At 64.7% G+C, this 57124-nt stretch carries 53 protein-coding genes, 1 tRNA gene and 1 riboswitch (2 of these 55 only partly in view); of the genes, 20 read left to right on the top strand and 34 right to left on the bottom strand.

All coding sequences use genetic code 11. The features are described 5' to 3' along the window. A protein-coding gene (locus tag EN786_RS10275; protein WP_127284948.1) for an FAD-dependent oxidoreductase crosses the window boundary here: on the top strand, window positions 1–2310 show its 3' portion. Its footprint begins 138 nt before the window's first position; the window shows 2310 of its 2448 coding nt (coding positions 139–2448); its start codon lies off the left edge, out of view; the stop codon is at window positions 2308–2310. Between the two features lie 137 nt (window positions 2311–2447). Here EN786_RS10275 and EN786_RS10270 read toward each other — a convergent pair whose 3' ends face one another. From EN786_RS10270 to EN786_RS10240, 7 genes are all read right to left on the bottom strand, one after another. Then, window positions 2448–3035 (bottom strand): NAD(P)H-dependent oxidoreductase, encoded by a 588-nt coding sequence (locus EN786_RS10270; RefSeq protein ID WP_127311991.1) that lies wholly within the window; start codon window positions 3033–3035, stop codon window positions 2448–2450. After that, window positions 3035–3616: an NAD(P)H-dependent oxidoreductase gene (locus EN786_RS10265; protein ID WP_127311992.1), complete on the bottom strand. Its 582-nt coding sequence runs from the start codon at window positions 3614–3616 to the stop codon at window positions 3035–3037. The genes EN786_RS10270 and EN786_RS10265 overlap by 1 nt, the downstream gene beginning before the upstream one ends. Window positions 3617–3778: 162 nt before the next feature. Then, window positions 3779–5176, bottom strand: coding sequence for an FAD-binding oxidoreductase (locus EN786_RS10260; protein ID WP_127284951.1), 1398 nt, complete (start codon window positions 5174–5176; stop codon window positions 3779–3781). A gap of 2 nt (window positions 5177–5178) precedes the next feature. Beyond that, window positions 5179–6477 (bottom strand): cytosine deaminase, encoded by a 1299-nt coding sequence (locus EN786_RS10255; protein ID WP_127284952.1) that lies wholly within the window; start codon window positions 6475–6477, stop codon window positions 5179–5181. 36 nt (window positions 6478–6513) lie between these two features. Further along, on the bottom strand, window positions 6514–7365 hold the full coding sequence (locus tag EN786_RS10250; RefSeq protein ID WP_127284953.1) for an ABC transporter permease: 852 nt from the start codon (window positions 7363–7365) through the stop codon (window positions 6514–6516). Next, window positions 7352–8176: an ABC transporter ATP-binding protein gene (locus EN786_RS10245; RefSeq protein WP_127284954.1), complete on the bottom strand. Its 825-nt coding sequence runs from the start codon at window positions 8174–8176 to the stop codon at window positions 7352–7354. The genes EN786_RS10250 and EN786_RS10245 overlap by 14 nt, the downstream gene beginning before the upstream one ends. 2 nt (window positions 8177–8178) lie before the next feature. Beyond that, a complete protein-coding gene (locus tag EN786_RS10240; protein ID WP_127284955.1) occupies window positions 8179–9183 on the bottom strand; it encodes an ABC transporter substrate-binding protein in 1005 nt (334 codons plus the stop codon). Between the two features lie 356 nt (window positions 9184–9539). Here EN786_RS10240 and EN786_RS10235 point away from each other — a divergent pair, with 356 nt between their 5' ends. After that, window positions 9540–9923 carry a RidA family protein gene (locus tag EN786_RS10235; protein ID WP_127284956.1) on the top strand — a complete coding sequence of 128 codons (384 nt, stop codon included), beginning with the start codon at window positions 9540–9542 and terminating at the stop codon, window positions 9921–9923. 56 nt (window positions 9924–9979) lie between these two features. Continuing rightward, the gene (locus EN786_RS10230; protein ID WP_127309396.1) at window positions 9980–10783 is read left to right on the top strand and encodes a creatininase family protein; all 804 of its coding nucleotides are present in this window, start codon (window positions 9980–9982) and stop codon (window positions 10781–10783) included. Window positions 10784–10794: 11 nt separating this feature from the next. On the opposite strand, the gene EN786_RS10225 is transcribed toward EN786_RS10230, so the two are convergent. Continuing rightward, the gene (locus EN786_RS10225; RefSeq protein ID WP_127309397.1) at window positions 10795–11304 is read right to left on the bottom strand and encodes a tyrosine phosphatase family protein; all 510 of its coding nucleotides are present in this window, start codon (window positions 11302–11304) and stop codon (window positions 10795–10797) included. Then, window positions 11301–12389, bottom strand: a complete 1089-nt coding sequence (gene cobD, locus EN786_RS10220) for a threonine-phosphate decarboxylase CobD (RefSeq protein WP_127309398.1) — start codon at window positions 12387–12389, stop codon at window positions 11301–11303. The genes EN786_RS10225 and cobD overlap by 4 nt, the downstream gene beginning before the upstream one ends. On the opposite strand from cobD, the gene cbiB reads away from it, so the two are divergent. Next, complete coding sequence (cbiB, locus tag EN786_RS10215) at window positions 12388–13365, top strand: adenosylcobinamide-phosphate synthase CbiB (protein ID WP_127285116.1); 978 nt, start codon at window positions 12388–12390, stop codon at window positions 13363–13365. The genes cobD and cbiB overlap by 2 nt on opposite strands. Here cbiB and cobO read toward each other — a convergent pair whose 3' ends face one another. From cobO to EN786_RS10190, 5 genes are all read right to left on the bottom strand, one after another. Next, complete coding sequence (gene cobO / locus EN786_RS10210) at window positions 13366–13980, bottom strand: cob(I)yrinic acid a,c-diamide adenosyltransferase (RefSeq protein ID WP_127285117.1); 615 nt, start codon at window positions 13978–13980, stop codon at window positions 13366–13368. Between the two features lies 1 nt (window position 13981). Continuing rightward, window positions 13982–14497, bottom strand: a complete 516-nt coding sequence (gene cobU, locus EN786_RS10205; RefSeq protein ID WP_127285118.1) for a bifunctional adenosylcobinamide kinase/adenosylcobinamide-phosphate guanylyltransferase — start codon at window positions 14495–14497, stop codon at window positions 13982–13984. Then, on the bottom strand, window positions 14490–15287 hold the full coding sequence (locus tag EN786_RS10200; RefSeq protein WP_127285119.1) for a CbtA family protein: 798 nt from the start codon (window positions 15285–15287) through the stop codon (window positions 14490–14492). The genes cobU and EN786_RS10200 overlap by 8 nt, the downstream gene beginning before the upstream one ends. A 15-nt stretch (window positions 15288–15302) precedes the next feature. Then, window positions 15303–15482, bottom strand: a complete 180-nt coding sequence (locus tag EN786_RS10195) for a CbtB domain-containing protein (protein WP_126054052.1) — start codon at window positions 15480–15482, stop codon at window positions 15303–15305. A 36-nt stretch (window positions 15483–15518) separates the two neighbouring features. Further along, window positions 15519–15713, bottom strand: a riboswitch (cobalamin riboswitch). A 64-nt stretch (window positions 15714–15777) separates the two neighbouring features. Beyond that, window positions 15778–16470 (bottom strand): gamma-glutamylcyclotransferase, encoded by a 693-nt coding sequence (locus tag EN786_RS10190; RefSeq protein ID WP_127309399.1) that lies wholly within the window; start codon window positions 16468–16470, stop codon window positions 15778–15780. 132 nt (window positions 16471–16602) lie between these two features. Here EN786_RS10190 and EN786_RS10185 point away from each other — a divergent pair, with 132 nt between their 5' ends. The 3 genes from EN786_RS10185 (at window position 16603) to EN786_RS10175 (ending at window position 19467) form a co-directional block, all read left to right on the top strand. After that, window positions 16603–17781: an aromatic ring-hydroxylating dioxygenase subunit alpha gene (locus tag EN786_RS10185; RefSeq protein ID WP_127285121.1), complete on the top strand. Its 1179-nt coding sequence runs from the start codon at window positions 16603–16605 to the stop codon at window positions 17779–17781. 211 nt (window positions 17782–17992) lie between these two features. Then, on the top strand, window positions 17993–18994 hold the full coding sequence (locus tag EN786_RS10180) for a DUF1624 domain-containing protein (protein ID WP_127285122.1): 1002 nt from the start codon (window positions 17993–17995) through the stop codon (window positions 18992–18994). Next, on the top strand, window positions 18991–19467 hold the full coding sequence (locus EN786_RS10175; protein ID WP_127285123.1) for an isoprenylcysteine carboxylmethyltransferase family protein: 477 nt from the start codon (window positions 18991–18993) through the stop codon (window positions 19465–19467). Before EN786_RS10180 ends, EN786_RS10175 begins: the two co-directional genes overlap by 4 nt. A 41-nt stretch (window positions 19468–19508) precedes the next feature. Here the strand turns inward: EN786_RS10175 and EN786_RS10170 are convergent, their stop codons facing one another. Then, entirely contained in the window at window positions 19509–20687 is a 1179-nt protein-coding gene (locus EN786_RS10170) for an ROK family transcriptional regulator (RefSeq protein ID WP_127285124.1), read from the bottom strand. Window positions 20688–20802: 115 nt separating this feature from the next. On the opposite strand from EN786_RS10170, the gene EN786_RS10165 reads away from it, so the two are divergent. From EN786_RS10165 to EN786_RS10145, 5 genes are all read left to right on the top strand, one after another. Continuing rightward, the gene (locus EN786_RS10165) at window positions 20803–22074 is read left to right on the top strand and encodes an ABC transporter substrate-binding protein (protein WP_127285125.1); all 1272 of its coding nucleotides are present in this window, start codon (window positions 20803–20805) and stop codon (window positions 22072–22074) included. A gap of 65 nt (window positions 22075–22139) precedes the next feature. Further along, entirely contained in the window at window positions 22140–23024 is an 885-nt protein-coding gene (locus EN786_RS10160; protein ID WP_127309400.1) for a sugar ABC transporter permease, read from the top strand. Continuing rightward, a complete protein-coding gene (locus EN786_RS10155; protein WP_127285127.1) occupies window positions 23024–23875 on the top strand; it encodes a carbohydrate ABC transporter permease in 852 nt (283 codons plus the stop codon). The genes EN786_RS10160 and EN786_RS10155 overlap by 1 nt, the downstream gene beginning before the upstream one ends. Before the next feature lie 67 nt (window positions 23876–23942). Continuing rightward, entirely contained in the window at window positions 23943–25088 is a 1146-nt protein-coding gene (locus EN786_RS10150) for an ABC transporter ATP-binding protein (RefSeq protein ID WP_127309401.1), read from the top strand. Between the two features lie 26 nt (window positions 25089–25114). After that, window positions 25115–27256 (top strand): beta-galactosidase, encoded by a 2142-nt coding sequence (locus tag EN786_RS10145; RefSeq protein WP_127309402.1) that lies wholly within the window; start codon window positions 25115–25117, stop codon window positions 27254–27256. 31 nt (window positions 27257–27287) lie between these two features. Here EN786_RS10145 and EN786_RS10140 read toward each other — a convergent pair whose 3' ends face one another. Together EN786_RS10140 and mgtE are read right to left on the bottom strand one after the other, a co-directional pair. Continuing rightward, window positions 27288–27674, bottom strand: a complete 387-nt coding sequence (locus tag EN786_RS10140) for a MerR family DNA-binding transcriptional regulator (protein ID WP_112618641.1) — start codon at window positions 27672–27674, stop codon at window positions 27288–27290. Between the two features lie 304 nt (window positions 27675–27978). Further along, window positions 27979–29397 carry a magnesium transporter gene (mgtE, locus tag EN786_RS10135; protein WP_127285813.1) on the bottom strand — a complete coding sequence of 473 codons (1419 nt, stop codon included), beginning with the start codon at window positions 29395–29397 and terminating at the stop codon, window positions 27979–27981. Window positions 29398–29850: 453 nt separating this feature from the next. Between mgtE and EN786_RS10130 the strand changes: the two genes are divergently transcribed. From EN786_RS10130 to EN786_RS10100, 7 genes are all read left to right on the top strand, one after another. Next, window positions 29851–30522, top strand: coding sequence for a response regulator transcription factor (locus EN786_RS10130; RefSeq protein ID WP_127285814.1), 672 nt, complete (start codon window positions 29851–29853; stop codon window positions 30520–30522). A 121-nt stretch (window positions 30523–30643) separates the two neighbouring features. Further along, window positions 30644–31834 carry an aminotransferase class V-fold PLP-dependent enzyme gene (locus EN786_RS10125; protein WP_127312039.1) on the top strand — a complete coding sequence of 397 codons (1191 nt, stop codon included), beginning with the start codon at window positions 30644–30646 and terminating at the stop codon, window positions 31832–31834. Between the two features lie 12 nt (window positions 31835–31846). Next, window positions 31847–32803: a CoA ester lyase gene (locus EN786_RS10120; protein ID WP_127312040.1), complete on the top strand. Its 957-nt coding sequence runs from the start codon at window positions 31847–31849 to the stop codon at window positions 32801–32803. 18 nt (window positions 32804–32821) lie between these two features. Further along, a complete protein-coding gene (locus EN786_RS10115; RefSeq protein ID WP_127285817.1) occupies window positions 32822–34009 on the top strand; it encodes a malate--CoA ligase subunit beta in 1188 nt (395 codons plus the stop codon). Window positions 34010–34025: 16 nt separating this feature from the next. Then, window positions 34026–34925 (top strand): succinate--CoA ligase subunit alpha, encoded by a 900-nt coding sequence (sucD, locus tag EN786_RS10110; protein WP_127311843.1) that lies wholly within the window; start codon window positions 34026–34028, stop codon window positions 34923–34925. 81 nt (window positions 34926–35006) lie between these two features. Next, window positions 35007–35975 (top strand): D-glycerate dehydrogenase, encoded by a 969-nt coding sequence (locus EN786_RS10105; protein ID WP_127311842.1) that lies wholly within the window; start codon window positions 35007–35009, stop codon window positions 35973–35975. A 70-nt stretch (window positions 35976–36045) separates the two neighbouring features. After that, window positions 36046–38733: a phosphoenolpyruvate carboxylase gene (locus EN786_RS10100; protein ID WP_135908279.1), complete on the top strand. Its 2688-nt coding sequence runs from the start codon at window positions 36046–36048 to the stop codon at window positions 38731–38733. A gap of 37 nt (window positions 38734–38770) precedes the next feature. On the opposite strand, the gene EN786_RS10095 is transcribed toward EN786_RS10100, so the two are convergent. Together EN786_RS10095 and EN786_RS10090 are read right to left on the bottom strand one after the other, a co-directional pair. Next, entirely contained in the window at window positions 38771–39754 is a 984-nt protein-coding gene (locus tag EN786_RS10095; RefSeq protein ID WP_189340224.1) for an acyltransferase, read from the bottom strand. Window positions 39755–40004: 250 nt separating this feature from the next. Beyond that, a tRNA-Leu gene (locus tag EN786_RS10090) sits at window positions 40005–40089 on the bottom strand. A 237-nt stretch (window positions 40090–40326) separates the two neighbouring features. On the opposite strand from EN786_RS10090, the gene lipB reads away from it, so the two are divergent. After that, window positions 40327–41121: a lipoyl(octanoyl) transferase LipB gene (gene lipB / locus EN786_RS10085; protein ID WP_245478122.1), complete on the top strand. Its 795-nt coding sequence runs from the start codon at window positions 40327–40329 to the stop codon at window positions 41119–41121. Here the strand turns inward: lipB and EN786_RS10080 are convergent. From EN786_RS10080 to nuoH, 15 genes are all read right to left on the bottom strand, one after another. Next, the gene (locus EN786_RS10080; RefSeq protein WP_127309020.1) at window positions 41085–42335 is read right to left on the bottom strand and encodes a site-2 protease family protein; all 1251 of its coding nucleotides are present in this window, start codon (window positions 42333–42335) and stop codon (window positions 41085–41087) included. The two genes, lipB and EN786_RS10080, sit on opposite strands and share 37 nt — an antisense overlap. Window positions 42336–42847: 512 nt before the next feature. Next, window positions 42848–43531, bottom strand: coding sequence for an ABC transporter ATP-binding protein (locus tag EN786_RS10075; RefSeq protein ID WP_187331281.1), 684 nt, complete (start codon window positions 43529–43531; stop codon window positions 42848–42850). Next, the gene (locus tag EN786_RS10070; RefSeq protein WP_127284974.1) at window positions 43528–44829 is read right to left on the bottom strand and encodes a lipoprotein-releasing ABC transporter permease subunit; all 1302 of its coding nucleotides are present in this window, start codon (window positions 44827–44829) and stop codon (window positions 43528–43530) included. Before EN786_RS10070 ends, EN786_RS10075 begins: the two co-directional genes overlap by 4 nt. Beyond that, window positions 44826–46154 (bottom strand): proline--tRNA ligase, encoded by a 1329-nt coding sequence (gene proS / locus EN786_RS10065; protein ID WP_127309018.1) that lies wholly within the window; start codon window positions 46152–46154, stop codon window positions 44826–44828. Before proS ends, EN786_RS10070 begins: the two co-directional genes overlap by 4 nt. Window positions 46155–46686: 532 nt before the next feature. Then, window positions 46687–46971 carry a DUF1467 family protein gene (locus tag EN786_RS10060; protein WP_126054035.1) on the bottom strand — a complete coding sequence of 95 codons (285 nt, stop codon included), beginning with the start codon at window positions 46969–46971 and terminating at the stop codon, window positions 46687–46689. Next, entirely contained in the window at window positions 46968–47372 is a 405-nt protein-coding gene (gene mce / locus EN786_RS10055) for a methylmalonyl-CoA epimerase (protein WP_126054034.1), read from the bottom strand. Before mce ends, EN786_RS10060 begins: the two co-directional genes overlap by 4 nt. A 95-nt stretch (window positions 47373–47467) precedes the next feature. Then, window positions 47468–49168 (bottom strand): ribonuclease J, encoded by a 1701-nt coding sequence (locus EN786_RS10050; protein WP_135908277.1) that lies wholly within the window; start codon window positions 49166–49168, stop codon window positions 47468–47470. A 20-nt stretch (window positions 49169–49188) separates the two neighbouring features. Beyond that, window positions 49189–50010: a biotin--[acetyl-CoA-carboxylase] ligase gene (locus EN786_RS10045; RefSeq protein WP_127309016.1), complete on the bottom strand. Its 822-nt coding sequence runs from the start codon at window positions 50008–50010 to the stop codon at window positions 49189–49191. A gap of 4 nt (window positions 50011–50014) precedes the next feature. Further along, a complete protein-coding gene (gene nuoN / locus EN786_RS10040; protein ID WP_127309015.1) occupies window positions 50015–51451 on the bottom strand; it encodes an NADH-quinone oxidoreductase subunit NuoN in 1437 nt (478 codons plus the stop codon). An 18-nt stretch (window positions 51452–51469) separates the two neighbouring features. Next, window positions 51470–52975, bottom strand: a complete 1506-nt coding sequence (locus EN786_RS10035) for an NADH-quinone oxidoreductase subunit M (protein WP_127309014.1) — start codon at window positions 52973–52975, stop codon at window positions 51470–51472. Continuing rightward, window positions 52975–54948 carry an NADH-quinone oxidoreductase subunit L gene (nuoL, locus tag EN786_RS10030; protein WP_127284942.1) on the bottom strand — a complete coding sequence of 658 codons (1974 nt, stop codon included), beginning with the start codon at window positions 54946–54948 and terminating at the stop codon, window positions 52975–52977. Before nuoL ends, EN786_RS10035 begins: the two co-directional genes overlap by 1 nt. Before the next feature lie 10 nt (window positions 54949–54958). After that, window positions 54959–55267 carry an NADH-quinone oxidoreductase subunit NuoK gene (gene nuoK, locus EN786_RS10025; protein ID WP_019858930.1) on the bottom strand — a complete coding sequence of 103 codons (309 nt, stop codon included), beginning with the start codon at window positions 55265–55267 and terminating at the stop codon, window positions 54959–54961. Between the two features lies 1 nt (window position 55268). After that, complete coding sequence (locus EN786_RS10020; protein WP_126054028.1) at window positions 55269–55889, bottom strand: NADH-quinone oxidoreductase subunit J; 621 nt, start codon at window positions 55887–55889, stop codon at window positions 55269–55271. A gap of 130 nt (window positions 55890–56019) precedes the next feature. Continuing rightward, window positions 56020–56511 carry an NADH-quinone oxidoreductase subunit NuoI gene (gene nuoI, locus EN786_RS10015; protein ID WP_127284943.1) on the bottom strand — a complete coding sequence of 164 codons (492 nt, stop codon included), beginning with the start codon at window positions 56509–56511 and terminating at the stop codon, window positions 56020–56022. Beyond that, window positions 56511–57124, bottom strand: partial view of an NADH-quinone oxidoreductase subunit NuoH gene (gene nuoH / locus EN786_RS10010; protein ID WP_127284944.1) — the 3' portion only. Its footprint extends 430 nt past the window's final position; 614 of the gene's 1044 nt are visible here — the last part of the coding sequence; the start codon falls outside the window, past its right edge — the gene reads right to left on this strand; it ends in the stop codon at window positions 56511–56513. The genes nuoI and nuoH overlap by 1 nt, the downstream gene beginning before the upstream one ends.

Here is a 57124-nt window from a genome sequence, read left to right as displayed (position 1 = left end):
ACGACCTGGCATGCCGCCGGCCTGATCGGCCAGTTGCGCGCCTCGCAGAACATGACCCGGCTGGCGAAATATTCGGCCGACCTCTACGTCAAGCTCGAAGCCGAGACCGATGTCGGCACCGGTATGCGCCAGGTCGGCTCGATCACCGTGGCGCTGACCGAAGAGCGCAAGCACGAGATCTACCGGCAGGCCTCGCTGGCCCGCGCCTTCGATGTCGATGTCCGCGAGATTTCGCCCAGCGAAGTCAAGCAGATGTATCCGCATCTCAACGTGTCCGATGTCGTCGGCGCGGTGCACCTGCCGCTCGACGGCCAGTGCGACCCCGCCAACATCGCCATGGCGTTGGCCAAGGGCGCGCGCCAGCGCGGCGCGACAGTCATCGAGAACGTCAAGGTGACCAAGGTCCACACCAAGGGAGGCCGCGTCTCCGGCGTGTCGTGGGCACAGGGCGACGAACAGGGCACGATCGAGACCGACATCGTCGTCAACTGCGCCGGGATGTGGGCGCGCGAACTCGGCCGCCAGAACGGCGTCACCATCCCGCTGCACGCCTGCGAGCACTTCTATCTCGTGACTGAGCCGATCCCGGGGCTGACCCGCTTGCCCGTGCTGCGCGTGCCGGACGAGTGCGCCTACTACAAGGAAGATGCCGGCAAGATGATGCTCGGCGCCTTCGAGCCGGTGGCCAAACCCTGGGGCATGGACGGCATTCGCGAGGATTTCTGCTTCGACCAGCTGCCCGAGGACATGGATCATTTCGAGCCGATCCTCGAAATGGGCGTCAACCGCATGCCGATGCTGGGCACCGCCGGCATCCACACCTTCTTCAACGGCCCCGAGAGTTTTACACCCGACGACCGCTACTATCTCGGCGAGGCGCCGGAACTCTCCGGCTACTGGATGGCAACCGGCTACAATTCGATCGGCATCGTCTCCTCCGGCGGCGCCGGCATGGCTTTGGCGCAGTGGATCAACGATGGCGAGGCGCCCTTCGACCTCTGGGAGGTCGACATCCGCCGCGCCCAGCCCTTCCAGAAGAACCGCCGCTATCTCAAGGAGCGCGTCTCCGAAACCCTCGGCCTGCTCTACGCCGACCATTTCCCCTACCGCCAGATGGCGACGTCGCGCGGCATCCGCCGCTCGCCGTTGCATGAGCATCTGAAGGCGCGCGGCGCCGTCTTTGGCGAGGTCGCCGGCTGGGAGCGTGCCAACTGGTTCGCCCGCGACGGCCAGGAGCGCGCGTACCGCTATTCCTGGAAGCGGCAGAACTGGTTCGACAACCAGCGCGAAGAGCATCTGGCGGTCAGGAACGGCGTCGGCCTGTTCGACATGACCTCGTTCGGCAAGATCCGCGTCGAGGGCCGCGACGCCTGTGCCTTCCTGCAAAGGCTCTGCGCCAACGACATGGACGTCGCGCCGGGCAAGATCGTCTACACGCAGATGCTCAACGCCAAGGGCGGCATCGAGAGCGACCTCACCGTGTCGCGCCTGTCGGAGACAGCCTATTTCCTCGTCGTGCCCGGCGCTACGCTGCAGCGCGACCTCGCCTGGCTAAGGCGGCATGTCGCCGACGAATTCGTCGTTATCACCGACGTCACCGCCGCCGAAGCGGTCATCTGCATGATGGGTCCCGAGTCGCGAAAACTGATCCAGAAGGTGAGCCCCAACGACTTCTCCAATGAGGCCAATCCGTTCGGAACCTTCCAGGAGATCGAGATCGGCATGGGGCTGGCCCGCGCCCACCGCGTCACCTATGTCGGCGAGCTCGGCTGGGAGCTTTATGTCTCGACCGAGCAGGCGGCCCACATCTTCGAGGCGCTCACTGACGCCGGCGCGGAGGGCGCCCTCAAGCTTTGCGGCCTGCACACGCTGGATTCCTGCCGCATCGAGAAGGCCTTCCGCCATTTCGGCCACGACATCACCGACGAGGATAATGTGCTGGAAGCTGGCCTCGGTTTCGCCGTCAAGACGGCCAAGGGCGACTTCATCGGCCGTGATGCCGTGCTGCGGAAGAGGGAAGCCGGGCTGGACCGCCGGCTGCTGCAGTTCCGCCTCAAGGACCCGCAACCCCTGCTCTTCCACAACGAGGCGATCCTGCGCGACGGCAAGATCGTCGGCCCGATCACCTCCGGCAATTACGGCCACCATCTCGGCGGCGCGATCGGGCTGGGCTACGTGCCTTGCAAGGGCGAGAGCGAGGCGGATGTTCTTGGCTCGTCCTACGAGGTGGAGATCGCCGGCGAGCGCTTCGCGGCGGAGGCATCGCTGAAGCCGATGTATGACCCCAAGGCGGAGCGGGTGAAGATGTGATTTCTTCCTTCTCCCCGTTCTACGGGGAGAAGGTGCCCGAAGGGCGGATGAGGGGCAGCGCCAAGTTCTGCCAGTGAAGCGCCGCCCCTCATCTGCCTGCCGGCATCTTCTCCCCGTAAACGGGGCGAAGAAGGCTATCAAAACCTCTCCAACCGCGCCCTTACCTTCGCCAGGAACGCCGCCCTGCTCTTCTGCGTCGAGGCGTCCATCAGATAATGCGCCAGGAAGAAGGTCCGGCAGCGCGTGGCGCACAGCGCCCGCATGCCGCGCAGTATGGTTTTGCGGCCGGGCTGGCCGACGACGACGCTCCACCAGGTCGGCGCGCCGCAGGTGGTGATGACGCCGACCTTGGTCACATGCCGCATCAGCGACGTGATCCGCCCCTTGCCGGCCGGCAGCTTGAACGCGACATCGGTCGCCCAGACCCGGTCGAGCCAGCCCTTCAGCATTGCCGGCAGCCCGTACCACCAGGTCGGATAGACGAACAGGATCGCCTCGGCCCACATGAGATGCTCGAAATGCGGTTTGAGCGCCGGATCCTGCGGCGCGCGCTCGTTGTAGAAACGCCGCTCCTCGCAGCTCATCACCGGGTTGAAATTCTCGGCATAGAGATCGAGCAGCCGGACCTCCCAACCGCGTCGGGTCAGCACCTCGACGGCACTGTCGCGGATCGATGCGCAAAAGCTCTCGGGCACCGGATGGCAATAGACCACCAGCACGCGCATCAGAATTGATCCATGCTCGCCGCGACCTTCGCCGTGAAGGCCGCCCGCGACGCGTCGGTGGAGAGGTTCATCGAGTAATGCGCGAGGTAGGAGACGGAGGCGCCCGGCTTGATGGTGGCGCGCAGCATGCGCTTGACCACCTTGCGCGGCGGGTCACCCATCAGCAGGGCCCGGAACCGGCTGCCGCCATAGGTGGTGACAGCGGCGAGCTTGCTTATGTTGTGCAGCGTCGGCCGCACCTTGCCGTCGACCAGCTTGAACGACACGCCAGGCAGGAAGACGCGGTCGAAGAAGCCTTTCAGGATCGCCGGATAGCCGTAATTCCACACCGGGAATGACAGCACCAGCGCTTCGGCTTTCCGCAGCCTTTCGACATAGCCGGCCACGGCGTCATCCGGTCCGCGCTGGTCGTGGTAGCCGAGCCGTTCGGCCCGCGTCAGCCGGGGATCGAAATCCTCGGCATAGAGGTCGCAGTCGTCGATCGTGTGACCTGCCGTGCTCAGCCGCTCGACGATCGTCCGGTGCAGGCCGGCATTGAAGCTGGTCTCCACCGGATGAGCGTAGAGGACGAGGACGTTCACGGGAGGAGTTTCCCTAGGTCAGCGCCAGGCACCCTTTTCCGCCACGCCTGTCCTTGCAACGTTGGAGGTTGGCGAAAGCGGCGGAGCGAATGATCTCCCCCCTTGAGGGGGAGATGGCCGGCAGGCCAGAGGGGGGTGCAGCGCCAAACGCCCGTCATCGTCTCACCCCACCTTTTGCAGCCCCTTGAACAGGAACGACTTGCCGGAGCGGTAATCATAGTCCGGGTTCTCCCAGGCGATCATCTTGCCGGGGTTGAGCAGGCCTTGCGGGTCGGTCTCGCGCTTGAAGGCGAGTTGGACATCGTCGGTCCGCTTCATGCCGCCCTCTTCCAGCGTGTAGCGGTGCGGATTGAAGATCCAGCAGCCATTATCCTCGTGGATGCGGATGATCTCGTCCAGCCGCTCTTGCGTGGTGTAGCGCACCAACGGCAGGCCGGCAGCGCCGATCGCGCCGTCGAAACGGATGAATTCCAGATGCGCCGGCACCTCGTCGCCGAAGCGGTCGACCATCGCCTTGACGTGGGCAAGATGATCCGGCGACGGATAGCGTGCTTGCAGATAGGTGATCGTCGGATCGACGCGGATCGCCCGCAGCGTCGTGTGGTTCCAGGTCAATTCGTAGGCCGGCGGCAGCCCCTTGAGATCGGCCTCCTGGTCGGCCCGGAAGACGATCTCGCCCTTGCCGCTCTTCACGAAGGCGACAAAGGCTTCGATCGCATGCGGCGCGATCATGCACACCACGATGCTCTGCTCGCGTCGGAAGAATTTTTGGTGCCGCTTGAAATAGTCGTAGGGGATCGGTGCGGCGATCGGCGTGATCAGCTTCGCCAATATGCCGTCCTGGATGGCGAGGTCGTTGCCGAAGCCGGCCGCGTCCATGAAATCGTCGAAGCCGACGATGACATCGATCCAGTCATAGGACGCCGTCAGCGGCATCTCGACCTCGGTGATGATGCCGTTGGTGCCGTAGGCGTGCATGACCTTGAGCACCTCCTCGCCGGTCAGTTCCATGACGCGCGGTTCCGCCTCCATCGTCACGGTCCGGAGCCGGATGACATTGCCGAGGTCGCGCAAGCCGCCCCAGCGGATCGAGCCGACGCCGCCCGAACCGCCAGCGACGAAGCCGCCGATCGACGCCGTGTTGTAGGTCGAGGGCGACATGCGCAGCTCCTGCGCCGAATGCGCGCGCGTCGCCTTGTCGATCTCGGCCAGCACCGCGCCCGGTCCGGTGACCACCCGCCCCGGTGCGATCGCCTTGACCTGGTTCATTTCGGCGAGGTTCAGCACCACGCCGCCGGACAGCGGCATCGCCTGCCCGTAGTTGCCGGTGCCGCTGCCGCGCGGCGTCACCGGGACGCCGCGCCGATGGCATGCCGCGAGCACGCGGATCACCTCGTCCTCGCTCTTCGGCGTGACGATCAGGTCGCCGGTGACATGGTCGAGCTGTGCTTTGAGCACCGGGCTGTACCAGTAGAAGTCGCGGCTCTTCTGCTGGACGATCGCCGGATGGTCGTCGATCTTGAGCCCTTCGAGGTCACGCTTCAGCGCTGCGATATCCATCGTCACACCATCAATTCGTCGAGTTCGGCATAGTCGGGCAGTTTCCGTTCGATCGCCCTGCCCTCGCGCACGACGATGCGATCCGATTCTGGCCGCGACAGCATTTCGGTCCAGCTCCGCCCCTTGAAGACGATGAAGTCCGCGCTGCCGCCGGCGCTGAGTGTACCAAAGCCCTCCAGCCGCATCACCTTGGCCGGCGTCGCCGCGACCGCTTGCGGCCAGTCGCCGACCGGGTGGTCGAAATGCAGGATGCGCGTCGCCATGCGGTAGACTTCGAGCATGTCGAGATCACCATAGGCGTAGAACGGATCGCGTGTGTTGTCCGACGCGACGGCGACCGCAATGCCCCTCGCCTTCATCTCATGCAGCAGCGTCACGCCCCGCCAGCGCGGCGTGGTGTTGTTGCTGCGCCGGTCCTGCAGATAGAGGTTGCACATCGGCAGCGACACCACGGCGAGCCCTGCCTTCGCCACCTTGTCCAGCGTGTCCAGCACTTCAAGGTCGGGCTGGCGCGAGAGCGAGCAGCAATGGCCGACCAGGATGTTGCCGTCAAAACCATTCCACAGCGAGGCCTCGGCAATCTTCTTCAGCGATATCGCCGCGACATCGTCGGTCTCGTCGGCGTGGAAATCGAGGTCGAGCCCGTGCTTGATCGCCTGGGCGAAGACCTGGTCGAGAAGTTCTTCCAGGTCCGGCACCATATAGGTGACGACACCGAGCACGCCCTTGGCGGCGGCGACACGTTTCGCCAACCGCTCGAACCAGGCCTTGTCGCGCACGCTCTCGATGCCCAGCAGGCAGGCCGCCTGCAGCTCGATCCGACCGCGCCACTTTTCGCGCATCGTCTCGAACACCGGCCAGGAGATTTCCTCCTGCGGCGCGACACTGTCGAGATGCGTGCGCAAGGCCCTGGTGCCGTGCGCGTAGGCGGAGCGCAGCGAGAAATCCATGCGCCGCGCCACATCCTCCGCGCTCCAGCGCGCGGCGCGGTCGGCGCCCGTGGCATTGAGCGCGCCCATGAAAGTGCCGTCGGGATTTGGCTTGCGCGGCCATATATGGCCCTTGTCGATATGGGTGTGGCAGTCGACGAAGCACGGCAGCACGATGCGGCCGGCAAGATCGATGGCATCGGCCGGCGTTTTCGAGCGACCGCGCGCGACGATGCTGGCGATCTTGCCGTCGGCCACGGCGATGTCGGCGAGCGCGAAGCCGTCGCTGTCGAAAGCCGCGGCAAAGCCAGGCGTCAGCGACTGGTGAACGCGGACATTCGCGAGATGGTAAGAACCAGAGGCCGGTATCAAGCCGCAACTCCTCGGATTACGCGGACAGACACCATCTTACCGCTCCTGCTTCAGCGCGCTCTCGTGCCAGCGGCGCAGGATCAGATGCGACACCAGCGACAGCACCAGGAAAATCAGGATGCCGGTGAGCGAGATCAGGATCAGCGCCGCGAACAGGCGCGGCGCGTTGAGCCGATAGCCGGCCTCGATGATACGCGAGGCGAGCCCCGACGACTGCCCCTGCGCGCCGGCGACAAACTCCGCCACCACCGCGCCGATCAGCGACAGGCCGCCGGCGATCTTCAGCCCGCCAAGAAAATAGGGCATCGCCGCCGGCAGGCGCAGATAGCGCAATTGCTGCCAGCGGGTCGCGCCGTTGAGCTTGAACAAATCGCGCAGGTTGCGGTCGACGGAGTTCAGCCCAAGCGTGGTGTTGGAGAGGATCGGGAAGAAGGCGACGATCCAGGCGCAGAGCAGCAGCTTGGTCGTCTGGTTGTTGATGTAGATGTTGATCAGCGGGAAGATGGCGACGATCGGCGTCACCTGCAGCACGATGGCGAAGGGGAAGAACGACATCTCCACCCATTTCGACTGCGCGAACAGCACCGCCAGCCCGACGCCGCCGATGACCGCAAGGAGCAGGCTGAGGAAGGTGATCCTGAGCGTCACCAGCAGCGAGGAAAACAACAGACCGGCATCGTCATGCAGCGTCTGCAGCACCACGCCCGGGCGCGGCAGGATGTATTGCGGGATCTCGTTCCAGACGCAGATGCGGTCCCACAGCCAGATCGCCAGCACCATGATCGCCAGCGGCAGCACCCATCTGCCGATCCGTTCCAGCCGCTCCTGGCGGACGCGGCGCGCCTCTTCGGGATCAAGCTTCAGGACTGTGTCTTCAATGGCCGTCATGGTGCGGTCCGGCGGTTGAATTGATGGCGTTGACCAGCACGTCGGACGCCTGGCGGCAGAGCGCGGCATAATCGGGCGAGGTTCGGAACGCCTCATCGCGCGGATAGGGCGCGTCGACGGCAAGCTCTCCGTGAACGCGGCCCGGCCGCGCCGCCATCACGACCACGCGACTGGACAAGAACACGCTCTCGAAAACGCTGTGGGTGACGAAGACGACGGTGAAGCGCTCGTCCTGCCACAGTTCCAGAAGGTCGTTGTTGAGCTTGAAGCGTGTGATCTCGTCGAGCGCCGCGAAGGGCTCGTCCATCAACAGGATGCGCGGTTTGGTCACCATGGCCCGCGCGATCGAGACGCGCATCTTCATGCCGCCGGAGAGCTCGCGCGGCACGGCATTTTCGAAGCCGTTGAGATGCACGCGCGCCAGCATCGCCATCACCGCGGGCTCGGCTTTTGCGCGCGACACGCCCTTCAGCCTGAGCGGCAGCCAGACATTGTCGAAGACATTCGCCCAGGGCAGCAGCGTCGGCTCCTGGAAGACGAAGCCGATGTTCGAGCGGTCGATGCCGCCGCGCCAGTCGAGCAGCCCGGAGGTCGGCGTCGACAGGCCGGCGATCAGCCTGAGCGCCGTCGACTTGCCGCAGCCCGACGGTCCGAGAAGGCTGAGGAAATCGCCTTCGCGGATTGTCAGGTCGACGTCGCTCAGCGCCGTCACGCCGTTGGAAAAGACCTTGCCGACATTGCGCAGCGCCAACAGCATCGGGCCTTCACCCGATGCCGTTGCCGGCGCCTGCGCCACTTTCTCCAGCTTCACGGTTACTTCTTCAGGTCCAGCCCGACGCCCTTGTTGATGAAGGCCAGCGTATAGGCCTTCTTGATGTCGATGCCCGGCTGCGCCACCTTGGCCTTGACCATCTTGTCGTAGAAGCTCTGGATACGCGCTTCCGTCATGCCGCCGATGCCGAGCTTTTCGGTATCGCCGGAATCGACCACGCCGAACTTCTTCAGCTGCTCGATCGAGAAGGCGATCTGCTCGTCCGTCATATCCGGATTGTCCTTCTTGATCAGGTCGTTGGCGGCCTTGTTGTCGCCGTAGAGGTAGTTGTACCAGCCCTTGGCCGAGCCATCGACGAAGCACTGCACCACCTCCGGCCGCTTGTCGATCGTGTCCTGCATAACCTCGACGGTGGTCGCGTAGGTATCCCAGCCATAGTCGGCGAGCAGGAACTGGTTCGGAACGAAGCCGCCCGCCTTCTGCACCGCGAACGGTTCCGAGGTGACGTAGCCCTGCTGGATCGACTTCTTGTTGGCGATGAACGGCGCCGGGTTGAACGTGTAGGGCACGCGCTTGGCGGCATCGAAGCCGAGCTCGGTCACCATCCACTGGAAGAAGGTCTGCGCACCCTCGTCGCCGAGGATGTACTGGTCGGCGTTCTTCAGGTCTTCCCACTTGTCCAGCCCCTGCCCGGGCTGGGACATGATGACCTGCGGGTCCTTCTGGAAGTCGGCGGCGACAACGCGCATCGGAATGCCCTGCTGCACGGCGTCGAAGGCCGACAGAAGGTTGCCGCCCATATAGAAATCGATCTTGCCGGCCAGCAGCATCGGCCGGCCGCTGACCTGCGGGCCGCCCTGCATGATGGTGACGTCGAGGCCGCACGCGGCATAGGTGCCGTCGGCGACCGCCTGGTAGTAGCCGCCATGCTCCGGCTCGGCCAGCCAGTTGGTGCCGAAGGTGACTTTCTCGTTGGCGGCCGCGCCCAGCGTGCCCGCCGCAAGCAGGACGACAGCGCCCGCCAGGATCTTCCGTTTTCCGACCATGAACATCACCCTCAATTTGCTCCGACGCGCTGCGCGCCGGGCTCGACACCATTGGTTCAAGAAGCAAGACACATGCCACCGCCTGGGCCGCCTGCTCGCGCGACAGTCGCTGCTAGCAGCGGACGGGTCATGCTGTACGAGAGGCATCGTGCCTATTTTTTGGACGCCTGTCCATAATCGCAAGGACGATGGGCACAGCCATCTTGAAGGCGTCTTTGATCGTGCCCTACCTAAAGCCCGTCGCGCCTCAACGGCACTAATGCGACGCGCTTAGGTTGTTGCTTCATGCATGTCGTTATCCCAAAACCGCTGCACATTTTTGGGCGACATGCATTAGGCTGAGACAGGAGATTGCCATGTTCCGATTCCTCGCGCCGAAGTCGATCAAGCCGCCCTTTGCCCGCTACAGCCACGGCGTCGAAGTGCCTCCCGGCAAGCGCCTGGTGCTGTGTTCGGGCCAGGTCGCCATGACCGCGGACGACCAGATTCCCGAAGATGCCGGGGCGCAGGCCGAACTCTGCTTCGCAAACGTAGCAGCGATTCTCGGCGAGGCCGGACTTGGCCTTGCCGACGTCGTGCGCATCAACACCTATGTCACCGACCGCGCCTTCCTCAGGCCCTATATGGAGGTGCGCGACCGGCTGTTCGCCAGCCCGGCGCCGGCCTCGACATTGATGATCGTCTCCGGTTTCGCCCGGCCGGAATTCAAGGTCGAGGTCGAGGTGATCGCCGCCGGATGATCGACAGGCGATGCCAGCCGCGCTAGGTCTGGCGCGATGATTTGAAGAGGCACGACATGACCGTTGCGAACAGACGCGTGTGGTGGGGCGACTACCGGACGACCGAATACGCCTCCATCGACCCGGAGGCGACGATCGCCGTGCTGCCGGTGGCGGCGATCGAGCAGCACGGACCGCATCTGCCGGTGTCGACCGACACCTCGATCATGAACGGCATGCTGGACACCGTCATCGCCCGCCTGCCCGCCGATCTCGACATCCGTATCCTGCCCGTCCAGGCGGTGGGCAAATCCAACGAACATCTGCATGCGCCGGGCACCCTCACCCTGCCGGCAACGACCCTGGTCGATGCCTGGACCGAACTCGGCCTCTCCATCGCCAGGGCCGGGGTGAGAAAGCTGATCGTCGTCAACTCGCATGGCGGCAATGAGGAGATCATGGGCATCATCACGCGCGAGCTGCGCGTGCGGGTCAAAATACTGGCGGTGAAGACGAGCTGGCAGCGTTTCGGCCGTCCGGCCGGCATGTACACCGAGCTCGAGGACCGCCACGGCATCCATGGCGGCGACGTCGAGACCTCGCTGATGCTGCATTTCCGGCCCGACCTCGTCGACATGGGCAAGGCCGACAATTTCGTTTCCAATGTCGGCCGCGCCGAGAAGGAATTCGCCCTGCTGCGCCAGACCGGCACGCACGCCTTCGCCTGGATCGCCAGCGACCTCAACCCGAACGGCGTGGTCGGCGACGCCTCGATCGCAACGGCCGAGAAAGGCCGGCTGACCGCCGAGCATCAGGCCGACGGCTTCATCAGCCTGGTCAGGGATGTGCGCAAGGCAAAGCTCGCCGACTGGCTGTCGTAATCCGAAGGGGTTCAGGCTTCGATCTTCAACTCGAAAGGTATGCCCTCGAAAGCGTCGGCGCCGCGCCCGATCGCTTCGATCGCGGCGATCATGCGGCCATCACGGCCAAGCAAGGCATCGGCAACGGCGATCAGCCGCGGATTGGGGGTCGCCGAGGGCGAGAGCGCGCGCAGCGTCTGCGCCAGCTCGACCTCGTCGCGCTTCGGCGCCAGCGCCGCGGCAATGATATAGGCCGAGGCGGTCGAGCGGCTGATGCCGGCATAGCAATGCACGACCAGCGGCTTTGCCCGATCCCAGCGATAACCGAAATCGAGCAGCGCGCGGACATGCTCCTCGCCCGGCATGGTCATGCCTTCCTGGGCCACGGCGATATCGTGCATGACCAGATGCAAGTGGTTTTCCGCCACGATCGAGGCCGGGCGCATCACTTCGGTGCCAGCGGCAAGCAACGACAGCAGGCGCTGCGCGCCGGTTCTCGCCACAGTCTCCTCGACCTTCGACAGCGAACAGACATGGATCATGGGTTGGTTTCCTTCGTCCGATCCTCGCGCAATGAGGCCCAGTCGGCAAGCGCCGCTTCGAGCCGCTGCCATTCGGCCTCATCGCCCGGCAGTCCGGCGCGCAGGACCTGTGGCCGCAGGGCGAAATGCCGGAGCAGGATGCCGCGCTCACCCAGCGCCGAAAACAGGCCGGCGGCTTCGGGCAGGCGCAGATAGCGGAACAACGTGGTGCCGCCGGCCACGGTAGCGCCGAACCGGGCGAACAGCTTGTCGAGCCGCGCCGCGTCCTGCGCCAGCCGCCCACGCATGGCGGCCTGCCAATCGAGGTCGCCAAGCGCGCGGATGCCGTATTCAAGCGCCGGGCCTGCCACCGCCCAGGGTCCCAGTTGCGTCTCCAGCCGCTGGACCGTCAGCGTGTCGGCCAGCGCGAAGCCGAGCCTGACACCGGCAAGGCCGAAGAACTTGCCGAAGGAACGCAGCACGACGATGCCGCCCTGCCCGACATCGCCGGCCAGGCTTTCCCCTCCCGGCCCGACATCGCCGGCCAGGCTTTCCCCTCCCGGCCCGACATCCATGAACGCCTCGTCGACGACCAGCAGGCCGCCCTTGGCGCGAAGGTGGGCGGCAAGCTGAAGCAGTCTTTCGCGCTCGACGACGCGACCGTCCGGATTGTTGGGGTTGACGACAACGGCGAGGTCGGCCTCGGCAAGCGCTTCGACATCATCGACGTCGGCCGCCGCATGGCCGGCGATGGCGGCGGCTCGGCTGTGCTCGGCATAGGTCGGCCCGAGCACCAGCGCCTTGCCGGGCTTCACCAGCGAGGCAACGCGCGGCAGCAGGATCTGCGTGCCGGGCGCGGCCGCCACATGCGCCGTCGACGGCGCGCCATAGGCGCCGGCCGCGACCGCTCGAAGTTCGCCGAGCCGCGCCGCTTCCGGCAATCGCGACAGGGTGGTGGCGGGCAATTCGAAAATTGGATAGGAGTGCGGATTGATACCCGTCGAGAGATCGACGAAAGGCCGTGGCGCGTGAGGGAAGAGCGCGCTCGCCCGGCCAAGGGATCCGCCGTGATCCACTGCCGCAATCGCTCCATCAAGAAGCTTCATGTCGATACTGATTGCCTTCCTGTCATTGGTCATTGAGCGGGCACTCGGCTACCCGGACTGGCTGTTCGGGGCCATCGGCCATCCCGTCACCTGGTTCGGCAGGCTGATATCCTTTCTCGATCGCGCGCTCAACCGCGCCACTGATTCCGACGCTCAGCGTCGCCGCCGGGGCGTCATGGCTCTGCTGGTCATTGTTCTGGTGCCGGCGGCCATCGCTTTTGCCGTGCAGCTCCTGCTCTGGCAGATGTTTCCGGTCGGCCTCATCATCACCGCGATCCTGGCGTCGACGCTCATGTCGCAGAAGAGCCTGGCCGATCATGTCGAGGCGGTGGCCGACGCGCTCGACACCGGCGGCCTTACGCTCGGCCGCATCGCCGTCTCGCGCATCGTCGGCCGCGATCCCGAAAAGCTCGACAAGGCAGGCGTTTCCCGCGCGGCGATCGAAAGCCTGGCCGAGAATTTCTCCGACGGCATCGTCGCTCCGGCCTTCTGGACCGGGGTCTGCGGCCTGGCCGGCGGCGTCGCCTACAAGGCCGCCAACACCGCCGATTCGATGATCGGCCACCGCACGCCGCGCCATGAGGCCTTCGGCTGGGCGGCGGCGCGCTTCGACGACTGGATCAACCTGCCGGCATCGCGGCTGACAGGGCTGCTGATCGTGCTGGCTGCCTTCTTCGTCAAAGGCGCGGACCCCCGCAACGCCTGGCAGGCCATGCGGCGCGACGCGAAAAAGCACCGTTCGCCCAATGCCGGCTGGCCGGAGGCGGCGATGGCCGGCGCGTTGGGTCTCGCCCTGGCCGGCCCGCGCAGCTACAGCGGCGTGGTCGTCGAGGATGCCTACATGGGCGAAGGCGGCCGGCGCGAGGCGGAAAGCCTCGACATCAGGCAGGCGCTGAAGCTCTACCAGGTGGCCGACTGGCTGCTGATCGCGCTGTTCGGCATGCTGTCGGCGCTGTTGATCTATCTGACGATGTGATCAGAACTCGATGCCTTGCTGGGCTTTCACGCCCGCCGAGAAATGGTGCTTGGTGAGGCCCATTTCGGTGACGAGATCGGCCGCCTCGACGAGCAGCGGCTTGGCGTTTCGGCCGGTGACGATGATATGCAGGTCAGCACGGCGCGCCTTCAGCGCGGCAACGACCTTTTCCAGATCGAGATAGTCGTAGCGCAGCGCGATGTTGAGCTCGTCGAGCACGACAAGGCTGATCGACGGATCCGCCATCAGCTCCAGTGCTTTTGCCCAGGCGGCCTCGGCGGCGGCGATATCGCGCTTCAGGTCCTGCGTCTCCCAGGTGAAGCCCTCGCCCATCGCATGCCAGACGACGCGGTCGCCGAAGGCGGCGAAGGCGTCCTTCTCGCCGGTATGCCATTTGCCCTTGATGAACTGCACGACGCCGACGCGCCTGCCGTAGCCGAGCATCCTGAGCGCCAGCCCGAAGGCGGCCGTGGTCTTGCCCTTGCCCGGGCCGGTGTTGACGATCAGCAGCCCCTTCTCGATCGTCTTTGCCGCCACCTCGGCATCCTGCACAGCCTTGCGCTTGGCCATCTTGGCGCGGTGGCGCTCGGCATCCTTGTCATCGGTCTCAGTCATCTCACTTCACCTTCAGCGGCAGACCGGCCACCATCAGCAGCACCGTATTGGCGACGGCGGCGACCTGCTGGTTGAGCCGGCCGGCCGCATCGCGAAACCGCCTCGCCAGCGCATTGTCGGGCACGATGCCCAGGCCGACCTCGTTGGACACCACGAACCACGGCCCGCGCGGCCGCGATAGAACATCCACAAGCCGCCGGCATTCCGCATCGAGGTCGCGCTCGGCCAGCATATGATTGGTCAGCCACAGAGTCAGGCAGTCGATCAAGACGGGTTGGTGGTCAGGCAGCGCCTCGATCGCGGCGGCAAGATCGAGCGGCGCGTCGACCGTCGCCCAGCCCTCGCCGCGACGCGCCCGATGCAGCGCGATGCGCTCGCGCATCTCATCGTCATAGGCTTCCGCGGTGGCGATGTAAGCCCATGGCGAGGGACTCGCCGTCACCAGGGTTTCGGCATGCGCACTCTTGCCGGAGCGCGCACCGCCGATGATGAAGGTCAGTCCCCTGCGATCAGGCAAAGCTGTCGCGCAGGCTGGTGGCCGTGCCGGTGAAGCGGCCGCGCACCACGCCGACGGCAGCGCCCAGCACCAGCCAGAACACCAGGTCGGTGACCGTCACCGCCACCACGAACTGGTGATGCAGGCCTTCGGGAATCGGCGTCTCGAAGCTTTCCGGCTGCGGCGCGCCGACGATGTGCGGCGCGACGATCAGGGCCACGGCCAGGATCGCCAGCGGCAGCGACTTGCGGAAAGCGATCAGGCCGAGTCCGGCGGCGGTCGCGACCGCTGTCGCCGTCCACCAGATCTGGCGCGGCAGGAGTTCGGCGGCCGGCATCGCCGGCAGTTCCGGCGGCAGGCCGAGGCCCGGCGCCAGCGTGAACACGGCAAAGCCGGCGAGACCCCAGAACACGCCCTGGCGCCAGTTGCCGATACCACCGGCGAATTCCGAAACCGCGACCAGGATCAGCGCGAAGCCGATGCCGGTGACGATGTTGGCGACGACGTTGAAGGCGAAACGCTCGAAGCCGTCGGCCGGTGCCCAGCCCTCGTCTTCCGCTGGCGCGGCCGCTTCGGCCGGAGCCGGCGCGGAACTCATGGCATTTCCGGCCGGAGCGGCGGAGCTCATGGCGTCGCCGGTCTCGGCAGGCGCCGCGGCATGATCATGATGATGGCCGCCGCCGGCCTGTTCGTAGACTTCCGCCTTGAGGATCAGCGGCACGGTTGCATAGGCCTGCAGGCAAGCGAGAACGACGCCGGCCACGAGCCCTGCAATCGCCGCGATGAACACGACGTTGCGAAACAGGTTCATGATGTCAGGCCCTTGTCAGTGGCAGGGAAACGCCATCGAGTGGCGGTAGTCGTGAGCTGCGTTGTGGACCGCATCGAGATGCGAGAAGCCGACAAAGCCGACGACGAAAATGCCGAGCAACGCGGCCATGGCCAGCTGCATGAAGCGCGACTGCGAGGAGACGGAGGTGCCGAGGGAGACGGAAGCGGTCGTCATGTCTTGTCCTTTCGCCCTCCACCCGAGGGCATAGAATTCAACGTTTCTGTCGCCGGCAGGTCTCCTGGCTCGCGGATCAGCGCCCTTCCCCACCTTCCCGAGGATTTTCCTCAGTGGTCTTGGAGAGGACTACCGCACACAGTTGCGGGGGCAGCCACGGCATTGGACGAATTCGCCCTCACCGCATTCCCTCTTGGCTCCAAAAACGGAACCGACGACGGCAGGACTATAGGCAGAATCGTCGCGCCCGGCAAACCAAATTCCGGCGGCCACCAGCGCAAATGCGCCACCGGGCCTAGCTGTCCGACGCGGCAATCCGCTCGGCAACCAGATGCTGCAGCCGCCACAGATGGCGGTCATGGATGCCGCGCTGCTCGAGGTTCTTCACCGTGTTGTAAAGATAGTCTGCGCCCGATCCCCAGTGCCCGCAGGATGTCGCCAGCCTTTCGACCACCTCTTTTTCCTCAAGCGGGCCGGCATAGGTTGTGCCCTTGCGGTTGATGACGAAGGCCAGTGCCCGCAACGTGCCGCCGTCGCTCGAAAGGTTGAGCAGGCGCGGATGGTAGCTGGTCGGCTTCAGTGTCACTTCGCGCCGCAGAACCTTGTCGAGCTGCTGGCGCCGGTCGGCGTCGCCAAGCCTGAAGGCGACGCCCTTGCACTGCCCGCCCCGGTCCAGCGCCATCATCAGGCCAGGCTGCTCCCTGGTGCCGCGCCAGCGCGTCATCTTCATGCAGAAGGACCTGTGCCAGCCGCGCGCGACCGCAACCCGTTCCTCGACATGATCGATCTCGGGCTTCCAGATCAGCGAGCCGTAGCCGAACAGCCAGAGCGGTTCGCTGCCAGGCAGCTCAGCCTCGAGCGTGTCCAGCATCGCTTCATAGTCGGCATCGTCCAGATGCATCGCGTTGGGATCAGGCCCGCTGTCCTCGACGACGCGAAAGCAGCGCGCGACCAGCTCCTCGGTGAGCGACATTGTCCTTGGCGGCATGAACTGTCCCTGGGCACCCGACTTGTGAAGCGCCGACCTTAGGGGCGGCGATTGCGTGCCACAATGGCCACGGCGCGAGCGATTGACAAACATCCTGGCCGGGTGTCGGCTGGACCATTCAGGGAGCCGCCTATGCAGCCCAAACCGAGCGACGACCTCTACACCGGCCTGACCAGGCTTGAGCCGACCCTGCCCTCGTCGGCCTATTGGGATGCCGGGGCTTACGGTCGTGACCTCGACGCGATCTGGTACAAAAGCTGGCTGCTGGTCTGCCGCGAGGCCGACCTTGCCCAGCCGCTGGCTTTCAGGACATTCCGCGTCGGCACGCAGGAGATCGTGGTGCTGCGCGACGAGGCCGGCGAATTGCGCGCCTTCCACAACACCTGCCGGCATCGCGGCTCGCAGCTTTGCCAGGAGAGCGAGGGAAGGCTGAAGGCCAGGCTGCTGACCTGCCCCTACCACGCCTGGTCCTATTCGCTGCGCGGCGACCTCGTGCGCGTGCCGTCGAAGTCGCTGCCCGAAGGCTTCGACAAGGCCGACTATCCGCTCTATGGCGTGGCGCTGTCGGTGTGGCGCGGCTTCGTCTTCATCAACCTCGCCGGAGATGCCGCCGGCTCGGCGGAAGCCTCCTTCGACCGGGCTTCCGGCAATCTCGCCAACTGGCCGCTGGAGACGCTGGTCACCGGCCATGCGCTGCGCAAGGTGATGAACTGCAACTGGAAGATCTTTTGGGAGAACTTCAACGAGTGCCTGCATTGCCCCGGCGTCCACAAGGACCTGTCGCGGCTGGTGCCGATCTATGGCCGAGGCCTGATGGCGAGGCACGACGATCCCGAATGCGCGCGCCACGCCGACAATGACGCGCCGGAATTCTCCGGCGGCCTGCGCGCCGGCGCCGAGACCTGGTCGCGCGACGGCCACGTGCACGGTCCGGTGTTTGCCGGCCTGACGCCGGCCGAATGCGCCGCCGGCCAGACCTACGCCACGAGCCTGCCGTCGATGTTCATCGTCGGCCATGTCGACTATGTCCGCACCGTACGGCTGGTGCCGCTCGGCCCGGAGCAGACTGAACTGTCGGCCGAATGGCTGTTCCCGGCCGAAGCGCTCGCCTCGCCGGAAGCCGACATCGACAACATCGTCGCCTTCGGCAGGCAGGTGCTGGAAGAGGACGCGGCGATCTGCGAGGTCAACCAGAAGGGCCTGCGTTCGATGCGCCACAAGGCCGGCGTGCTGATGCCGGAGGAATACGACCTGCACCGTTTCCACGAATGGGTGCGCGCGCGGTATCAGGCATTTTCGCCCAAACCCTAGAGCGACTTCGGCAGACGCCGTCAGGTGACAAAGCCACGGCCGCCGCCAGCAGCCCGCCCGTGGCGAACGCTGAACCCAGGCTCGGCCACCCCTCGAACCGCCCGGAGGAAAACGGCGGGCAGATTGATGCATGCCACAGCAGTCCCGCCTTCTTTTGTCTGGTTGAACCATGATAGTCGTTTGGCATCACTGAATCGGAATGCGAGACACGATGAGCCTTCAAACGCCGGCCGAACCTGTTCAGGACACGCCGAAGCAAGGACGCATCGTCGCCATCGACATCGTGCGCGGCTTGGCCCTGCTGGCCATGGCGAGCTACCATTTCACCTGGGACCTCGAGAATTTCGGCTACACCGATCCCGGCCTCACCGCCTTCGGCTGGTGGAAGATCTACGCGCGCTGCATCGCCTCGACCTTCCTGTTCCTGGTCGGCGTCAGCCTGTTCCTCGCCCATGGAAGGAAGATCCGCTGGCCGGGCTTCTGGAAGCGCTTCGCCATGGTCGCCGTGGCGGCGCTGGCCATATCGTTGATCACCCGCATCGCCACGCCCGATGGCTTCATCTTCTTCGGCATATTGCACGAGATCGCGCTCGCCTCTCTGCTCGGCCTCGCCTTCCTGCGATTGCCCTCGCTGGTGACGATCGCCGTCGCGGCGCTTGTGATCGCCGCCCCGCTCTATCTGCGCTCGCAAGCCTTCGACCATCCGGCGCTGTGGTGGGTCGGCCTGTCGGCGACCAATCCGCGCTCCAACGACTACGTGCCGCTCTTCCCATGGTTCGGCGCCGTGCTGCTGGGCATTGCCGCGGCGAAACTTGCCTCCACGTCCGGCCTGCTCGCCCGGCTGGCGAAGCTAGCGCCCGGCCGCTGGTCGAACCCGCTGGTCTTCATCGGCCGCCACAGCCTCGCCTTCTATCTGATCCACCAGCCGCTGCTGTTCGGTTCGGTCTGGCTGTTTTCGCAGGTGATGCCGGCGGCGCCGCTGGACCAGGACGCCAGCTTCCTCAGATCCTGCCAGATATCCTGCGAGCAGCAGCGCGACAGCAAATTCTGTACGAGCTATTGTGGCTGCATGCTCGATACGCTGCAGGGCGAAGGGACGCTGGACAGGCTCTACGACGGCGACCAGACACCGGAGTTCAAGGCGCATCTCGCCGATCTCGCCGGCGCCTGCACGGCGAGCACTGACGACGCGACGGAGGGAGGACAGCAATGACCGACAGTCAGCCGAAACCCGGGCTCATCCCGTGGCCGCCGCTGATCTATGTCATTGCCATCGCCGCCAGCGTCGTGCTTGGCCTCTTCTTTCCGCTGCCGTGGATCGGCGACCTGTTGGGCGACCTTATGTTTGCCGCCGGCTGGGTGGCGCTGTTCTTCGTCGCCGCGCTCTGGTTCACGGCGATCCGCGTCATGCTGCGGGCGAGGACGACCTTCAATCCCAACGCGGTGCCCGACCATCTCGTCACTTCGGGTCCGTTCTCGATCACCCGCAACCCGATGTACCTCGCCAACACGCTGCTGTTGATCGGCGTCGCCTTCATCACCGGGATCGCCTGGTTCCTGCTGTTTGCCTTCATCGCCGCCTTCGCCACGCAGAAGCTGGCGATCGAGAAGGAGGAGAAGGTGTTGGCGGCGAAATTCGGCAAGAAATACCGCGACTACGCCAAGCGGGTGCGGCGCTGGATTTGAGCCTCGCGGGCAAGCGCCGCCAGACTTGATCGGGTCCTCGTTTACATGACCGCCCTGGTCTCCCCAGGCCTGCTTTCGAAATCGAAAAGCCTCTGGGTAGCCAATGCGGCAGCGCCACGCGCCCAGGAATCGTCGGCCCAGTCAGGCGTGATCGGCGGCGGGTTCCACATCGCATAGCGCTTCAACGCGTCGCGCATCGGCTCGAACAGATAGTCGCCGAAGCTGACCGCTTCACCGCCGCCGACGATGACCTCCGGATCAATGATGTTGCAGAAGCCGCCAAGGAACCGGCCTATGCCTTCGCCGGCTTCGCGCAGGATCTCCACGGCGGTCTCGTCACCGGCCTGGGCCGCTTCGAACATGTCATGGCGGGAGGCCTCGCCCGGCAGGCCTTTCGCTTCACGCCACCGCCTCACCAGGGCCGGCTCCGAGAAGAAGGTCTGCAGGCAGCCGCGCCGGCCGCATTCGCATTGTGGCCCGTTCGGATTGTAGATGGAGTGCCCCATCTTGCCCGCGGCACCGCTTGCGCCGTGATGCACGGCCCCGTCGATCACCACGGCGCAGCTGATGCCGGCTCCGATCGCCAACGCGCCGACCGTGCGATGATGCCGGCCGAGGCCGAACAATTGCTGCGCCAGCGCGAAAGCATTGGTGTCGTCGTCAGCCCAGACCGGCACATGCACGAGTTCGGCGAGCATGGCCGCGATTGGTACGTCGATCCAGTTGAACCGGTGGCTGAGCCGGCAAACGCCATTGTCGATGACACCTGGCACCGCGATGCCTATGCCGCTTAGCTGCGCGCCGCTCGGCGCCTTGCGGTCCGCTAGCAATTCCTTGACGGCGGCCGCGCAGGCCTCGACCGTACTTTGAGGCGACGGGTCGGGCACCGCCACCTGCCTGGAGACAAGCGGGGTCGTCGCAAGATCGGTCAGCACGCAATCGATGGCGCCGGCCTTCAGCTTGAGCCCTACGACCAGGCGGCCCGCATAATTTATACTGATCGGGATAGGCCGCCTCCCTGGCGCCCCCAGGCTGGCTTCTCCCTCGACGAGGATGTTCTCGTCCAAGAGCTCGGAGACCACGAAGGTCACCGCAGCCGGGCTCAGACCGCTGCGCGTCGCCATGTCTGCCCTGCTCATCGGTCCGTCGGCGCGGATCATGTTCAGGATCAATCGTCGGTTCATGGCGCGCGATGTCTGCTGATCACCCTTGAGTTTCATTTCTTGCCTCATTATTAATTTTGTAAATTAACTATTGACCGACTTCATATGCATACGCTACGACTTGCCCCGGTTCAATCGGAATCCGGCTGCTCTCAGGGAGGAGAAAATAGCCATGGCCATCGACGTCACGACTCTGTCCACGACAAGGCGCCGTTTCCTGAAGGGCACCGGCGCAGCCCTCGCCGCTTCCGCCGCAAGCGGGCTTTGCTTGCCGGCCCTGGCGCAGGCGCAGGAAATCACCATCATCTCCAACCTCAGCAATGTCGGGCAACGCGACATCCTGCACAGGCTGGCGGCCGAATACGAGGCGAAATCCGGCGCCAAGGTCACCATCAACAACATGGATCACGAGGCGCACAAGACCGCGATCCGCAGCTATCTCGTCGTCGGCGCCCCCGATATCTGCTTCTGGTTCTCCGGCAACCGCATGAAGGCGTTCGTCAACAAGGGCCTGTTCGACGACATCTCCGATCTGTTTGCCCGCGAGAACTACAGGAGCGTGCTCGGCGCCACGACCAGCGCCGTCACTGTCGGCGACAAGCAGTATGGCCTGCCGATGGGCGGCCTGCTCTGGGGCCTGTTCTACCGCAAGGACGTCTTTGCCGAACACAACTGGACCCCGCCGAAGACCTGGACCGACCTTCTCGCCTTCGGCGAGGCCGCGAAATCCGCTGGCATGATCCCGATGAGCATGGGCACCAAGGAGCTTTGGCCCGCAGGTGGCTGGTTCGACCACATGAACCTGCGCATCAACGGTCTCGACAAGCACATCGCGCTGATGGACGGCAAGGTCCAGTACACCGATCCGATGCTGACGCCCGTCTTCGACAAATGGAACGATCTGATCAAGGCCGGTTTCTTCTCGCCCAACCACAGTTCCTTCGGCTGGGAACAGGCAGGTGCGGCGCTGGCGCAAAAGAAGGCGGCCATGCTGGACCTCGGCGGTTTCGTCAGATCCGCCTTCCCGGAGGCCGACGTTCCGCAACTCGCCTATGCGCCGTTTCCCGAAGTCGTCCCCGGCGTCGCCCGGTATGAGGATTTCTCCGTCAACTCCATTCACGTGCCTGCCAACGCCAAGAACAAGCAAGGCGCGCGCGACTTCCTCGCCTATTTCTACAAGCCGGAGAACCTGGGCGCCTTCCTCGCCGCCGAGGGAGCCATCCCGCCGCGCAACGACTGCCCGCCCAGCAAGGATCCGCTGGTCAACGCCGCGGTCGAGGAACTGAAGAAGGTGGTCGGCACGTCGCAATATTACGATCGCGACACGGATCCGGACATGGCCCAGGAAGGCATGACCGGGCTCCAGGAATTCATGGTCAAGCCCGAACGGCGCGAGCAGATCCTCGAGCGGCTGGAAAAGACCCGCAAGAGAATCTTCGGTTAGTCCTCCCGGACCTGACGGGCCGCCGCCTCTCCCGGCGGTCCCGTCTCTCTTTTGGATGAATTCCCATGCCCCGCTTCTGGCGCAGAAATCGTCATTGGATGACACCGGCACTTCTCCTTCTGCCGGGTCTCATCCTGTTCAGCCTGGTGATTCTTGCCGCCTCCTTCGAGACGGTCTGGATTTCGCTGCACGACTGGGACGGTATCGGCGCGAAGACCTGGGTCGGCCTCGCCAACTATGTCGAGCTGGCCGAAGACCCGCAATTCTACGTCTCGCTCAAGAACAATATCATCTGGCTGCTGATCTTCATGCTGGCGCCGCCGATCGGCCTCGCGCTGGCGCTGATCGTCAACCAGCAGATCGGCGGCATGCGCATCCTGAAATCGCTGTTCTTTGTCCCGCTGGTGCTGGCCACGGTGACCGTGGGCGTCGTTTTCGGTTGGGTCTACGATCCGACCTATGGTTTGCTGCAATTGATCTTCGGCCTGTTCGGCGGCACCGCGCCGGCGCTGCTTTCCGACGAGAATTTCGCCACCTTCGCGGTGGCCACCGCCGGTCTGTGGCCGCAGATCGCCTTCTGCATGGTGCTGTTCCTGGCCGGCCTGAACAACCTCAACGAGGACCTGATCGGCGCCGGACGCGTCGACGGCGCGCGCGGCTGGCGCATGCTGCGCCATGTGGTCCTGCCGCAACTGTCGCAGGTCGGCTTCATCGCCATCGCGGTCACGGTGATCGGCGCGCTGCGCTCCTTCGACATGGTCGCGGTCATGACCACCGGCGGCCCGTATGGCTCGTCGACGGTGCTCGCCTACCAGATGTACGAGGAATCGATCTTTTCCTATCGCTTCGGCTACGGCGCAGCGATCGCCACGGTTCTCTTCGCCATCATGATCGTCTTCATCGCCTGGTACCTGCGAGGCCTCATCAAGGCCGAACGGAGCAATGCCTGATGTATCCCCGCCCGATCCCTGAAGACGCCAAGCTCCAGCGTGCGCTCTATGTCGGCGGCGTGACCCTGGTCGTCGCGCTGTGGCTGTTGCCGCTCTTCGCCGTGATGCTGACGTCGATCCGCTCCAACGAAGAGCTGATGGCGGGCAACTATTGGGGCTGGCCGCAGAAATTCAGCCTGATCGAGAATTACACGGCGGTCTTCGAACAGACCGCGATGCTGCGCTTCTTCCTCAACAGCCTGCTGATCACCGTTCCCTCGGTGATCGGCGTGCTGATCCTGTCGACGTTGACCGGCTTCGTCCTGTCCCGCTATCCGTTCCGCGGTTCAAACCTCATTTTCGCATTGTTTGTCGGCGGCAATTTTCTGCCGGCCCAGATCATGATGATCCCGGTGCGTGATCTGATGGTGAGGCTCGGCCTCTACGACACCGTCTACGCCCTGATCGTCTTCCACATCGCCTTCCAGACCGGCTTTGCGACGCTTTTCATGCGCAACTTCATCGCCGCCTTGCCCGGCGAATTGTTCCAGGCCGCGCGCGCCGAAGGGGCTTCGCCCTTCCAGGTGCTGCGTCATGTGGTGGTTCCGCTGGTGCGGCCCGCACTGGCGGCGCTCGCCATCCTCACCTTCACCTTCATCTGGAACGACTATTTCTGGGCGATCGTGCTGACCCAGAGCGACGCGGTCAAACCCGTAACTGCCGGGCTCAACAATCTGCGCGGCGAGTGGACGTCGGCCTGGAACATCATTTCGGCGGCAACGATCTTCGTCGCCCTGCCGCCGGTCGTCATGTTCTTCCTGATGCAGAAGCACTTCATCAGTGGCCTCACCATGGGGGCGGTCAAGGGATGATCTTCGCTTCAGGATTTCAGGTCGGACCATACGGACGCAACCGGCAGACACGGAAAGGCGCCTCGCGATGAGCAGCGTGGAATTGCGCAAGGTCGACAAGCACTACGCCGGCTATCATGCCCTGAAGGCGATCGACCTGAAGATCGAAAAGGGCGAATTCGTCGTCATGGTCGGGCCTTCGGGCTGCGGAAAGTCGACCTTGCTGAAGACAATCGCCGGGCTTGAGACCATCAATTCCGGCCAGGTCGTGATCAACGGCCACGATGTCACCCGGGAAGAACCCGGCGATCGCGGCATCGCCATGGTGTTCCAGTCCTACGCGCTTTACCCGCACATGACCGTGGCGGAAAACATGGGCTTCGGCTTGCGGATGGCGAAGCGGCCAAAGGCGGAGATCGATGCCGCCGTCAAGCGCGCCGCCAAAATCCTTCGCCTTGAGGAGCAGCTCGACAAACGACCCAAGCAATTGTCCGGCGGGCAGCGCCAGCGTGTCGCGATCGGCCGCGCCATCACCCGCTCGCCGGAGGTGTTTCTGTTCGACGAACCGCTGTCGAACCTCGACGCAGCGCTGCGTACGCAGATGCGGGTGGAGCTTTCGAGCCTGCATGCCCAGCTCGGCTCCACCATGGTCTACGTCACCCACGACCAGATCGAAGCCATGACCATGGCGGACCGGATCGTGGTGCTGAACAAAGGGCAGGTCGAGCAGGTCGGCTCCCCTCTCGAGCTCTACGCCAACCCGGCCAACATCTTCGTCGCCGGCTTTCTCGGCGCGCCGCGCATGAACTTCATCGAAGCGCGGGTGGAAACCGTCGGCGCGGCCAGCCTGACGCTGACGGCGGCGGGAATGCCGGCATTTGCCTTCGGCGACATTGATCCGGTCGGCATTTCGGCTGGCGACGCGGTGACCGTCGGAATCCGACCGGAAAACCTGCATGTGCTCGAGCGGGCAGACGCAGGCCAGGCATCGTTCCCTGGCCAGGTGCGGCTGGTCGAACATCTGGGACGGGAAACGGTTCTCTACCTCGACGCTTCCCCCCTCCAAGCAACCAATTCGGACAGCGGCACCGGCAATTTCACGGTGCAGCTCAACAAGGTGTCGCCCATCAGTGTCGGCGCCCGGCTGACGGCCGGCTTCGAGATCGCCGACGCCTATCTGTTCGGACCCGATGGCCGCACGCTGACGTCGCGAAAACCCGTTCCCGCAACCTGACCCTCGCATCCAAGAGTATCATCCGCATGCACTGCAAGAAGCCCGCCCCGCTTTCGGTTTGGCGACCGCTCAATCTCGACCGCTTTCTTCTGGGAGCACCGCACTATCCCGAACATGTCGACGAGAGCTGCTGGCGACGCGATGCCGAGCGCATGCTTGCCGCCGGCGTCAACACGGTCCGGATGGGGGAGTTCGCCTGGCATATTTTCGAGCCCTATGAAGGCAAGTTCGACTTCGATCTGTTCGACCGGGCAATCGAGGTTCTCGGCGCTGTCGGAATCGACACGATCATGTGCACGCCGACAGCGACGCCGCCGCGCTGGCTGACCGTCAACTATCCCGAGGTGTTGCGCGTCGACGTCAACGGCCACCGCGCGAGCCATGGATCGCGTCAGCACGCCGACACCACCAGCCCCGTGTTTCGCGCTCACAGCCGCCGCATCACGCGCGCCATGGCCGAGCACTACAACAACAATCCTCGCGTCATCGGCTGGCAGACCGACAACGAGCTCAACACGACGGTTTCGGAGTCGTTCGCGCCTTCGACGCGGCTGGAATTCCAGAAATTCCTGCAGCACAAATACGGCGCGATCGGCGCGCTGAATTTCGCCTGGGGCGGCCATTTCTGGGCGACGGCCTACGACGATTTCTCACAAATCGACCTGCCGCGGCCGCTGATGCCATCCTATCCGAGCCCCGGGCAGGTGCAGGACTACCATCGCTTCCTGGCCGCGGCGACGGCGGCTTTCCAGCACGACCAAGTCGAGATCCTGCGCGCCGCCAATCCGGACTGGTTCGTCTTCCACAATCTCGGCCAGCTCGCCGACATCGATTTCCGCGGCCAGTTCGGACAGGACCTCGATTTCATCGGCTTCGACATCTACCCGATGCTGTATGACGAAATGCGGCGCACGGGCGGACACGCGGCCACGCAGGCGCTGCATCTCGACATCTGCCGTGCATACTCCGGCAACTATATCGTGCCGGAGCAGGCCTCCGGCTTTGGCAGCCAGCCGGGCTTCTCGACCATGACACCGGAGCCGGGCGAGATGCGCCGCATGGCCATGACATCGGTGGCACGCGGCGCCGACGGCATCATGTTTTTCCGCTGGCGCCCCGCGCATTTTGGCGCAGAGATCTACTGGATGGGCGTCATCGATCACGACGACGTGCCCCGACGCCGCTACGACGAGGCGAGCCGGTTCTTCCACGACATCGCCGCTATCAAGAATCGGATCCTTGGCACGGTCGTGCGCATGGACATCGGCATCGCCGGCGCGGATTTCGACAACCAGGAAGCGCATAAGACCTATGCCATGGGGTTGCCGAGCCCGCTCGACGATGCAACGCTGCTGCACCGGTACTGCTACCGGAACGGCATAGCCTGCGGCTTCATCCACCCCGAGGATGACCTGTCGCGACTTAAGGCGCTCTATGTTCCGCATTGGGTGATGTGGAAGCAGGAATGGAATGCTGCGGTCGAGGCTTTCGTCCGCAGCGGCGGCACACTGATCCTGTCGGCGCTGACCGGCACAAGGGATGAGAACAACCACATCGTTCGCGAGCAGGCACCCGGGCGCGATCTTTCGGCACTGAGCGGCGTCAAGGTTGCCGAGTTCGGCCGCCTCGTTCCGCAAGGCGGCGCCGGCCTGTTTCCCTTGTTCCGCCAGGCCGCCACTGGCGCCCATGTCCCGCCATCGCCTCTCCCGGCCTCGTCGGCGGAGCGCAAGTATCATTTCACCTTCGGCAACAGGCAGTTTGAGGCCGCGCATCTCTACGAACTGCTCGAGGTCGCGCCGGATACCGAGGTGCTGGGCGCATGGTCGAGCCGCTTTTGCGCCGGGCAGCCGGCAATCACCTCACGCCAGCTCGGCAAAGGCCGCGTCGTCTATGTCGGTACCTATCTGACGCACGAGCTTGCGGAAGCCATCGCCGAGGGCGTTCTGACCAGGGCGGGCGTGGCGCCTCTGCTTCCTGAACTGCCTGATGGAGTGGAAGTGTCGATCCGCGAGGCCGAGGATCGCCAACTGATGTTCGTTCAAAATACCACGGAAGTACCGGTGGCAGTGCCGGGCGTGCCCCAAGGCCTAGACCTGCTGACCGGTCGTCCGACCGCGGGTCCCATGCAACTCGAAGCCTATGGCAGCGCGGTGATCTTGCTCAGTTGAGAAGACACCGCCCGACAAGGGACAGCCACGTTCAGGTGTTGACGCCGAGTTCCACCAGGCGCTCGACGCAGGATTCCTCGGCCTGGTCGAGCTCGGCCAGCGTTTCTTCCAGGTCGCGCCGCTTCTGCCTGAGATCCTCGCGCTTTTCCTCGATGCGCTTGATCATCAGCTTGAGCTGGCCGACCTCGCCGGGCGGTTCCTTGTACATCTGGATGATTTCGCGGATCTCGTTGATCGAGAAACCGAGCCTTTTTCCGCGCATGATCTGGCGGATCAGATGCCGGTCGGACGGCCGAAACAGCCTTGTGCGGCCGCGCCGCACCGGCTGCACCAGCCCCTCGTCCTCGTAGAAGCGCAGCGTCCGGGTCGACACGTCGAATTCGCGGGTCAGTTCGGTGATCGTGTAGTATTCCCGCATTGTCGCTCCCGATGCCCGTTCTGGGCGCCGTACGTGGCGTCGCCCCCTCCCCTTCGTTCCATGAGCGGAATCGAATGGAAGCTGGCCGAACCTCGCACGGCATTTACGTAAAAGTCAATTGAAGACACGATCCCCAACTGGGATTGGGTTGTTGTGTAGGCCGAGCCGGAGTCGAAGACGGGCGCGAAGCGAGCAAAATGGTGGTCGCTCAGAATCGGAGCGGAGCGTACTTAAAGGTACGTGAGCACCGGAAGCGCAGGAGACCGCCATTTGCAGGCCGGCATCACCTGAATATCAACAATCCTCAGGGGACGGCGAACCACCAGGTAGCGAGGCCGAGGAAAGCGAAGAAGCCGACGCAGTCGGTGACCGTGGTGACGAAGACGGCCGACGCCACTGCCGGATCGATCTTGAAGCGGTCGAGCAGCAGCGGGATCAGGATCCCGGCGAGCGCCGCCGCGAACATGTTGATGATCATCGCCGCCGCGATGATGCCGCCCAGGTTGGGATCGCGAAACCAAGCCGCCGCGACGATGCCGATCAGAACGGCGAACACGGCACCGTTGATGAAGCCGACGCCGACCTCGCGGCGGATGATGCGGGCGGCATTGTAGATGTCGATATCTTTCGTCGCCAGCGCGCGCACGGTGACGGTCATGGTCTGGGAGCCGGCATTGCCACCCATGCCGGCGACAATCGGCATCAGCACGGCCAGCGCCACGATATGCTCGATCGTGTGGTCGAACAGGCCGATCACCGAGGCCGCGAGGAAGGCCGTCAACAGGTTGACCAGAAGCCACGGCACACGCGAGCGCGAGGTCGCGAGCACCGTGTCGGACAGTTCCTCGTCGCCGACGCCGCCCATGCGCAAGAGATCCTCCTCGGCCTCCTGCTGGATGACGTCGACGACGTCGTCGATGGTCAGCACGCCGACCAGCCGCTCGTTCTCGTCGACCACGGCCGCCGACAGGAGGTCGTACTGCTCGAAATCGCGCGCCGCCTCTTCCTGGTCCATGGTGGCCGGGATGGCGTGCCTCGTCTCGTGCATCACATCCTCGACCTTCACCGCCCGTTTGGTGCGCAGGATCTGGTCGAGATCGATGGCGCCAAGCAGCTTGAAGCTCGGATCGATGACGAAGATCTGGCTGAAGCGGTCGGGAAGGTTCTTGTCCTCGCGCATGTAGTCGATGGTCTGGCCGATGGTCCAGAACGGCGGCACGGCGACGAATTCCGTCTGCATGCGCCGGCCGGCTGACTCCTCCGGATAGTCGAGCGACCGCCTCAGCCTGATCCGCTCGGTGAACGGCAGCTGCGACAGGATCTCGTCCTGGTCCTCCTGGTCGAGGTCCTCAAGAATGTAGACGGCGTCGTCGGAATCGAGCTCCTGCACCGCCTGCGCGATCTGCTCGTTCGGCAGATTGTCGACGATGTCGAGACGGATCGCCTCGTCGACCTCGGTCAGCGCGGAAAAGTCGAAATCGGAGCCGAGCAGCTCGACCAGCGCGCGGCGCTGCTCGGGATGCAATGCCTCGAGCAGATCGCCGAGCTCCGACTGGTGCAGGTCGCCGACGTCGCGCTTGAGCGTGAGCGTGTCGCGGTCGGCGATCGCCGCGCCGACATGGGCCAGGAAAGACGACAGGACGGCGCCGTCTTCGCCATAAATGTCGGCGTGGGCCTCCTCATGCGGCCTGGCGTCGGTCGTTTGATTGTCCTGGCCTTCCACCAGCGCCTCCCGCCGTCAGGATCCCGGAAAAGCTAGAGCAATTCCAGGAAAAGTGTGTAACGGTTTTCCGTTCGGAATTGCGCAGAAGCAAATAGTCTAGAGTTCAGGTCTAGAGCATCGAACCCAAAGGGGAAACCGCATTTGGGAAAATCCGAAGCTCGAAGGAATGATGGTTCGGCAGCACGATTCGATTTGCGAACCTATCGCTCTAACGCTCAGGAATATCAAACGAAATACGCCCTTCCCGCCCGATCAATTCCGTTGGCAGGAGACATCGTCCGGTAAGCCACCGGGAATGGCGATACCATCAAAAAGGAACGCCGGTCCGGCTTCAGGCGACGCGACAGCGCATGTCGCTGGGGAAAGAGCACGCCCGCGCGGTTGCGGCAGAATTGTCAGCATAGAGGACCACGGCCGGGCTCGCCCGGCCGCAAAGAGAAAAACCGGGAACCCTTGACGACGAAGCCGGAGAGAGGAAACGGGTCAATTGAGGAACGACGCGTTCGCGTGATCGTTGCCGAACGCAATCCGCTCGTCATCTCGGCCCTTCGCGAAATGCTGGAATGCGACGGGCGCTTCGAGCTTCTGGCCACGGTGCAAAGCGGCAAGCAATTCCTGGAATTCGCGGCGGAGCCTGACTTCGACGTCGCCGTCATCGGCTGGAAGCTCGCCGACATGGATGGCGCCGACATCCTGGCCGAGGTCCAGAACCGTGGGCTCGACGTCCGCATCACCGTCTTTTCCAACGACCACGACATCGGCATCCTGAAGCAGTGCGTGCGGCTCGGAGCCCAAGGCTATTGCTTCCAGTTCGACGACCCGCCGATCATCTTCGAGACCATCCTGGCGGTCGCGCACGGCCGCATCTGCATCCCCTATATCGACATCAACAAGGTCAACGACACGCCCTTGGCGCAGCTCACCGTGCGTGAGCGCGAGCTGCTGGCGGTGCTTTCCGACGGCTGGACCAACCTGCAGATCGCGACACGGACCGGGATTTCCGAGAATACGGTGAAGTACCACCTCAAGAATCTTTACGACAAGCTCGACGTCCGCAACCGCGCCATGGCGGTCGCGCTCTATTCGAGCGAGAAGCGCCGTACGCCCAAATCACCTATCGGGTAGGACGGCCGGGTAGGCGGAACCTACCCGCGCGCGGCGACAACTTACCCGCCAGAGTGTTGTCGCTCAGGCCCATCGAAACGAAACTTCCTCCACCATCCCAAATGACCGGAGGAGTTCGCGCATGGCTGGGTTCACCCATCTTTTCATCCCAGGGCCCACCAACATTCCGGAGCAGGTCCGGCAGGCCATGAACCTGCCGATGGAGGACATGCGCGCCTCCTCCTTCCCGGATCTGACCTTGCCGCTGTTCGAGGACATCAAGAAGGTGTTCAAGAACGAGACCGGCCGCGTCTTCATCTACCCTTCGTCCGGCACCGGCGCCTGGGAATCGGCGATGACCAACGTGCTTAGCCCCGGTGACCGGGTGCTGATGTCGCGCTTCGGCCAGTTCTCGCATCTGTGGGTCGACATGGCTGAGCGTCTCGGCTTCGAGGTCGACGTTATCGACTGCGAATGGGGAACCGGCGTCCCGCTCGAGCTCTATGCCGAGAAGCTGCAGGCCGACAAGGCGCACCGCATCAAGGCCGTCTTCTGCACCCAGAACGAGACCGCGACCGGCGTTACCAGCGACGTCGCCGGCTGCCGCGCCGCGCTCGACGCGGCGAACCACCCGGCGCTCCTCTTTGTCGACGGCGTCTCGTCGATCGGCTCGATCGACTTCCGTCAGGAGGAATGGGGCGTCGACTGCGCCGTCAGCGGCTCGCAGAAGGGCTTCATGCTGCCCGCCGGCCTCGGCTTCCTGTCGGTCAGCAAGAAGGCGCTTGCCGCGTCGCGGCTCGCGACCCACCGGCGCTGCTACTTCTCCTTCGAGGACATGATCCGCGTCAACGATACCGGCTACTTCCCCTATACGCCGGCCACCCAGCTGCTGCGCGGGCTCCGCGCCTCGCTTGACCTGATCGCCCAGGAAGGGCTGGAGAACATCTTCGCCCGCCACCATCGCCTCGCCGAAGGCGTGCGCAAGGCGGTCGAGGCCTGGGGCCTGAAGCTGTGCGCCAGGACACCGCAATGGCACTCCGACACGGTCAGCGCCATCCTGGTGCCCGACGGCATCGACAGCGCCAACGTCGTCAAGCGCGCCTACGGGACCTACCAGACATCGCTCGGCGGCGGCCTCAACAAGGTGGCCGGCAAGGTGTTCCGCATCGGCCATCTCGGCTGGCTGAACGAGGTGATGGTGCTGGCCTCGCTGTCGGCCGCCGAGCTGGCGCTGCTCGACTGCGGCGTCAAGCTGGCGCCGGGCTCCGGCGTCGGCGCCGCCATCCAGCACTTCCGCGCCTCGGCCGCCGTGCCGGTTGCCGAAGCGGCCTGAGGAGGACCGACCATGAGCCACACAATCAACCACCTGAAGAAGCTCAGGCTGCAGCGTAGCGAGCTGGCGGTTCCGGGCTCGAGCCCGGAGATGATCGACAAGGCCGCGAACAGCGCCGCCGACTTCGTCTTCCTCGACATCGAGGACGCGGTCGCGCCGCCGGACAAGGAGCGCGCCCGCAAGAACATCATCCAGGCGCTGAACGACATCGACTGGCGCGCCAAGGGCAAGACCGTCTCGGTGCGCATCAACGGCCTCGACACCCACTACATGTACCGCGACGTGGTCGACGTCATGGAACAGGCCGGCGACCGGCTGGACACCATCCTGGTGCCGAAGGTCGGCGTGCCGGCCGACCTCTATATGGTCGAGGCCATGGTCAACCAGATCGAGATGGCCAAGGGTTACAAGACCCGCGTCGGCCTCGAGGCGCTGATCGAGACCGCGCTCGGCATGGCCAATGTCGAGGCGATCGCCGCCACGCCGGGCCGGCTGGAAGCGATGCATTTCGGCGTTGCCGACTATGCCGCCAGCAACAAGGCGCGCACCGTCAACATCGGCGGCCTCAACCCCGACTATCCCGGCGACCAGTGGCATTTCGCTCTGTCGCGGATGACGGTCGCCTGCCGCGCCTACGGCCTGCGCGCCATCGACGGACCGTTCGGCGATTTCTCCGATCCCGAAGGCTACAATGCGGCCGCAAGGCGTGCCGCGGCCCTCGGCATCGAAGGCAAATGGGCGATCCACCCGTCGCAGATCGCGCTCGCCAACGACGTGTTCTCGCCGCCGGAGAAAGAGGTCACCCGCGCCAGGCGCATCCTCGAGGTGCTGAAGGAGGCCGAGGCGCTCGGCAAGGGCGCGGCAGCACTCGACGGCAAGATGATCGACGCCGCGTCGGAACGCATGGCGCGCAACGTGCTGGTGGTCAGCGAGGCCATCGAGCGCGCCGGCCAGGCTGCGACGCACTGATATTTACCGGAGGACCAAATGGACATTCACGAATACCAGGCCAAGGAACTGCTCGCCCGCCACGGCGTGCATGTGCCGCGCGGCGGCCTCGCCTACAGCCCCGAGCAGGCGACCTATCGGGCGCGCGAGATCGGCGGTTCGAAATGGGTGCTGAAGGCGCAGGTTCATTCGGGCGCGCGCGGCAAGGCCGGCGGCATCAAGCTCTGCTCCAACGACGAGGAGATCTCCAACGCTGCGGAGGCCATGCTCGGCCGCAAGCTGGTGACCCATCAGACCGGCCCGCGCGGCAAGCTGATCTCGCGCCTCTATCTCGAGGAAGCCGTCGACATCGCCCAGGAGCTCTATCTCGGCTTCGTGCTCGACCGTAAGGAAGAGCGCGTCATGATCGTGGCGTCGGCCGCCGGCGGCATGGAGATCGAGGACATCTCCGAAAAGAAGCCGGATTCGATCATCCGCGCCACGGTCGATCCCGGTGTCGGCATGCAGGGCTTCCAAGCGCGCGAGATCGCCTTCGGCCTCGGGCTCGAGAGCAATCTGATCGGCAAGGCCACCGAGACCATCCTCGGCTGCTACCAGGTGTTCCGCGACTACGACGCCTCGATGCTGGAGATCAATCCGCTGGTGGTGACCCGCGACGGCAGCCTGGTCGCGCTCGACGCCAAGATGTCGTTCGACGAGAACGCCCTGTTCCGCCGCCCGGAGATCTCCGAATTGCGCGACAAGAGCCAGGAAGACCCGCGCGAAACCTTCGCCAGCGACCGCGGCCTTTCCTATGTCGGCCTGGAGGGCAATATCGGCTGCATCATCAATGGCGCAGGCCTCGCCATGGCGACGATGGACATGATCAAGATCGCCGGCGGCGAGCCGGCCAACTTCCTCGACATCGGCGGCGGCGCCTCTCCGGAGCGGGTGGCGAAATCCTTCCGCGCCGTGCTCGGCGACAAGAATGTCGAGACCATCCTGGTCAACATCTTCGCCGGCATCAACCGCTGCGACTGGGTCGCCGAAGGCGTCATCAAGGCGATCCGCGAGGTCGGCGTCGACGTGCCGCTGGTGGTGCGGCTCTCCGGCACCAAAGTCGAGGAAGGACGCAAGATCCTGGCCGATTCCGGCGAGGCAGTGATCGTCGCCGAGACGCTGGCCGAAGCCGCCGAAAAGGCCGTCGCCGCCTGGCGCGCGGCCGCCAAGAAGAAAAAAGCAGCCTGAGGGAGGTCTAAAAAAAATGGCAATCCTGCTCAATCGCAGCACACGCGTCATCGTCCAGGGCTTCACCGGCAAGATCGGCAGCTTCCACGCCGAGGACATGAAGCGCTACGGCACCAAGCTCGTCGGCGGCGTCACCCCCGGCAAGGGCGGCCAGACCCATCTCGGCCTGCCCATCTTCAACACCGTCAAGGGTGCGGTTCGCGAGACCCGCGCCGAGGCCAGCATCGTCTTCGTGCCGCCGCCCTTCGCGGCCGATTCGATCATGGAAGCGGCGGACGCCGGCATCAAGCTTTGCGTCTGCATCACCGACGGCATCCCGTCGCAGGACATGATGCAGGTCAAGCGCTACATGCGCCGCTACCGCTTCGAGGACCGCATGCGCCTCGTCGGCCCGAACTGCGCCGGCGTCATCACGCCCGGACAGGCGCTGATGGGAATCATGCCCGGCAGCATCTATCTGCCCGGCCGGGTCGGCATCGTCGGCCGCTCGGGCACGCTGGGCTACGAGGCTGCCTCGCAGATGAAGGCGCTCGGCATCGGCGTGTCGACCAGCGTCGGCATCGGCGGCGACCCGATCAACGGCTCGTCGTTCAAGGACATCCTGCAGCTCTTCGAGCGCGACGAGGATACCGATGCCGTGGTGATGATCGGCGAGATCGGCGGCCCGCAGGAAGCCGAAGCCGCGATCTGGGCGCGCGACAACATGCGCAAGCCGCTGATCGCCTACATTGCCGGCCTTTCCGCGCCGAAGGGCCGCCGCATGGGCCACGCCGGGGCGATTATCTCCGCCTTTGGCGAGTCGGCGCAGGAGAAGGTCGAGATCCTCAAGGAAGCCGGCGTCGTCATCGTGCCGACCCCCGCCTCGTTCGGCGAGGTCGTGGCCGAGACACTGGCGCGGTCCAAGAAGGCGGCGTGACGCCGGCGAAGGCCGCATAGCAAATGTGAAATCTGGGCCGGCGCAGGCATCGCGGCGGCCCGTCGATCGGCAGGAAATTCGATGAAACCGCGTTTGATTGTCACACGCAAATGGCCGGCCGCCGTCGAGGCGATCCTCGCAGAGCGCTTCGACACGACGCTCAACGCAGACGATACGCCGCTGAGCGCTGCCGCGATGACGTCCGCCTTCGCGGATTTTGACGCGATCCTGGCGACGGTCAGCGACCGCTTGCCTGTCGCGGTGTTCCCCGAGAGCGCCGCCCGTACCCGCATCATCGCCAATTTCGGCGTCGGCTTCAGCCACATCGATGTCACGGCGGCCCGCGACCGCGACATCGTGGTGACCAACACGCCTGGCGTGCTGACCGATTGCACCGCCGACCTTGCGCTGAGCCTGATGCTGGCGGTCGCGCGCCGGACCGGTGAAGGCGAGCGGCAGCTGCGAGCCGGAGAATGGCACGGCTGGTCGCCGACCCACATGGCCGGCGCGAAGGTTTCGGGCAAGACCTTGGGTATTGTCGGCATGGGGCGCATCGGCAAGGCGACGGCCAGGCGCGCGCATTTCGGCTTCGGCATGAAGATCGTGTTCTTCAACCGGTCGCCGGTCGATGATGAGGAAACGCGCGCCATGGGCGCGGTGCAGATGCAGACTCTGGAAGGCGTGCTCACGGCATCCGATTTCGTGTCGCTGCACTGCCCGGGCGGCGCGGAAAACCGCCACCTGATCGATGCCCGAAGCCTGCGGTTGATGAAGGGTAGCGCGTTCCTGATCAACACCGCGCGCGGCGACGTCGTCGACCAGGACGCCCTGATCGGCGCGCTGCAAAGGCGCGAGATCGCCGGCGCTGGCCTAGACGTCTTTGCCGAGGAGCCGGCCGTTCCGGAGGGGCTGAAGCAGTTGGAGAATGTCGTGCTGCTGCCGCATCTCGGCAGCGCGACCGAGGAAACGCGGGTGGCGATGGGCATGAAGGTGGTGGAGAACCTGACCGCCTTCTTCGAGGGGCGTCCGGTTCCCGACCGGGTCGCCTGACAGCCGGCGCCACCCTCGATTCAGGGCGCGGCTACAGCGGCGGTCGATGCCGACGGATCAGGAGAGCGCCTTGGAACAGAGCAGACGCATCAAGTTTCGCGAGGACGAGCGCAGCCTTTTGTTGCGCCTGCTGCTCAAGGTCGCAAGCGCCCGCGAGCCGGAGATCGCCGCCGTTCTGAGCGGACGCAGGTCGCTTGGCTCCCTCGCCCCTGGCCAGCGCATCCCGGCGCTTCAGGCGACAGGCGTGTGGTTCCAACTGCTGACGATCGCCGACGAGTTGCTTGCCATGCGGGCGAGACGCGAACTCGAACAGGGCGCCGGCGTCGACGAAGTGCCCGGCTCCTTCGCCAGCGTGATCGCGCAGATGGCGGCCAACGGCCACTCGGCGCAGGAAGCCCAGGCCGCGCTCAATGAGCTTTGCGTCGGCCCGACCATGACCGCTCACCCGACGGAGGCCAAGCGCGTCACGGTGCTGGAGATCCACCGCCGCATCTATCGCAAGCTGACCGAGCTCGACCAGCCGCGCTGGGCGCCGCGCGAACGCGACCTGCTGGTCGCCGATCTGGAAAGCGAGATCGAGCTTCTGTGGATGACCGGCGAGCTGCGGCTGGAGCGCCCGACGGTCGAGCGCGAGATCGCCTGGGGCCTGCATTTCTTTCGCGAAGTCATCTTCGAGGCGACGCCGCAGCTCTATGGCAAGCTTCAGGGCGCCTTTGAGCGTCACTATCCGGGCGAGCCGATAAGAATTCCCTCCTTCATGCGTTATGCCTCGTGGATCGGCGGCGACCGCGATGGCAATCCCAACGTGACGGCCGCGGTCACGGCCCATGCCATGGCCGAGTACCGCAACACCGCCATAGGCTGGTATCTGGCGCAGGTGCAGCGGCTGGTGTCGGTGCTCAGTGCCAGTTCGAACGTCATCGACCTGCCGGCCAGCTTCGAGCCGGTGCTGCAAACGGCGCTCGATAGAAGCGGACAGGCCGACGAGATCGCCGCCCGCAACCCTGACGAACCGCTTCGCCAGTTCGCCTCGGCCCTGCTTGCCCGGCTGGACGCCACGCGGGATGGCGGTACGGCGGCGTACCCCTTGGCGGAGGCGTTTCGGGCCGATCTCAACGCCCTGTCTTCGGTCCTCGAAGCAATCGGAGGGCGCGCGGTGGCCAGGCGTTTCGTCCAGCCGCTGCTCTGGCAGGTCGGAAGCTTCGGCTTTCGCACGGTTTCGCTCGACGTCAGGCAGAACTCCACCGTCGTCAACCGCGTGCTGGCCGAGCTGTTTGCCCTGGCAAATCCCGCCGATCCGGTGGCAGCCGGCACGCCGCAATGGTCGGCGCGCATTCGCGCTGCCTTGAGCCAGGGCGAGCAGCTGGAGATCGACGCAGGCCGGCTCTCGCCTGAGGCAGGCGAACTGCTTTCGACATTCTCGGTCATCGCAAGGCACATCTCCGGATCGGATGGCGACGCGGTCGGGGCTCTCGTTCTCAGCATGACCCGCTCGGCCGACGACCTGCTCGCGGTCTATCTGCTGGCGCAATATTGCGGACTTTCGACCGCCCCCGGTGGTGGCGGCGGCACAATCCGGCTGCGGATCGTGCCATTGTTCGAGACCATCGCCGATCTCCAGGCCGCCCCCGGCATCCTGGACGGATTGCTCGGCGTTTCGCTTGTGCGGCGCACGGTGCGGGATTTCGGCGCCCGCCAGGAAATCATGCTCGGCTATTCGGACTCCAACAAGGATGGGGGTTTCCTCGCGTCCAATTGGGAATTGGCGAAAGCGCAAAAGCGCCTCGCTGCCGTCGGCCGCAAGCATAAGGTCAGGATCAGTTTCTTCCACGGTCGCGGCGGCTCCGTCAGCCGTGGCGGCGCGCCGACCGGCCGGGCGATCGCCGCGCAGCCGGCAGGCACCGTCGCGGGAACCATGCGGGTGACCGAACAGGGCGAGGTCGTCTCGTCGAAATTCGCCAATCGCGGCACCGGCCTCAACCAGCTCGAGATTCTCGCCGCCGGCGTGCTGGCCCACAGTGTCGGATCGCCCGGCGATGTCGAGAAGAAGGAAACGCCGGAATTCGACGAAGCGCTGGAAGCGCTGGCAGGCATGTCGCAGGCATCCTATGCCGGGCTGATGGCCGAGCCCGGCTTCCTCGCCTATTTCAACCAGGCGAGCCCGGTGGCGGAGCTGGCGCTCCTGAAAATGGGCTCACGGCCGGATCGCCGTTTCGGCGCCAGTGGCATTGCCGACCTGCGCGCCATTCCATGGGTGTTCGCCTGGAGCCAGAACCGCCACCTGTTGACCGGCTGGTATGGCATCGGCAGCGCGATGAGTTCCTTCGTCACCGTGCGCGGCGAGGCCGGGCGCGACCTTCTGGCCCGCATGTTCGAGCACTCGCGCTTCTTCCGCCTGATCGTCGACGAGGCCGAGAAGACGCTTTACCAGTCCGACATGGAGATCGCGCGCCTCTATGCCGGCCTGGTGTCCGACAGCGATGCGGCCGGGCGAATCCACGCCCGCATCGGTGCCGAATACGAGTTGACGCGACGCCTGATCGGCGACCTCACGGGAGGCGATCTTTCCGCGCGCTTTCCGATGTTCAAGCGGCGTTTCGACAATCTGCGACGACAGATGGACGACATCCACCGGCTGCAGGTCGATCTGCTGCGGGAAGTCCGGGCAAACACCGGCACAGCGGATCAAAAGCGGGCGACCGACGCCCTGCTCGTCTCGATCAACTGCATCTCGGCCGGCCTTGGCTGGACGGGATAGCGCCGGCGACGGTCCCAGTCGGGGCAGATCTGCAAAATCAGCCTACAACGACGCGACGTCGCAGACGAAGCGCCCTCATCGGGATCTCGACGAGACTGTGCGTCAGCACGGCGAGAGCCATCGACAGGACAGCCGTTACGAACAGGGTTGGAGCCCAGCCATAGGACTGCTTCATGACGTTGGCGATCGGGTAATGCCAAAGGTAGATCGAATAGGAAAGGACCCCGACCCGCACCAGCATGGGGTGGGACAAGAGGCGATGAATTTCACTCCTGCTGTCCGTCGCCACGACAACCAAGGCCGCTGCCGAAACCTCGACCAGAGGCTGCATGATCAGCAGCGAGACCGGCGTGAATATCTGCGTGCCTACCATGAACGGCAGGATTGTGCCCGCGGCCGTTCTGCCGATGCTGTCCAGTTGGGATAGGTCTTTGAACTCCGGCTTTGCCAAAGCCACGATCGCACCCGCAAGCAAGCCTGTCAGGCGGGCGTCGGGACGATAGTAGACCCATTCGCTCGGCAATTCCTGCAGCAGCACGATCCTCCAGGCTGTCGCGATGCAAAACATGGCGACAACCACGGCAGCCGGTCGAGGCAGGCGCAATATGCCCACCAACAGCAACGGCCATACCAGGTAGAATTGCTCTTCCACGGCCAGCGACCAGGTGTGCCGCAGGACACCGTAGAAGTGCTCATAGGGCGCGAAGAAATCGGTCAGGTAGACGGCTGCGATGAAGATTTTTCGAGGCGTCTCCAGACCGATGAGCAGGATTGCCGCCAGCATCAGATAAAGGGGCGGAGTGAGGCGTACCAGCCGGTTCCAGTAAAAGCGGCCGAGATCGATGCTGTTGGTCTCGTCAAGTTCGTTGCGCAGCATGGTGGTGATCAGAAAGCCGCTAAGTACAAAAAACAGATCGACCCCGAAGAAGCCGCCATGCAGCAGCGGCACCTCGCAGTGGAAACCCAAAACAGCCAGGATGCTGATGGCGCGCAATCCATCCAGCGCAGGATTGTAAGGCAAAGGAACCTCCCCCGGAACAGCTGGCGAAGGTACTTTGGCATTCTTTAAATTGGGTTTCCTTGTGGTTGCATTTTGCTTGCAATGACAACCTTTGCTCGCGGGTTGCCGCGCCTGACATAGCAACGCAGGAGCTTAGCCGCCAAACCGGCGCGCACGCCTCAAACAGCGGCCTGACCGGGCAGGCTACCCGACGTCCCGGCGGCTGGTTGGGCTCTTTGCCGCAACCGTTGAAAATTCAACAGGGAGATTTTGGTGCGGTCGAGAAGACTCGAACTTCCACGGGTTGCCCCACAGCGACCTCAACGCTGCGCGTCTACCAATTCCGCCACGACCGCACGTGGTAGGAGCCGGAACGAACCGGCTCGGGGCCTGTAGCAAATCGTTTCCGGCGAAACAAGTGCGCCGTGCGGAATAATCGCCAATGCATGTCGCCCAAAAGTGCGTAGCGGTTTTGGGGGAACGACATGCATCTGACAGAGCTGCCGACACAAGGCTCCACAGCTTTGGAAAATGCCGGGGAACTGGACGTTTTCGCCCATTGCCGCCATATGAGGGGGCACACGAGATTTATCATGCCAGAACGCAGCCAGATCGCCACGTCGTTCCTGCCCCTGCCCGGTTCAGTACCCGTCGAATGGCGGATCGAGCCCGGCCTCACCGCCTATCCCGATGCGATCGCCTTCATGGAGGCGCGCGCCGAGGCAATCCGCAGCGGTGCGGCCGGCGAGATAGTCTGGCTGGTCGAGCATCCGCCGCTCTACACGGCCGGCACCAGCGCCCGCATCGAGGACCTGATCGAGCCCGACCGGTTTCCGGTCTTTTCGGCCGGACGCGGCGGCGAGTACACCTATCACGGCCCTGGCCAGCGGGTCGCCTATGTGATGCTAGACCTCAAGCGCCGGCGCGAGGACGTGCGCGCCTTTGTCGCCGCGCTCGAAGAATGGATCATCGCAACGCTTGCCGCCTTCAACGTGCGCGGCGAGCGGCGCGAGGACAGGGTCGGCGTCTGGGTCGTGCGGCCGGATCGTCCCGCGCTTGCCGACGGCACGCCGGCCGAGGACAAGATCGCGGCAATAGGCATCCGGCTGCGGCGCTGGGTGAGCTTTCACGGCATCGCCATCAATGTCGAGCCGGAGCTCGGACACTTCACCGGCATCGTGCCGTGCGGCGTCCAGGACCATGGCGTCACCAGCCTGGTCGACCTTGGCCTGCCCGTGACCATGACCGACCTCGACCTCGCGCTGAAATCCGCTTTCGAGCACGTGTTCGGCCCTGTCGCGGCTTCACCCGTTAGCCCGCAAGGCCGGCTGAGAACCTGTCCGGAACCAGTTCAGACCAGCAGCGTGGACGCCCACAGCACGCCATAGCCATGGATGGCGAAGACCGCGAGCAGCGCGCCGGCCATGGCGAATCGGTCGAAGGTCCGGATCGGCTTCAGCTCATGGCGCGGCTTCACCGCGCTGCCCATGGTGAGCAGGCTGAGGATCAGGAACACGACGCCCGCCGCAAGCAGGAAGCCCGGCGAAAAGCCGGCCAGCCAGCCGAGCGCCAGCAGGGCGGACAGCAGCAGGAACGAAGCCAGCGCCAGGACGATCGGGCCGGGGCAGATCTGGCGCAGCACCTGGCCGCCGTCGAACTTCCACACCGGCACCAGATTGGCGATGTTGAAGAGCGCGGAAAAGCCGGCGAGCGTGGCCAGCAGCGCGGCGACGGCGCCATGCCCCTCGCCTCTGGCAAGCCCGCTGGCCGCGATCAGCACCGGCACCAGGAAGGCCGAGAAGCCGGCGCCCATCAGCGCCACGAAGGCAACTTCGAAGCGGCTGTCGTAGGGCCTGCCGCCGATGGCGATGCCGCCGAGCAACGGGATGAAGATCATGCGCGCCCTGCTATGTCCCATCAGCCGGAATGCCGCCATATGGCCGAGTTCGTGCAGGGCGACCACGGAGGTCAGGATCGCGGCCAGCGCCAGGCCACCGAGGCTGAGGCCGAAGAACGGCCACAGGATGAAGGCTGAAAGCACGGCAAATCCCACCTGGCTGAGCGGATGCTCGAACCAGCCGCCCTTGCGATACTCTCCCGTCCTTGCCCAGCGCTGCAACTTGCCGAGCTCGCGCCGCATGGCGAAATAGCGAAAGATCAGGAAGGCGACGCCGCGATAGCGATCGGTCTGGCCGAGGCTGACCCGCGTCGCGGCGCCCTCGGCCACCAGTTCGGTGGTCTCGCGATAGCTGGCCCAGAAGGAGGCATCGAGCGAGGAATCATCGAGGACGCGCATGGAAAAGCGGCCGCCCTCGACGACGTCCTCCAACACGACCTTGCGTTCGATCGGCTGGCCGTCGCGCCCTTCCCAGGACAGGACGATCCGGGCCATGCCCTGACCGTCCAGCGCCTCAGCGGAAACGATCTCGCGCGACCAGCCGGCATCACTGCCGAACGGCCACAGCGCCTGCCAGAGCCGGTGGCGGTCCGCCGCCACCAGCCTCGACACCCTGACCGTGCGCAGGCCGAGCGGCAGGGTCATCAGCAGAAAGATCAGTCCGAGATTGCCGGCCAGGAGGATGGCCATCACGATCGGCGACACCGGTGTTGCTCCCTGTCTTCGCGGGCACCCTAGCGTCAATGGCGGCAAGAAAAGCTTAACGTCGAAGCGCTTGCGGCAGCCGGCCGCAAGGCATGGTCCTCACATGGCGCCGATCCAAATCGCCATGGAAATCAGAAACGTGCTCATGCACACGAGCGACACAACATCCTGAACAAGGTCCGACATAACTCTCTCCAGTTGTTAGTATGTTCGTATTTTGTTCTAATTTTGTTCGAATGTCAACGACCGCAGAAAGGCGCAGCACGGAAATTTCGGGCGCTCAATCCGGCAGGGTTAAGGAAAGGTTGACGGGCGCTGCGCGCCGGTCTTGCGTTCACGGCGGACAGAAAGTCTTGGCAGTCAGGTCACCGGGGCACGCCGAGATTCGGGTCAGGCCGAGTCGAGAATGGTGGGTTCCGAGAACCGGAGCGGAGCGCACTTGAAGTACGTGAGCACCGGAGGCGCTGGAAGCCGCCTTTCGCAGGCCGGCCTCACCCGAATATCACCTCGACCTAAAGGGGGACGACCTTGCCCTCGGCCAACGTCACCCGCCGATCCATGCGCGAAGCCAGCTCGTGATTGTGGGTGGCGATCAGCGCCGCGAGGCCCGATTGCCGGACCAGCGCTTCCAGCGCCTCGAACACATAGGAGGCGGTGACCGGGTCGAGATTGCCGGTCGGCTCGTCGGCCAACAGCACCAGCGGCGCATTGGCGACGGCGCGTGCGATCGCCACCCGCTGCTGCTCGCCGCCGGAGAGCTCCGACGGGCGATGCTGCGCCCGCTTGCCGATCTGCATGTAGTCGAGCAGCTGTGCCGCCCGCTCGGCCGCTTCCTTGCGCGACAGCCCCTTGATCAGCTGCGGCATCATGATGTTTTCCAGCGCGGAAAACTCCGGCAGCAGATGATGGAACTGATAGACGAAGCCGACATCGTTGCGGCGGATGGCCGTGCGGTCCTCGTCGGACAGCCGGCCGCAGGCGCGGCCGCCGAGAATCACGTCGCCGGCGTCCGGCCGTTCCAGTAGTCCGGCGGTGTGCAGCAGTGTCGACTTGCCGGTGCCCGACGGCGCCACCAGTGCCACCATCTCGCCGCGCCGCAGCGAGAAATCGGCGCCGTTCAAGATGGTCAGCTTGCGCGGCCCTTGGACATAGTGCCGCTCGACGCCCTTCAGCTCGATAATGGCTTCGGCCATCACTCGTACCTCAAGGCTTCGACCGGATCGAGCCGCGCCGCCCGCCACGCCGGAAACACCGTCGCCAGGAAGGACAGGCCCAGCGCCATGATGACGACATAGGTCGTCTCGCGCGCATCCATCTTGGCCGGCAGCTGGCTGAGGAAATAGAGCTCGGGATTGAACAGGATCCTGCCGGTCATCCAGGAGAAGAACTGGCGGATCGATTCGATGTTGAGGCAGATGACGACGCCGAGCAGAACGCCGGCGATGGTGCCGGTGACGCCGATCGCCGCCCCTGTCATCAGGAAGATGCGCAGGATCGCGCCGCGCGTGGCGCCCATCGTGCGCAGGATGGCGATGTCGTGGCCCTTGTCCTTCACCAGCATGACGAGGCCGGAAATGATGTTCAGCGCCGCCACCAGCACGATCAGCGTCAGGATCATGAACATGACGTTGCGCTCGACCTGCAGCGCCGAGAAAAAGGTCTCGTTGCGCTGGCGCCAGTCGACAAGGTCGATCGGCCGCTGCGCCGCCTGCTCGACCAGCGGCTTCAGCGCGTCGACATTGTCGGGATTGTCGACATAGATCTCGATGGTCTGCGCCCGCCCGTCCATGTTGAAATAGAGCTGCGCTTCCGAGAACGGCATGTAGACGATCGAGCTGTCATATTCCGACATGCCGACCTCGAAGATCGCCGCGATCTTGTAGCCCTTCATGCGTGGCGTCGTGCCGAGCGGCGTCACGTCGCCGTCCGGCGAGATCAGCGTGATTGTGTCGCCGAGCACGAGGCCGAGATTCTCGGCCATGCGCTTGCCGATCGCCACGCCCTCGCCGGTGTCGAAGCCGTCAAGCGTGCCTTGCCTGATATTGCTGGAGACGATCGAGATCTTGCCGAGGTCCTCGCCGCGTATGCCGCGCACCAGCGCGCCGGTGCCGCCGCCGACATTGCCTTGCGCCAGCACCTGGCCGTCGATCAGCGGAATGGCGTATTTGACGCCGGCCACGCCGTTGATGCGGCCCGCCACCTGGGCGTAGTCCTCCAGCGGCGAATCCAGCGGCTGCGCGATCAGATGGCCGTTGACGCCGAGGATGCGGGTCAAGAGCTCGGCGCGGAACCCGTTCATAACCGCCATGACGACAATCAACGTCGCCACCCCCAGCATGATGCCGAGGAAGGAAATCGAGGCGATGACCGAGATCACCGTCTCCTTGCGCCGCGAGCGCAGATAGCGCCAGGCAACCATGCGCTCGAACACCGAAAAGGCGCCGGCGGCTGGGGCTTTGACGGCCGGGGCTTTGGCTGCGGCCGCCTGGCTCATGCGGCGAAACCGAGGCGCTTCTTCGCCGCTTCGATCGGTAGCGTCTCGCGCTCGCCGGTCCTGCGGTTCTTGATCTCGACCTCTCCGCTCGCCACGCCGCGCGGCCCGACGATCACCTGCAAGGGCAGGCCGATCAGGTCGGCGGTGGCGAACTTGCCGCCCGGTCGCTGGTCGGTGTCGTCATAGAGCACGTCCTTGCCGGCGCCGGAGAGCGCGGCATAGAGCTCGTCGCATACGCGGTCGCATTCGGCGTCGCCCGCCTTCATGTTGATCAGGCCGATGTCGAACGGCGCCACCGCGTCGGGCCAGATGATGCCGTTGTCGTCATGGCTGGCCTCGATGATCGCCGCCACCAGCCGCGAGGGTCCGATGCCGTAGGAGCCGCCGGAAGCGAAATGATCCTTGCCGTCCGGCCCGGTCACCTTGGCGCCCATCGGCTTGGAATACTTCTCGCCGAAATGGAAGATATGGCCGACCTCGATGCCGCGCGCCGAGACTTTGTCGCTCTCGGAGACCTTGTCCCAGGCCGCCTCGTCATGCATTTCGTCGGTCGCTGCGTAGGGCGTCGTCCACGTCTTGACGATGTCGGCGATCTCGGCGTCGTTGGAAAAGTCGGTGTTCGCGCCCGGCACGGCGAGCGAAAGGTAGTCGCGATGGCAGAACACCTGGCTCTCGCCGGTGTCGGCCAGGATGATGAACTCGTGGCTTAGGTCGCCGCCGATCGGCCCGGTGTCGGCGCGCATCGGGATCGCCTGCAGGCCCATGCGCGTGAACGTCCTGAGATAGGACACGAACATCCGGTTGTAGGCGGCCTTGGCGCCCTCGTAGTTGAGGTCGAAGGAATAGGCGTCCTTCATCAGGAATTCGCGAGAGCGCATGACGCCGAAGCGCGGCCGCACCTCGTCGCGGAACTTCCACTGGATGTGGTAGAGGTTGAGCGGCAGGTCCTTGTAGGACTTCACATAGGCGCGGAAGATCTCGGTGACCATTTCCTCATTGGTCGGCCCGTAGAGCATCTCGCGCTCCTGCCGGTCCTTGATGCGCAGCATCTCCTTGCCGTAGTCGTCATAGCGCCCACTTTCGCGCCACAGCTCGGCCGACTGGATGGTCGGCATCAGGATCTCCAGCGCGCCCGCCCTATCCTGCTCCTCGCGGATGATCCGGCAGACCTTGTCCAGCACGCGCTTGCCGAGCGGCAGCCAGGAGAAGCTGCCCTGCCCCTGCTGGCGGATCATGCCGGCGCGCAGCATCAGCCGGTGCGAGACGATCTCGGCCTCGCGCGGATTTTCTTTGAGAATGGGCAGGAAATAGCGCGACAAACGCATGGACTGGTCCGTAAGTGAGGATGGCCTCGCCGGAATCGGCGCGGCATGGGCTGCTTGCCCCGGCTTCATAGCCATTTCATGGCGGATTGGAAACCCGAGCGAGCGGCCGAAGTGCTGCATCCGCCCGGGTTGATCGTTTCACAAGCAAGGCCTGCCGTACTATTGTGCACTGCAGCACGATATTGCCCGTTTCCGGGCAAAATTCTTCGTGACAATTTCATCTGCGTTAGGCTAGTGTGCCCCGATAACCGAGAGGGCGGAAAAAAATCTGCTCTCCTACGCGGTCAAAGTCTTGGGAGGATGCGATCTAGGCGCGGTTACTCGCAGCCGCCGGATACCGGAAACAGATCGGACGCGTTTAAATTGCAAGGCCTCGTGCCTTGCATTTTTTTTGTGCAATCATCTGCTTAGCCCGACAGATTGCCAAACTGCTTTACCCAACGTCAGCGCAACGAGAATTCGAAAGCCGGCTACCGGATTTCCGGCTGAGCCGACTCGCAAGCAATGGGATGACTTTGGCTCGACTGCGTCGTTAATTCTTCGGCGTCTGGTTGAAGTCCGGCACGATGTGCGGGATGTCGTCGATGCCGAGGCCAAGGCCGCGCGTGATGCCGTAAAAGATGCCGAGAAGAACCAGCGTGGCGATCGTCGTCCGGAACGCCGCGCGCAGCATGTGCGGCCCGCGCGGCGCGCTGGGAACGGTGCCCAGCGTCACATCCTTGTCCTCATCCTGGGTTCTGAGGCTGAACGGCAGGACGGCGAACAGCACCACCCACCAGGTGGCGAAGAACAGCGCGATGAACGAGACCCAGCTCATGATTGCTCCAGTTCGACCAGCGTGCCGAAGAAATCCTTGGGATGCAGGAACAGCACCGGCTTGCCATGCGCGCCGATCTTCGGGCTGCCGTCACCCAGCACGCGCGCGCCGCTGGCCTTGAGCCGGTCGCGCGCGGCCACGATGTCATCCACCTCATAGCACACATGGTGCATGCCGCCCGAGGGGTTCTTCTCCAGGAAGGCTGTGATCGGCGAGTTCTCGCCCAACGGTTCCAGCAATTCGATCTTGGTGTTGCCGACATCGACGAACACCACGGTCACGCCATGTTCCGGCAGCGCCTGCGGCGCGCTCAGCCGCGCGCCGAGTGTGTCGCGATAGGCCGCCATTGCCGCGGCCAGATCCGGCACGGCAAGCGCGACATGGTTCAGGCGTCCGAGCATAAAGCGCTCCGCTTTAGGGGAGTAAGGGAGTAGGGCAGTATGGGAGTAGGGAAACGAGTCTGAACAAATACAGACTGCTATTCTTCCCTATTCCCCTACTGCCTTACTCCCCTATTCCCTTGTTCGTCACGCGTGACGAACACCGTCACCAGCGGCTTCTTGCCCCAGGCTTCGTTGGCGGCACCGCGCACCGCGCGGCGCACCGCCTCCTGCACCAGGTCGAGGTCTTTTCGGCGCTGACGGGGGATCGAGTCCACGGCGCCGATTGCCGCATCGAGCATCAGGTCCTCCAGCGTCTCGCCGCTTGCATCCGCCTCGGCGACGCCGATCGCCACCAGGTCGGGATCGCCGGCAAGCTCGTATTTGTCGTCGAGCACGACGTTGACGGCGACATGGCCGGCAAAGGACAGCTTGCGCCGGTCGCGGATGCCCATCGCCTGGTCGGTGCCGATCAGCCGGCCGTCCTTGTAGACGCGGCCGAACGGCACCTGGTCGACAATGGTCGCGGCGCCCGGATAGAGCCTCAGCATGTCGCCGTCGCGCACCTGCGCCACCTGGCCGATGCCGGACATCGACATCAGCGACCCTTGCGCCACCAGATGCGCCGCCTCGCCATGCACTGGCACGCCGATCTGCGGCCGCACCCATTCATACATCTTGCGCAATTCGCTGCGGCGCGGATGGCCGGAGACGTGCACCAGCGCATCGCCGTCCTCGACGATCTTCATGCCGAGGTCGATCAGCCGGTTCTTGATCTCGAGGATCGCCTTCTCGTTGCCGGGGATGGTGCGCGAGGAAAACACCACGGTGTCGCCGGCCGTCAGCGACACCGATTTCATCTCGTCGCGCGACAGCTTGGCAAGTGCCGCCAGCGGCTCGCCTTGGCTGCCGGTGCAGATGATGACCAGGTTCTCGCGCGGGATGAAGCCGTAATCCTCCTCGGCGATGAACTCCGGCAGCCCGTCCATGTAGCCGAGCTCGCCGGCGACATCGATGACGCGCTTCAGCGAACGGCCGAGCACCAGGCACTGGCGGCCGGCGTCGCGCGCCGCCCTGGCGATGGAAACGATGCGGCCGACATTGGAGGAGAAGGTGGTGACGGCGACGCGGCCCTTGGCGCTCTGGATGACGCCCTTCAGCCCCTCGCCGACCGCTACTTCCGATGGCGATTCTCCTTCCCGCAGCGCGTTGGTCGAATCGCAGACCAGCGCCAGCACGCCCTTGTCGCCATAGGCGCGGAAGCGCGCCTCGTCGGTCTTCGGCCCGATCGTCGGCTCCGGATCGATCTTCCAGTCTCCGGTATGGATGACGGTGCCAGCCGGCGTGGTGATCGCCAGCGACATCGGCTCGGGAATCGAGTGGGCGACCGGGATGGCCTCGATCTCGAACGGCCCGATGGTGAATTTCTCGCCGGCCCGGTAGATCATCGCGGGCACCTTCGGCGCGCCCTGCTCCCCCTGCCGCTTGGCCTCCAGCAGGCCGGCGGTGAACGGCGTCATCCAGACCGGCGCCTTCAGCCTCGGCCAGATGTCGAGCAGCGCGCCGTAATGGTCCTCGTGCGCGTGCGTGATGACGATGCCGCGCAGATTGTCGAGGTTCTCCTCGATGAAGCGCGTGTCGGGCAGGATCAGGTCGACGCCGGGATGCGCGGTGTCGGGAAAGGTGACGCCGACATCGATGACGATCCACTCGCGCGCATCGGCCGGTCCGTAGCCGTAAAGGGCGAAGTTCATGCCGATCTCGCCGACGCCGCCGAGTGGCACGAAGACGAGTTCGGCGTTTTCCGCTTTCGCCATGTTCTTTCCTTCCTGGCCCATCAAACCCGGGCCGACGCGACGGCGCCGAAATGCACGTCGCCGGCGGCGATCGTCACGACAGTTCCCGCATCGTCGCGGATCACGAAACGGCAGTCCTCGTCAATGGTCTCGAACGTCCCGCGCACCACATTACCGTCAACCGTGACAGCAACTTCGCCGCCCAGCCCCGCCGCGCGCGCCAGCCAGCGCCGCCTGATGGCGGCAAGCCCGCGCCCGTCGTCCCACAGCCGGGCATTCTCGTTCCAGGCATCCGACAGCGCCAGAAACAGGGTCTCGGCATCGCAATTCGCGCCAAGCGCGCGCAGCGATGTCGCCGGATACGGCAAATCCTCGGGATATGCCACCACATTGACGCCGATGCCGACCGCCACCGCAAAGCGATCGCCTTCGAGCAGCGCCGATTCCAGCAGGATGCCGGCGAGCTTGGCGCCGGAGGCAAGCACGTCGTTCGGCCATTTCAGCTCGAAGCGGTTCTTGCCCTGGCTTGCGCCGTCAACGCCGATCGCGATCCTGCCTTGCGGCACGACGGCATCGAGCGCATCGGCAAGCGCCAGCCCGGCGACGAAGCCGAGCGTCGCGGCGAGCCGCAATTCGCCGCCGCTGACGATGAGCAATGTCGCGGCCAGGTTGCCCTCGGGCGTCGCCCAGGTCCGGCCCCGCCGGCCGCGCCCGCTTTCCTGCTTTTTGGAAACGACCCACAGCTTGCCCGGATCGCCGGCCCGCGCATGGGCAAGCGCCAGCGCGTTGGTGGAGCCGACCGTATCATGGGCTTCGAGCCGGAACCCTTCCGACGCCGCGGTTGGAGCCAGCCGAAACGCCATCCCGTCAGAAGAAGGTCTTCGCCGCGGCTTCGGCATAGGTGCCGATCGGCCCGCCGATCAGCACGTAGAACAGCACGAAGGCGCCGCTGACGCCAAGCACGAGGCGCAGTTCGCTGGCCATCGGCACGAAGCCGCCGACCGGCTCGTCGAACCACATGATCTTGATGATGCGCAGATAATAGTAGGCGCCCACCACCGAGGCCAGCACGCCGATGATCGCCAGCGCGTAGAGGCCTGCGTTGATGGCGGCGAGGAAGACGTACCACTTCCCCCAGAAGCCGGCGAGCGGCGGAATGCCGGCCAGCGAGAACATCAGGATGGTGAGGATCGTCGCCATGATCGGGTTGGTCGAGGCGAGCCCGGCGAGATCGCTGATCTGCTCGACATTGCCCTCCTTGCGCCGCATGGCGAGGATGAAGGCGAAGGTGCCGAGCGTCATCACCAGATAGATCAGCATGTAGATGGCGACGCCGCGCACGCCGGCCTGGCTGTTGGCGGCGAGGCCGACCAGCGCGTAGCCCATGTGACCGATCGAAGAATAGGCCATCAGCCGCTTGATGTTGGTCTGGCCGATGGCCGCGAAGGCGCCGAGCGCCATCGAGGCGATCGAGATGAAGACGATGATCTGCTGCCAGTCCGCGGCGATCGGCTTGAACGCGCCCATGGTGACGCGCACGATCAGCGCCATCGCCGCCATCTTGGGGGCCGCCGCCAGGAAGGCCGTCACCGGGGTCGGCGCGCCCTCATAGACGTCCGGCGTCCACATGTGGAACGGCACCGCCGAGATCTTGAAGGCAAGGCCGGCCAGCACGAACACCAGGCCGAAGACGAGGCCGAGTTGGCGCTCGCCGCTGCCCAGCGCCGTCGCGATCTCCTGGAAGCCGGTGTTGCCGGTGTAGCCGTAGATCAGCGAGATGCCGTAGAGCAGCATGCCCGACGACAGCGCGCCGAGCACGAAATATTTGAGGCCCGCTTCGGTCGAGCGGACGCTGTCGCGGTTGATCGCCGCCAGCACGTAGATCGCCAGCGACTGGAGTTCGAGGCCGAGATAGAGCCCGATCATGCCGTTGGCCGAGATCATCAGCATCATGCCCAGCGTGCAGAGCAGGATCAGCACCGGATACTCGAACTTGTCGAAATGCTCCTGCTTGGCGAAGCGCATCGACATGACCAGCGTCACCGCCGAGCCGATCAGCGCCAGCAGCTTCATGAAGCGGGCGAAGGAATCCTGGATGAAAGCGCCGCCGTAAGCCGTGCCCTGCCCACCGGAAGAGGCGACCCAGAAGCCGGCGAGCACCAGTATGGCGACGGCAAGGCCGGTCACCGTCATGGTGGTGTTGGAGCGCGAATAGGCGCCCACCATCAGCAGCGCCAGCGCGCCGATGGCGAGGATCAGCTCCGGCGTCGAGAGCGAAAAGCTGGAGAGAAGGTCCGGCGTCATGGTTCGCAAAACCCCTGGTCAGTTCGCCGCCGCGGTCTGCGCGGAGCCGATGGATGCGGTGACATTGGTGACGAGCGCCTTGACCGATGCGGCCGTGGCGTCGAAGACGGGCGCGGGATAGACGCCGAAGAAGATGACCAGCACCACCAGCGGGTAGATGATCGCCTTCTCGCGCGTCGACAGGTCCAGCAGGCCCTTCAGGCTGTCCTTGGTCAGCGAGCCGAAGATCACCCGGCGGTAGAGCCAGAGCGCGTAGGCCGCCGACAGGATGACGCCGGTGGCGGCGAAGAACGCCACCCAGGTGTTGACCCGGAACACGCCGAGCATGGTCAGGAATTCGCCGACGAAGCCGCTGGTGCCGGGCAGGCCGACATTGGCCATGGTGAAGACCATGAACACGGTGGCATATTTCGGCATGTTGTTGACCAGCCCGCCATAGGCATCGATCTCGCGCGTGTGCATGCGGTCGTAGATGACGCCGACGCACAGGAACAGCGCGCCGGAGACGAGGCCGTGGCTGAGCATCTGGAAGATCGCGCCCTGCACGCCTTCCTGGTTCATGGCGAAGATGCCCATGGTGACGAAGCCCATATGGGCGACCGACGAATAGGCGATCAGCTTCTTCATGTCCTCCTGCATCAGCGCCACCAGCGAAGTGTAGATGATGGCGACGACCGAGAGCGTGAACACCAGCGGCGCGAACATCTCGGACGCCAGCGGGAACATCGGCAGCGAGAAGCGCAGGAAGCCGTACCCGCCCATCTTCAGGAGGATCGCGGCCAGGATCACCGAGCCCGCCGTCGGCGCCTCGACGTGCGCGTCCGGCAGCCAGGTGTGCACCGGCCACATCGGCATCTTCACCGCGAAGGAGGCGAAGAAGGCGAGCCACAGCCAGGTCTGCATGTTGGCCGGGAAGTTGTGCGTCAAAAGCGTCGTGATGTCGGTGGTGCCGGACTGGTAGAACATCGCCATGATGGCGAGCAGCATCAGCACCGAGCCGGCGAGCGTGTAGAGGAAGAACTTGAACGAGGCGTAGACGCGCCGCTTGCCGCCCCAGACGCCGATGATGATGAACATCGGGATCAGGCCGGCTTCGAAGAAGACGTAGAACAGCACGATGTCGAGCGCGCAGAAGACGCCGATCATCAGCGTTTCCAGGAGCAGGAAGGCGATCATGTAGGCCTTGACCCGCTTGTCTATCGCTTCCCACGACGCCAGGATGCAGAGCGGCATCAGGAAGGTGGTCAGGATGACGAACAGCATCGAGATGCCGTCGACGCCCATGTGGTAGGAAATGCCCGAATCCAGCCAGGCGGCCTTCTCGACGAACTGGAAGCCGGCCTGCGAATTGTCAAAACCCTTCCAGATGAACAGCGAGATGACGAAGGTGATGCTCGTCGTCCACAGCGCGATGGCGCGGATGTTGCGGCGCGCGTTTTCGCTGTCGTCGTTTATGAACAGGATGAGCAGCACCCCTACCAGCGGCAGGAAGGTGACCAGCGAGAGGATTGGCCAGGCGGTCATCAGAGCATCATCCAGGTGACGAGTGCGGCAACGCCGATCAGCATGGCGAAGGCGTAGTGGTAGAGGTAGCCGGTCTGCAGCTTGACGACGCGGTTGGTGACATCGACGACGCGCGCCGAGACCCCGTCAGGCCCGAGCCCGTCGATGATGGCGCCGTCGCCGGTCTTCCACAGGAACCTGCCGAGGCGTTTCGCCGGCCGCACGAACAGGACGTCGTAGAGCTCGTCGAAATACCACTTGTTGAGCAGGAAGGCGTACAGCAGGCGATGGTTGGCGGCGACGCTGGCGGGCAGTTCCGGCGAGCGGATGTAGAACTTCCAGGCGACCGCGAAGCCGATGACCATGGCGATGAACGGCGCCAATTCGACCCACAGCGGCAGTTCGTGGATCTCGTGCAGGATGTGGTTGTCCGGCAGCGTGAACAGCGATGCCTTCCAGAACTCGGCATAGCCCTCGCCGATGAAGGCGCCGTGGAAGATGATGCCGGCAAACAGCGCGCCCGCGGCCAGGATGAACAGCGGCACCAGCATCACGGGCGGCGATTCATGGACATGGTGCATGACCTCGTGGCTGGCGCGCGGCTGGCCGTGGAAGGTCATGAAAATCAGCCGCCAGGAGTAGAAGGACGTGAAGGCTGCGGCGACGACCAGCAGCACGAAGGCGGTGCCGGCGAACAGGTTGTGGCTGGCAAAGGCGCTCTCGATGATGGCGTCCTTGGAGAAGAAGCCGGCGGTGCCGATGACCGTCACCGGAATGCCGACGCCGGTCAGCGCCAGCGTGCCGATCACCATCATCCAGTAGGTCTTCGGAATGAGCGTCCTCAGGCCGCCCATGTTGCGCATGTCCTGCTCGTCGGACACGGCGTGGATCACCGAGCCCGAACCGAGGAACAACAGTGCCTTGAAGAAGGCGTGCGTGAACAGATGGAAGATCGCCGCGCCATAGGCGCCGACGCCGAGCGCCACGAACATGTAGCCGAGCTGCGAGCAGGTCGAATAGGCGATGACGCGCTTGATGTCGTTCTGGACCAGGCCGACCGTGGCCGCGAAGAAGGCGGTGAAGGCGCCGATGAAGGTGACGACCGTCAGCGCCGAATGCGACAGCTCGAACAGCGGCGACAGCCGGGCCAGCATGAACACGCCCGCCGTCACCATGGTGGCGGCATGGATCAGCGCCGAGACCGGCGTCGGGCCTTCCATGGCGTCGGGCAGCCAGGTGTGCAGCGGCACCTGCGCCGACTTGCCCATCGCGCCCATGAAGAGCAGCAGGCAGACCACGGTCATCGCCGAGTGCTTGTCGAGCGCATAACCAAGGAAGGTGAGCACGGCGGCGCCGTGCTCGGCGCCCTCCACCGGAACGAAGCTCGCCGCATTGGCGAAGATGGTGCCGAGATTGACCGAGCCGAACAGCACGAAGACGCCGAAGATGCCGAGCGCGAAGCCGAAATCGCCGACGCGGTTGACGACGAAGGCCTTGATCGCCGCGGCATTGGCCGACGGCTTCTTGTACCAGAAGCCGATCAGCAGATAGGAGGCGAGACCGACGCCTTCCCAGCCGAAGAACATCTGCACCAGATTGTCGGCCGTCACCAACATCAGCATGGCGAAGGTGAACAGCGACAGATAGGCGAAGAAGCGCGGCCGGTTCGGATCGTGGTGCATGTAGCCGATCGAGTAGATGTGGACCAGCGCCGACACGGTGTTGACGACGACCAGCATCACCACCGTCAGCGTGTCGATCCTGAGCGCCCAGGACGCGTCGAGCCCGCCCGACTGGATCCAGCGCAGCACGGGTACGGTGAACACCTCGCCTTCGCCGAAGCCGACCGAGAAGAAGGCGATCCACGACAGCACGGCCGAGATCACCAGGAAGCCGGAGGTGATGTATTCGGACGCCTTGGCGCCGAGCGACGTGCCGAACAGGCCGACGATCAGGAAGCCGAGTAGCGGAAGGAAGACGATCGCTTGATACATGACTGTCCCGTCAACCCTTCATCATGTTGACGTCTTCGACCGCGATCGAGCCGCGGTTGCGGAAGAAGACGACGAGAATGGCAAGACCGATCGCGGCCTCGGCCGCGGCGACCGTCAGCACGAACAGCGCGAACACCTGTCCGACGAGATCGCCGAGCGCCGCCGAGAAGGCGACGAAATTGATGTTGACCGCCAGCAGGATCAGTTCGACCGACATCAGGATGACGATGACGTTCTTGCGGTTCAGGAAGATGCCGAACACGCCGAGCGTGAACAGGATCGCCGATACGGTGAGGTAGTGCGCGATGCCGACGACCATCTCAGATGCCCTCGCCCGATTTGACCTTGCGGATTTCCATGCCCGTCGCCGGCGTGCGGCCGACCTGGGCTGCGATCGACTGCCGCTTGACGCCCGGCTTGTGGCGCAGCGTCAGCACGATGGCGCCGATCATGGCGACCAGCAGCACGAGGCCGGCGATCTGGAAGTAATAGAGGTAGTCCGTGTAGAGGATGTCGCCGAGCGCGGCGGTGTTGGTGCGCTGGGCGAGATCCGGAATGGGCTTGGCCACCGTCGAGGCCAGCTGCGGCGCGAAAGTGTAGCCGCCGAGCACGACGATCAGCTCCGCCGCCAGGATCAGCCCGACGAGCGCGCCGATCGGGGCGTATTGCAGCGCGCCTTCCTTCATCTCGGCGAAGTCGACGTCGAGCATCATAACGACGAACAGGAACAGCACCATGACCGCGCCGACATAAACGACGAGCAGGATCATCGCCAGGAACTCGGCGCCGGTCAGCATGAACAGGCCGGCGGCGTTGAAGAAGGTCAGGATCAGGAACAGCACCGAATGCACGGGGTTGCGCGACGAAATGACCATGAACGCCGACGCCACCGCGACAAAGGCGAAGAGGTAGAAGAAAGCCGCCTCTAGTCCACTCAGCATGGGGTTCCCCCGGGTTCCTGTCCAAACAGGACGTTCGTCCTGTTTGCTCTTTCTGGCTTCGTTTCCGCCTCCGGTTGCGAAGCCGCGTGTTCCTTAGACGAGGCCCCTCGCCCCGTCCATGCGTCAAATGTCAGCGATAGGGCGAGTCCAGCGCGATGTTGCGCGCCAGTTCGCGCTCCCACCGGTCGCCGTTCGCGAGCAGCCTGTCCTTGTCGTAGTAAAGCTCCTCGCGCGTCTCCGTCGCGAATTCGAAATTCGGCCCTTCGACGATGGCGTCGACCGGGCAAGCCTCCTGGCAGAAGCCGCAATAGATGCACTTCACCATGTCGATGTCGTAGCGCACGGTGCGGCGCGTGCCGTCGTTGCGGCGCGGGCCGGCCTCGATGGTGATGGCCTGCGCCGGGCAGATCGCCTCGCACAGCTTGCAGGCGATGCAGCGTTCCTCGCCGTTCGGATAGCGGCGCAGCGCATGCTCGCCGCGGAAGCGCGGGCTGATCGGCCCTTTCTCGTGCGGATAGTTGATCGTCTCCTTCGGCGCGAAGAACTGGCGCATCGACAGGAAGAAAGCGCTGACGAAATCCTTCAGCAGCAGCGCCTTTGCGGCTTGGGCGAGAGCGGACATCACGCAAATCCCGTGAGCTTGAGGAAGGCCGCGGTGGCGATTACCATGAACAGCGAGATCGGCAGGAAGACCTTCCAGCCCAGCCGCATCAGCTGGTCGTAGCGGTAGCGCGGCACGAACGCCTTGACCATGGAAATGCCGAAGAACACCAGGCAGACCTTGAGCACGAACCAGATCAGCCCTGGCACCCAGGTGAAGGGGGCGAAGTCGAACGGGGGCAGCCAGCCGCCGAGGAACAGGATGGTGGCCAGCGCGCACATCAGGACGATGGCGACATATTCGCCGAGGAAGAAGAGCAGGAACGGCGTCGACGAATATTCGACCATGTGGCCGGCGACAAGTTCCGATTCGGCCTCCACCAGGTCGAAGGGCGGGCGGTTCGTCTCGGCCAGCGCCGAGATGAAGAAGATGACGAACATCGGGAACAGCGACAGCCAGTGCCAGTCGAGGAAGGTGTTGGGCAGGCCAAGCCGCGTGCCGAGCCCATCATGCTGCGACATGACGATGTCGGACAGGTTGAGCGAGCCGACGCAAAGCAGCACGGTGACGATGACGAAGCCGATCGAGACTTCGTAGGACACCATCTGCGCGGCCGAGCGCAGCGCGCCGAGGA

This window comes from Mesorhizobium sp. M4B.F.Ca.ET.143.01.1.1 (assembly GCF_004792275.1).
Taxonomy (GTDB): Bacteria; Pseudomonadota; Alphaproteobacteria; order Rhizobiales; family Rhizobiaceae; genus Mesorhizobium; species Mesorhizobium abyssinicae.
Note: the sequence above shows the minus strand (reverse complement) of the source record. Positions and strands in the feature narration are given on the sequence as shown.

Excerpts from the sequence above, each read along its gene's own strand:
- sucD (WP_127311843.1), top strand. The coding sequence starts at position 34,026 with ATGGCAATCCTGCTCAATCGCAGCACACGCGTCATCGTCCAGGGCTTC.
- EN786_RS10175 (WP_127285123.1), top strand. The coding sequence starts at position 18,991 with ATGACCGACAGTCAGCCGAAACCCGGGCTCATCCCGTGGCCGCCGCTG.
- EN786_RS10125 (WP_127312039.1), top strand. The coding sequence starts at position 30,644 with ATGGCTGGGTTCACCCATCTTTTCATCCCAGGGCCCACCAACATTCCG.
- EN786_RS10115 (WP_127285817.1), top strand. The coding sequence starts at position 32,822 with ATGGACATTCACGAATACCAGGCCAAGGAACTGCTCGCCCGCCACGGC.
- EN786_RS10155 (WP_127285127.1), top strand. The coding sequence starts at position 23,024 with ATGTATCCCCGCCCGATCCCTGAAGACGCCAAGCTCCAGCGTGCGCTC.
- EN786_RS10105 (WP_127311842.1), top strand. The coding sequence starts at position 35,007 with ATGAAACCGCGTTTGATTGTCACACGCAAATGGCCGGCCGCCGTCGAG.
- nuoL (WP_127284942.1), bottom strand. The coding sequence starts at position 54,948 with ATGTATCAAGCGATCGTCTTCCTTCCGCTACTCGGCTTCCTGATCGTC.
- EN786_RS10035 (WP_127309014.1), bottom strand. The coding sequence starts at position 52,975 with ATGACCGCCTGGCCAATCCTCTCGCTGGTCACCTTCCTGCCGCTGGTA.
- EN786_RS10070 (WP_127284974.1), bottom strand. The coding sequence starts at position 44,829 with ATGAGCCAGGCGGCCGCAGCCAAAGCCCCGGCCGTCAAAGCCCCAGCC.
- EN786_RS10020 (WP_126054028.1), bottom strand. The coding sequence starts at position 55,889 with ATGCTGAGTGGACTAGAGGCGGCTTTCTTCTACCTCTTCGCCTTTGTC.
- EN786_RS10270 (WP_127311991.1), bottom strand. The coding sequence starts at position 3,035 with ATGCGCGTGCTGGTGGTCTATTGCCATCCGGTGCCCGAGAGCTTTTGC.
- EN786_RS10145 (WP_127309402.1), top strand. The coding sequence starts at position 25,115 with ATGCACTGCAAGAAGCCCGCCCCGCTTTCGGTTTGGCGACCGCTCAAT.
- EN786_RS10160 (WP_127309400.1), top strand. The coding sequence starts at position 22,140 with ATGCCCCGCTTCTGGCGCAGAAATCGTCATTGGATGACACCGGCACTT.
- EN786_RS10180 (WP_127285122.1), top strand. The coding sequence starts at position 17,993 with ATGAGCCTTCAAACGCCGGCCGAACCTGTTCAGGACACGCCGAAGCAA.
- EN786_RS10150 (WP_127309401.1), top strand. The coding sequence starts at position 23,943 with ATGAGCAGCGTGGAATTGCGCAAGGTCGACAAGCACTACGCCGGCTAT.
- EN786_RS10060 (WP_126054035.1), bottom strand. The coding sequence starts at position 46,971 with ATGAGCTGGGTCTCGTTCATCGCGCTGTTCTTCGCCACCTGGTGGGTG.
- cobD (WP_127309398.1), bottom strand. The coding sequence starts at position 12,389 with ATGAAGCTTCTTGATGGAGCGATTGCGGCAGTGGATCACGGCGGATCC.
- EN786_RS10225 (WP_127309397.1), bottom strand. The coding sequence starts at position 11,304 with ATGATCCATGTCTGTTCGCTGTCGAAGGTCGAGGAGACTGTGGCGAGA.
- EN786_RS10045 (WP_127309016.1), bottom strand. The coding sequence starts at position 50,010 with ATGGCGTTTCGGCTGGCTCCAACCGCGGCGTCGGAAGGGTTCCGGCTC.
- EN786_RS10185 (WP_127285121.1), top strand. The coding sequence starts at position 16,603 with ATGCAGCCCAAACCGAGCGACGACCTCTACACCGGCCTGACCAGGCTT.
- EN786_RS10140 (WP_112618641.1), bottom strand. The coding sequence starts at position 27,674 with ATGCGGGAATACTACACGATCACCGAACTGACCCGCGAATTCGACGTG.
- cobO (WP_127285117.1), bottom strand. The coding sequence starts at position 13,980 with ATGACTGAGACCGATGACAAGGATGCCGAGCGCCACCGCGCCAAGATG.
- EN786_RS10240 (WP_127284955.1), bottom strand. The coding sequence starts at position 9,183 with ATGGTCGGAAAACGGAAGATCCTGGCGGGCGCTGTCGTCCTGCTTGCG.
- nuoN (WP_127309015.1), bottom strand. The coding sequence starts at position 51,451 with ATGACGCCGGACCTTCTCTCCAGCTTTTCGCTCTCGACGCCGGAGCTG.
- EN786_RS10050 (WP_135908277.1), bottom strand. The coding sequence starts at position 49,168 with ATGGCGAAAGCGGAAAACGCCGAACTCGTCTTCGTGCCACTCGGCGGC.
- EN786_RS10195 (WP_126054052.1), bottom strand. The coding sequence starts at position 15,482 with ATGACGACCGCTTCCGTCTCCCTCGGCACCTCCGTCTCCTCGCAGTCG.
- EN786_RS10120 (WP_127312040.1), top strand. The coding sequence starts at position 31,847 with ATGAGCCACACAATCAACCACCTGAAGAAGCTCAGGCTGCAGCGTAGC.
- EN786_RS10165 (WP_127285125.1), top strand. The coding sequence starts at position 20,803 with ATGGCCATCGACGTCACGACTCTGTCCACGACAAGGCGCCGTTTCCTG.
- cbiB (WP_127285116.1), top strand. The coding sequence starts at position 12,388 with ATGTCGATACTGATTGCCTTCCTGTCATTGGTCATTGAGCGGGCACTC.
- nuoK (WP_019858930.1), bottom strand. The coding sequence starts at position 55,267 with ATGGTCGTCGGCATCGCGCACTACCTCACCGTATCGGCGATCCTGTTC.
- EN786_RS10170 (WP_127285124.1), bottom strand. The coding sequence starts at position 20,687 with ATGAAACTCAAGGGTGATCAGCAGACATCGCGCGCCATGAACCGACGA.
- EN786_RS10190 (WP_127309399.1), bottom strand. The coding sequence starts at position 16,470 with ATGCCGCCAAGGACAATGTCGCTCACCGAGGAGCTGGTCGCGCGCTGC.
- proS (WP_127309018.1), bottom strand. The coding sequence starts at position 46,154 with ATGCGTTTGTCGCGCTATTTCCTGCCCATTCTCAAAGAAAATCCGCGC.
- EN786_RS10260 (WP_127284951.1), bottom strand. The coding sequence starts at position 5,176 with ATGGATATCGCAGCGCTGAAGCGTGACCTCGAAGGGCTCAAGATCGAC.
- EN786_RS10230 (WP_127309396.1), top strand. The coding sequence starts at position 9,980 with ATGACCGTTGCGAACAGACGCGTGTGGTGGGGCGACTACCGGACGACC.
- EN786_RS10200 (WP_127285119.1), bottom strand. The coding sequence starts at position 15,287 with ATGAACCTGTTTCGCAACGTCGTGTTCATCGCGGCGATTGCAGGGCTC.
- mce (WP_126054034.1), bottom strand. The coding sequence starts at position 47,372 with ATGCTCGGACGCCTGAACCATGTCGCGCTTGCCGTGCCGGATCTGGCC.
- EN786_RS10250 (WP_127284953.1), bottom strand. The coding sequence starts at position 7,365 with ATGACGGCCATTGAAGACACAGTCCTGAAGCTTGATCCCGAAGAGGCG.
- EN786_RS10235 (WP_127284956.1), top strand. The coding sequence starts at position 9,540 with ATGTTCCGATTCCTCGCGCCGAAGTCGATCAAGCCGCCCTTTGCCCGC.
- nuoI (WP_127284943.1), bottom strand. The coding sequence starts at position 56,511 with ATGTCCGCTCTCGCCCAAGCCGCAAAGGCGCTGCTGCTGAAGGATTTC.
- lipB (WP_245478122.1), top strand. The coding sequence starts at position 40,327 with ATGCCAGAACGCAGCCAGATCGCCACGTCGTTCCTGCCCCTGCCCGGT.